The sequence below is a fragment of the Komagataeibacter diospyri genome (genome assembly GCF_006538165.1).
GTDB lineage: Bacteria > Pseudomonadota > Alphaproteobacteria > Acetobacterales > Acetobacteraceae > Komagataeibacter > Komagataeibacter diospyri.
Genome location: NZ_BDLU01000056.1, coordinates 1 through 55,769 on the forward strand (window position 1 = coordinate 1; position 55,769 = coordinate 55,769).

At 61.9% G+C, this 55,769-nt stretch carries 55 protein-coding genes, 4 tRNA genes, 1 other RNA gene and 1 pseudogene (1 of these 61 running past the window's edge); 24 read left to right on the forward strand and 37 right to left on the reverse strand.

Translation table 11 applies throughout. From position 1 onward, the window contains the following. The 5 genes and pseudogenes from MSKU9_RS18850 to MSKU9_RS12920 form a co-directional block, all read left to right on the forward strand. Positions 1–79, forward strand: a pseudogene (locus MSKU9_RS18850) (6-phosphogluconolactonase); the annotation flags it as partial. Between the two features lie 96 nt (positions 80–175). Next, positions 176–880, forward strand: coding sequence for a ribose-5-phosphate isomerase RpiA (gene rpiA / locus MSKU9_RS12905; protein ID WP_141261821.1), 705 nt, complete (start codon positions 176–178; stop codon positions 878–880). Continuing rightward, positions 877–1,443 (forward strand): gluconokinase, encoded by a 567-nt coding sequence (locus MSKU9_RS12910; protein WP_162851954.1) that lies wholly within the window; start codon positions 877–879, stop codon positions 1,441–1,443. Before rpiA ends, MSKU9_RS12910 begins: the two co-directional genes overlap by 4 nt. Continuing rightward, positions 1,444–1,920, forward strand: coding sequence for a low molecular weight protein-tyrosine-phosphatase (locus tag MSKU9_RS12915; RefSeq protein ID WP_141261822.1), 477 nt, complete (start codon positions 1,444–1,446; stop codon positions 1,918–1,920). Continuing rightward, on the forward strand, positions 1,917–2,735 hold the full coding sequence (locus MSKU9_RS12920; RefSeq protein WP_141261823.1) for a fructosamine kinase family protein: 819 nt from the start codon (positions 1,917–1,919) through the stop codon (positions 2,733–2,735). The genes MSKU9_RS12915 and MSKU9_RS12920 overlap by 4 nt, the downstream gene beginning before the upstream one ends. 98 nt (positions 2,736–2,833) lie before the next feature. On the opposite strand, the gene MSKU9_RS12925 is transcribed toward MSKU9_RS12920, so the two are convergent. The 4 genes from MSKU9_RS12925 to MSKU9_RS12940 all read right to left on the reverse strand — a co-directional run bounded on the left by MSKU9_RS12925 (position 2,834) and on the right by MSKU9_RS12940 (position 5,498). Then, the gene (locus MSKU9_RS12925; protein ID WP_141261824.1) at positions 2,834–3,931 is read right to left on the reverse strand and encodes an NADH:flavin oxidoreductase/NADH oxidase; all 1,098 of its coding nucleotides are present in this window, start codon (positions 3,929–3,931) and stop codon (positions 2,834–2,836) included. A gap of 152 nt (positions 3,932–4,083) precedes the next feature. Further along, positions 4,084–4,160, reverse strand: a tRNA-Asp gene (locus MSKU9_RS12930). Between the two features lie 138 nt (positions 4,161–4,298). Next, positions 4,299–4,826, reverse strand: a complete 528-nt coding sequence (locus MSKU9_RS12935; RefSeq protein ID WP_141261825.1) for a carboxymuconolactone decarboxylase family protein — start codon at positions 4,824–4,826, stop codon at positions 4,299–4,301. A 129-nt stretch (positions 4,827–4,955) separates the two neighbouring features. Further along, complete coding sequence (locus tag MSKU9_RS12940) at positions 4,956–5,498, reverse strand: peroxiredoxin (RefSeq protein WP_141261826.1); 543 nt, start codon at positions 5,496–5,498, stop codon at positions 4,956–4,958. A 126-nt stretch (positions 5,499–5,624) separates the two neighbouring features. On the opposite strand from MSKU9_RS12940, the gene MSKU9_RS12945 reads away from it, so the two are divergent. The 3 genes from MSKU9_RS12945 to MSKU9_RS12955 all read left to right on the forward strand — a co-directional run bounded on the left by MSKU9_RS12945 (position 5,625) and on the right by MSKU9_RS12955 (position 7,496). Beyond that, positions 5,625–6,560 (forward strand): hydrogen peroxide-inducible genes activator, encoded by a 936-nt coding sequence (locus MSKU9_RS12945; RefSeq protein WP_141261827.1) that lies wholly within the window; start codon positions 5,625–5,627, stop codon positions 6,558–6,560. Positions 6,561–6,658: 98 nt separating this feature from the next. Next, positions 6,659–6,784: a type B 50S ribosomal protein L36 gene (gene ykgO / locus MSKU9_RS12950; protein WP_003617324.1), complete on the forward strand. Its 126-nt coding sequence runs from the start codon at positions 6,659–6,661 to the stop codon at positions 6,782–6,784. A 121-nt stretch (positions 6,785–6,905) separates the two neighbouring features. Continuing rightward, positions 6,906–7,496: a tetratricopeptide repeat protein gene (locus MSKU9_RS12955; RefSeq protein ID WP_370685931.1), complete on the forward strand. Its 591-nt coding sequence runs from the start codon at positions 6,906–6,908 to the stop codon at positions 7,494–7,496. 200 nt (positions 7,497–7,696) lie between these two features. On the opposite strand, the gene MSKU9_RS12960 is transcribed toward MSKU9_RS12955, so the two are convergent. The 6 genes from MSKU9_RS12960 to MSKU9_RS12985 form a co-directional block, all read right to left on the reverse strand. Then, positions 7,697–8,659, reverse strand: a complete 963-nt coding sequence (locus MSKU9_RS12960; protein ID WP_141261829.1) for a peptidoglycan -binding protein — start codon at positions 8,657–8,659, stop codon at positions 7,697–7,699. Positions 8,660–8,686: 27 nt separating this feature from the next. Next, positions 8,687–9,733 (reverse strand): flagellar motor protein MotA, encoded by a 1,047-nt coding sequence (locus tag MSKU9_RS12965; protein ID WP_141261830.1) that lies wholly within the window; start codon positions 9,731–9,733, stop codon positions 8,687–8,689. A gap of 12 nt (positions 9,734–9,745) precedes the next feature. Beyond that, positions 9,746–10,570, reverse strand: coding sequence for an OmpA family protein (locus tag MSKU9_RS12970; RefSeq protein WP_141261831.1), 825 nt, complete (start codon positions 10,568–10,570; stop codon positions 9,746–9,748). A 72-nt stretch (positions 10,571–10,642) separates the two neighbouring features. Further along, positions 10,643–11,464 (reverse strand): inositol monophosphatase family protein, encoded by an 822-nt coding sequence (locus tag MSKU9_RS12975; protein ID WP_162851956.1) that lies wholly within the window; start codon positions 11,462–11,464, stop codon positions 10,643–10,645. A 108-nt stretch (positions 11,465–11,572) separates the two neighbouring features. Further along, positions 11,573–12,139 (reverse strand): elongation factor P, encoded by a 567-nt coding sequence (gene efp / locus MSKU9_RS12980; protein WP_010510155.1) that lies wholly within the window; start codon positions 12,137–12,139, stop codon positions 11,573–11,575. Positions 12,140–12,224: 85 nt separating this feature from the next. Further along, the gene (locus tag MSKU9_RS12985; RefSeq protein WP_141261832.1) at positions 12,225–13,283 is read right to left on the reverse strand and encodes a lysine-2,3-aminomutase-like protein; all 1,059 of its coding nucleotides are present in this window, start codon (positions 13,281–13,283) and stop codon (positions 12,225–12,227) included. A 50-nt stretch (positions 13,284–13,333) separates the two neighbouring features. Between MSKU9_RS12985 and epmA the strand changes: the two genes are divergently transcribed. Next, positions 13,334–14,353 (forward strand): EF-P lysine aminoacylase EpmA, encoded by a 1,020-nt coding sequence (epmA, locus tag MSKU9_RS12990; RefSeq protein ID WP_141261833.1) that lies wholly within the window; start codon positions 13,334–13,336, stop codon positions 14,351–14,353. Positions 14,354–14,446: 93 nt separating this feature from the next. Here epmA and thiE read toward each other — a convergent pair whose 3' ends face one another. Continuing rightward, a complete protein-coding gene (gene thiE, locus MSKU9_RS12995) occupies positions 14,447–15,082 on the reverse strand; it encodes a thiamine phosphate synthase (RefSeq protein ID WP_141261834.1) in 636 nt (211 codons plus the stop codon). Further along, on the reverse strand, positions 15,075–15,542 hold the full coding sequence (locus MSKU9_RS13000; protein WP_227002495.1) for a hypothetical protein: 468 nt from the start codon (positions 15,540–15,542) through the stop codon (positions 15,075–15,077). The genes thiE and MSKU9_RS13000 overlap by 8 nt, the downstream gene beginning before the upstream one ends. Before the next feature lie 56 nt (positions 15,543–15,598). Between MSKU9_RS13000 and MSKU9_RS13005 the strand changes: the two genes are divergently transcribed. The 5 genes from MSKU9_RS13005 (at position 15,599) to MSKU9_RS13025 (ending at position 17,828) form a co-directional block, all read left to right on the forward strand. Next, positions 15,599–15,862 carry a hypothetical protein gene (locus tag MSKU9_RS13005; protein ID WP_141261835.1) on the forward strand — a complete coding sequence of 88 codons (264 nt, stop codon included), beginning with the start codon at positions 15,599–15,601 and terminating at the stop codon, positions 15,860–15,862. Between the two features lie 5 nt (positions 15,863–15,867). Next, entirely contained in the window at positions 15,868–16,209 is a 342-nt protein-coding gene (locus MSKU9_RS13010; protein WP_141261836.1) for a cell division protein ZapA, read from the forward strand. Between the two features lie 9 nt (positions 16,210–16,218). Further along, a non-coding RNA gene (gene ssrS, locus MSKU9_RS13015) (6S RNA) lies at positions 16,219–16,377 on the forward strand. A gap of 9 nt (positions 16,378–16,386) precedes the next feature. Beyond that, positions 16,387–16,998 (forward strand): 5-formyltetrahydrofolate cyclo-ligase, encoded by a 612-nt coding sequence (locus MSKU9_RS13020; protein ID WP_141261837.1) that lies wholly within the window; start codon positions 16,387–16,389, stop codon positions 16,996–16,998. A 14-nt stretch (positions 16,999–17,012) separates the two neighbouring features. Further along, positions 17,013–17,828, forward strand: a complete 816-nt coding sequence (locus tag MSKU9_RS13025) for a TIGR00282 family metallophosphoesterase (RefSeq protein ID WP_141261838.1) — start codon at positions 17,013–17,015, stop codon at positions 17,826–17,828. A 238-nt stretch (positions 17,829–18,066) separates the two neighbouring features. On the opposite strand, the gene MSKU9_RS13030 is transcribed toward MSKU9_RS13025, so the two are convergent. From MSKU9_RS13030 to MSKU9_RS13055, 6 genes are all read right to left on the reverse strand, one after another. Beyond that, positions 18,067–19,521, reverse strand: a complete 1,455-nt coding sequence (locus tag MSKU9_RS13030) for an AMP nucleosidase (RefSeq protein ID WP_141261839.1) — start codon at positions 19,519–19,521, stop codon at positions 18,067–18,069. Positions 19,522–19,549: 28 nt separating this feature from the next. Continuing rightward, entirely contained in the window at positions 19,550–20,710 is a 1,161-nt protein-coding gene (locus MSKU9_RS13035; RefSeq protein ID WP_141261840.1) for an energy transducer TonB, read from the reverse strand. Positions 20,711–20,839: 129 nt separating this feature from the next. After that, the gene (locus MSKU9_RS13040) at positions 20,840–21,631 is read right to left on the reverse strand and encodes an alpha/beta fold hydrolase (protein ID WP_141261841.1); all 792 of its coding nucleotides are present in this window, start codon (positions 21,629–21,631) and stop codon (positions 20,840–20,842) included. An 11-nt stretch (positions 21,632–21,642) separates the two neighbouring features. Continuing rightward, positions 21,643–22,686 carry an NAD(P)H-quinone oxidoreductase gene (locus MSKU9_RS13045; protein ID WP_193557702.1) on the reverse strand — a complete coding sequence of 348 codons (1,044 nt, stop codon included), beginning with the start codon at positions 22,684–22,686 and terminating at the stop codon, positions 21,643–21,645. Positions 22,687–22,907: 221 nt separating this feature from the next. Beyond that, complete coding sequence (gene glnA, locus MSKU9_RS13050; RefSeq protein WP_110556571.1) at positions 22,908–24,368, reverse strand: type I glutamate--ammonia ligase; 1,461 nt, start codon at positions 24,366–24,368, stop codon at positions 22,908–22,910. A 122-nt stretch (positions 24,369–24,490) separates the two neighbouring features. Beyond that, positions 24,491–24,829 (reverse strand): P-II family nitrogen regulator, encoded by a 339-nt coding sequence (locus MSKU9_RS13055; protein ID WP_010510184.1) that lies wholly within the window; start codon positions 24,827–24,829, stop codon positions 24,491–24,493. Between the two features lie 155 nt (positions 24,830–24,984). Between MSKU9_RS13055 and MSKU9_RS13060 the strand changes: the two genes are divergently transcribed. Then, the gene (locus MSKU9_RS13060; RefSeq protein WP_141261901.1) at positions 24,985–26,190 is read left to right on the forward strand and encodes an aminotransferase; all 1,206 of its coding nucleotides are present in this window, start codon (positions 24,985–24,987) and stop codon (positions 26,188–26,190) included. Between the two features lie 43 nt (positions 26,191–26,233). Next, a tRNA-His gene (locus tag MSKU9_RS13065) sits at positions 26,234–26,309 on the forward strand. A gap of 49 nt (positions 26,310–26,358) precedes the next feature. Here MSKU9_RS13065 and MSKU9_RS13070 read toward each other — a convergent pair. Further along, complete coding sequence (locus MSKU9_RS13070) at positions 26,359–27,219, reverse strand: SDR family oxidoreductase (protein WP_141261842.1); 861 nt, start codon at positions 27,217–27,219, stop codon at positions 26,359–26,361. Next, positions 27,219–28,565, reverse strand: coding sequence for a hypothetical protein (locus MSKU9_RS13075; protein WP_141261843.1), 1,347 nt, complete (start codon positions 28,563–28,565; stop codon positions 27,219–27,221). The genes MSKU9_RS13070 and MSKU9_RS13075 overlap by 1 nt, the downstream gene beginning before the upstream one ends. A 231-nt stretch (positions 28,566–28,796) precedes the next feature. On the opposite strand from MSKU9_RS13075, the gene rplM reads away from it, so the two are divergent. Beyond that, a complete protein-coding gene (gene rplM, locus MSKU9_RS13080) occupies positions 28,797–29,279 on the forward strand; it encodes a 50S ribosomal protein L13 (RefSeq protein WP_010510192.1) in 483 nt (160 codons plus the stop codon). Between the two features lie 5 nt (positions 29,280–29,284). Further along, positions 29,285–29,788, forward strand: coding sequence for a 30S ribosomal protein S9 (rpsI, locus tag MSKU9_RS13085; protein WP_025439615.1), 504 nt, complete (start codon positions 29,285–29,287; stop codon positions 29,786–29,788). A gap of 104 nt (positions 29,789–29,892) precedes the next feature. On the opposite strand, the gene MSKU9_RS13090 is transcribed toward rpsI, so the two are convergent. Together MSKU9_RS13090 and MSKU9_RS13095 are read right to left on the reverse strand one after the other, a co-directional pair. Further along, on the reverse strand, positions 29,893–30,174 hold the full coding sequence (locus MSKU9_RS13090; protein WP_141261844.1) for a hypothetical protein: 282 nt from the start codon (positions 30,172–30,174) through the stop codon (positions 29,893–29,895). A 26-nt stretch (positions 30,175–30,200) separates the two neighbouring features. Then, on the reverse strand, positions 30,201–31,037 hold the full coding sequence (locus tag MSKU9_RS13095; RefSeq protein WP_141261845.1) for a DNA/RNA non-specific endonuclease: 837 nt from the start codon (positions 31,035–31,037) through the stop codon (positions 30,201–30,203). Positions 31,038–31,132: 95 nt separating this feature from the next. Between MSKU9_RS13095 and MSKU9_RS13100 the strand changes: the two genes are divergently transcribed. Continuing rightward, complete coding sequence (locus MSKU9_RS13100; protein ID WP_141261846.1) at positions 31,133–31,315, forward strand: hypothetical protein; 183 nt, start codon at positions 31,133–31,135, stop codon at positions 31,313–31,315. Between the two features lie 144 nt (positions 31,316–31,459). On the opposite strand, the gene MSKU9_RS13105 is transcribed toward MSKU9_RS13100, so the two are convergent. After that, complete coding sequence (locus MSKU9_RS13105) at positions 31,460–32,140, reverse strand: hypothetical protein (RefSeq protein WP_227002496.1); 681 nt, start codon at positions 32,138–32,140, stop codon at positions 31,460–31,462. A 665-nt stretch (positions 32,141–32,805) separates the two neighbouring features. On the opposite strand from MSKU9_RS13105, the gene MSKU9_RS13110 reads away from it, so the two are divergent. Next, complete coding sequence (locus MSKU9_RS13110; RefSeq protein WP_110556578.1) at positions 32,806–33,018, forward strand: hypothetical protein; 213 nt, start codon at positions 32,806–32,808, stop codon at positions 33,016–33,018. Between the two features lie 206 nt (positions 33,019–33,224). Here MSKU9_RS13110 and ilvD read toward each other — a convergent pair whose 3' ends face one another. Further along, a complete protein-coding gene (gene ilvD, locus MSKU9_RS13115; RefSeq protein WP_141261903.1) occupies positions 33,225–35,087 on the reverse strand; it encodes a dihydroxy-acid dehydratase in 1,863 nt (620 codons plus the stop codon). A 205-nt stretch (positions 35,088–35,292) separates the two neighbouring features. Between ilvD and MSKU9_RS13120 the strand changes: the two genes are divergently transcribed. Together MSKU9_RS13120 and MSKU9_RS13125 are read left to right on the forward strand one after the other, a co-directional pair. Next, on the forward strand, positions 35,293–37,419 hold the full coding sequence (locus MSKU9_RS13120) for an AsmA family protein (RefSeq protein WP_141261847.1): 2,127 nt from the start codon (positions 35,293–35,295) through the stop codon (positions 37,417–37,419). A gap of 96 nt (positions 37,420–37,515) precedes the next feature. Beyond that, a tRNA-Thr gene (locus tag MSKU9_RS13125) sits at positions 37,516–37,590 on the forward strand. A gap of 153 nt (positions 37,591–37,743) precedes the next feature. Here the strand turns inward: MSKU9_RS13125 and MSKU9_RS13135 are convergent. Then, positions 37,744–38,307, reverse strand: coding sequence for a DsbA family protein (locus MSKU9_RS13135; protein ID WP_141261849.1), 564 nt, complete (start codon positions 38,305–38,307; stop codon positions 37,744–37,746). Between the two features lie 385 nt (positions 38,308–38,692). On the opposite strand from MSKU9_RS13135, the gene MSKU9_RS13140 reads away from it, so the two are divergent. Continuing rightward, positions 38,693–40,060 carry an 8-oxoguanine deaminase gene (locus tag MSKU9_RS13140; protein ID WP_141261850.1) on the forward strand — a complete coding sequence of 456 codons (1,368 nt, stop codon included), beginning with the start codon at positions 38,693–38,695 and terminating at the stop codon, positions 40,058–40,060. A gap of 148 nt (positions 40,061–40,208) precedes the next feature. On the opposite strand, the gene MSKU9_RS13145 is transcribed toward MSKU9_RS13140, so the two are convergent. The 6 genes from MSKU9_RS13145 to MSKU9_RS13170 form a co-directional block, all read right to left on the reverse strand. Then, complete coding sequence (locus tag MSKU9_RS13145; RefSeq protein ID WP_141261851.1) at positions 40,209–40,973, reverse strand: SDR family NAD(P)-dependent oxidoreductase; 765 nt, start codon at positions 40,971–40,973, stop codon at positions 40,209–40,211. A gap of 724 nt (positions 40,974–41,697) precedes the next feature. Continuing rightward, the gene (locus MSKU9_RS13150) at positions 41,698–43,392 is read right to left on the reverse strand and encodes a lytic transglycosylase domain-containing protein (RefSeq protein ID WP_227002497.1); all 1,695 of its coding nucleotides are present in this window, start codon (positions 43,390–43,392) and stop codon (positions 41,698–41,700) included. Between the two features lie 1,177 nt (positions 43,393–44,569). After that, a tRNA-Ser gene (locus MSKU9_RS13155) sits at positions 44,570–44,660 on the reverse strand. Positions 44,661–44,805: 145 nt separating this feature from the next. Then, a complete protein-coding gene (gene lepA, locus MSKU9_RS13160) occupies positions 44,806–46,611 on the reverse strand; it encodes a translation elongation factor 4 (protein ID WP_141261852.1) in 1,806 nt (601 codons plus the stop codon). An 84-nt stretch (positions 46,612–46,695) separates the two neighbouring features. Further along, positions 46,696–47,367: a helix-turn-helix transcriptional regulator gene (locus MSKU9_RS13165; RefSeq protein ID WP_141261853.1), complete on the reverse strand. Its 672-nt coding sequence runs from the start codon at positions 47,365–47,367 to the stop codon at positions 46,696–46,698. Beyond that, positions 47,364–47,582 (reverse strand): hypothetical protein, encoded by a 219-nt coding sequence (locus tag MSKU9_RS13170; RefSeq protein WP_141261854.1) that lies wholly within the window; start codon positions 47,580–47,582, stop codon positions 47,364–47,366. The genes MSKU9_RS13165 and MSKU9_RS13170 overlap by 4 nt, the downstream gene beginning before the upstream one ends. Positions 47,583–47,891: 309 nt before the next feature. Between MSKU9_RS13170 and MSKU9_RS13175 the strand changes: the two genes are divergently transcribed. After that, complete coding sequence (locus MSKU9_RS13175) at positions 47,892–48,359, forward strand: hypothetical protein (protein ID WP_141261855.1); 468 nt, start codon at positions 47,892–47,894, stop codon at positions 48,357–48,359. 92 nt (positions 48,360–48,451) lie between these two features. Here MSKU9_RS13175 and MSKU9_RS13180 read toward each other — a convergent pair whose 3' ends face one another. The 6 genes from MSKU9_RS13180 to MSKU9_RS13205 all read right to left on the reverse strand — a co-directional run. Further along, on the reverse strand, positions 48,452–49,213 hold the full coding sequence (locus MSKU9_RS13180) for a hypothetical protein (RefSeq protein ID WP_141261856.1): 762 nt from the start codon (positions 49,211–49,213) through the stop codon (positions 48,452–48,454). A 99-nt stretch (positions 49,214–49,312) separates the two neighbouring features. Next, positions 49,313–51,079: a DEAD/DEAH box helicase gene (locus MSKU9_RS13185; protein WP_141261857.1), complete on the reverse strand. Its 1,767-nt coding sequence runs from the start codon at positions 51,077–51,079 to the stop codon at positions 49,313–49,315. Positions 51,080–51,398: 319 nt separating this feature from the next. Continuing rightward, positions 51,399–52,385 (reverse strand): zinc-dependent alcohol dehydrogenase family protein, encoded by a 987-nt coding sequence (locus tag MSKU9_RS13190; protein ID WP_141261858.1) that lies wholly within the window; start codon positions 52,383–52,385, stop codon positions 51,399–51,401. A gap of 107 nt (positions 52,386–52,492) precedes the next feature. Then, the gene (locus MSKU9_RS13195; RefSeq protein WP_162851955.1) at positions 52,493–53,647 is read right to left on the reverse strand and encodes a GNAT family N-acetyltransferase; all 1,155 of its coding nucleotides are present in this window, start codon (positions 53,645–53,647) and stop codon (positions 52,493–52,495) included. Between the two features lie 78 nt (positions 53,648–53,725). Continuing rightward, the gene (locus MSKU9_RS13200; RefSeq protein WP_141261906.1) at positions 53,726–54,193 is read right to left on the reverse strand and encodes a RidA family protein; all 468 of its coding nucleotides are present in this window, start codon (positions 54,191–54,193) and stop codon (positions 53,726–53,728) included. A 46-nt stretch (positions 54,194–54,239) separates the two neighbouring features. Next, positions 54,240–55,769 carry the 3' portion of a TSCPD domain-containing protein gene (locus MSKU9_RS13205; RefSeq protein WP_141261859.1) on the reverse strand. It continues 33 nt past the right edge of the window, so the window shows 1,530 of its 1,563 coding nt (coding positions 34–1,563); its start codon lies off the right edge, out of view — the gene reads right to left on this strand; its stop codon occupies positions 54,240–54,242.

The following is a 55,769-nucleotide window of genomic DNA, read 5'->3' on the forward strand; positions in this document are numbered from 1 at the left end:
TCCGGCGGAACCCGCCAGCCACATCACGACCGAGGGCGAACTCATCTGGCTTATGGACAAGGCGGCGGCGGGACAATAAGTGGCACGGTATCGTGTTTGTGCGATACGGATCACGGTTCAATAAAAACGACGGGGCACCCGATGGCGGGATGCCCCGCAGGAGAGGAAGCAGCGCATGTCCACCCAGAATGCGGACCCACGGGCAGAACTGAAGCGCAAGGCAGCGATCGAGGCGGCCGACATGGTCAGGGAAGGCATGGTGGTTGGCCTTGGCTCGGGCAGCACATCGGCCTTCATGATCGAGGAACTTGGCCGTCGCTGGGCAGAAGGGCTGCGTTTCGCCGCCATTCCCACATCCGAACGCTCGGCCGAGCAGGCGCGCTCGCACGGGATCAAGCTGGTGACGTTCGCAACCCATCCGCAGATCGACATCGATATTGATGGCGCGGATGAGGTGGAACGCGGTTCGCTCAACCTGATAAAGGGGCTGGGCGGGGCGCTGTTCCGTGAAAAGATCGTGGCTGCTGCCTCACGCAAATTTGTGGTCGTGGTGGATGACAGCAAACTGGTTGACCGGCTGGGCGCACGTGTGCCCGTGCCGGTGGAGGTCGCGACCTTTGGCTGGACCGCCACGGCGCGGCAGATCGAAGCGCTGGGCGCGCGGATCACCCAGCGTATGGACCGTAGCGGCAACGTGTTCGTAACCGATGGGGGCAACATGATCCTTGACTGTCATTTCGGTGAAATCGCCAGTTCCGCGCAGTTGCAGGCGCAGCTTGCGCCGATCGTGGGTGTGATCGAGACCGGGCTGTTCATCGGCCGGACATCCGAAGTGATCGTGGCGACCGCCACGGGACTGCAGAAACTGGTTGCGGCATGACCGGGCGGGAACTGCAGGACCAGGGCATCCGGCCGCAGGTACTGGTCATCATGGGTGTGTCGGGCTGCGGCAAGACCACGCTGGCGGAAGGGCTGCACAACCTGCTGGGCTGGCCCTATCAGGAAGGCGACATGCTGCATCCGCGCGCCAATGTGGAAAAGATGGCGGCGGGTATTCCCCTGACTGATGCGGACCGTCTGCCATGGCTGCAGGCATGCCATGAATGGCTGTTGGGTCGCGTGGCGTCGGGGCAGGGGGGAATCCTGACCTGTTCCGCGCTGAAGCGGTCGTACCGCGACCTGCTGCGGGCGGACGGGGCGGCGGATGTCGTGTTCGTCTATCTGGAAATTCCCGAGGATGTTCTGGCCGAACGCCTGCAGCGCAGGCGCGGGCACTACATGCCGCCCAGCCTGCTGCCCAGCCAGCTTGCCACGCTGGAGCCACCAATGGCTGATGAACACCCGGTTGTCGTGCATCTGGAAGAAACCCCTGCCGACCTGATTGCCGAGACCATCGGCCTGCTGCGGCAGCGTTTCCCCGAACATACTCCCGAAAAGGGATAGATGACCGATATGCATGCGGTCCTGTTTGTCTGCATGGGCAATATCTGCCGCTCCCCCCTGGCGGAGGCCGCATTCCGCGCGGCTGCCGACCGGGCGGGACTGCCGGTCATGGTCGATTCGGCGGGGACGGGCAACTGGCATGCAGGCGCGCCCCCTGACCGGCGGGCCTGCGCTGTTGCCCGCAGGCATGGCATCGACATCACCCGTTATCGTGCGCGGGTGGTGACAGTGGCAGATTTTGACCGCTTTACCCACATCATTGCACTGGATCACGCCAACCTTGCGCATCTGATGGACATGAAACCGGCGGGCAGCCGGGCGCAGGTCTCGCTGTTGCTGGACCATGTGTCCGAACGTAAAGGCCATGCCGTGGCCGATCCGTATTACGGGGACGCCAGCGGGTTTGACATTACATGGCGCGACGTTACGGCGGGTGCTACGGCGCTGGTGGAAAAACTGCGGCGCGACACTCCATGACGCGCCTTGCCCGGCACGGTGCGGCCCTGCTGGGGGCAGGGTTGTGGAACTGGCATCCGCTGCCCGGGGGTGACGTGGCGCAGGTATTGCTGGTCTACCTGAATGATGGACGCAGGGTCGTGGTCAAGCATGGGCCTGACCCTGTGGCGGAGGCCGCCATGCTGCGGGCCCTCGGTCAGACGGGCGCGCCTGTGCCGGATGTGCTGGCGGTGGATGAAGACGCGCTGGTGCTGCAATACCTGCCCGCCGATGGCCGCCTGTCCCGATGCTGGGACGATCTGGCACGTGTGCTTTCGCGTGTACGCTCGGGACGGCCCGATAGGGACAATGCCCGTTATGGCTGGTCCGCGGACTATGCTTTTGGCTCCGTAACAGTGCGCAATGACTGGACGGCGACATGGCCTGATTTCTGGGCGCGTCAGCGTATCGGCGTGCATCTGGCGCATGTGCCCATCGACCTTGCCCACCAGCTTGAAAACCTGATGCGCCGCCTGCCTGACCTGCTGCCCGCAACCCCCGCGCCGTGCCTGCTGCATGGTGACCTGTGGGGCGGGAACGTGCTGGTATCGGGCCAGCATGTGACGGGGCTGATTGATCCATGCTGCTATTATGGCCATGCCGAGGTCGACCTTGCCACGCCGGGCGTGTTTAGCCAGCCGCCTGCCGGATTTTATGCCCGCCATGGTGGGCTGGAGCGCGGGTATGAGGTCCGTTTCGCCATTTACCGCCTGTGGACCGCGCTGGTTCACCTGCGTCTGTTTGGCGAAACCTACCGGCCTATGGTGGCACAGTATCTGAATGATGCCGGGATGTAGGACGCAGAAAGTTTTTGGTGAAGCTTTTTGCAGAAGCTTTAAAGCACGCCGCCTTTTTTCAAGAAGGCGGCACGCGAAAACTTTTTATCATTCATCAATCATGCGGAACGGTAGCGCGCCAGCCAGTGGGCATAGGGTGCGGGCAGAACCCATGCCGCGTCCTCACGTCCCAGCGCCCGTGCCGCCGCATACGGCCAGTGCGGGTTTTCAAGGAAGGGGCGACCGATCATCGCAAGATCGATCTTTTCCTCGCGTACCAGCCCGTCAATGGCGGGGGCGGTGCCCAGATACCAGCTTGTGGCGACCGGCAGGCCGGTTTCGTGCCGCACGCGCTGGGCGACCGGGGCCATGAAGGCCGGCCCCCAGGGGATCTTTGCCGTGGGCGTGGAAAAGCCAATGCTGACATCAAGGAAGTCCAGACCCGATTCGCGAAAGACCTTCGCGACCGCAATGGCGTCCTGCAATGTCTGTTCGTCGTGGCCGTCGAATTCGATCATGCCCAGACGTGCGCTGAGCGGCCGGTCCTCGGGCCAGACGGTGCGCACGTCGCGCAGGGTTTCCACCAGGAAGCGCGCACGGTTTTCAAGGCTGCCGCCATAACTGTCATTACGCTGGTTGGAATGGGGGGAAAGGAAACTCTGCGCCAGATAGCCGTGGGCGAAATGCAGCATGAGCCAGCCAAATCCCACGTCACGCGCACGCACCGCTGCGGCTACGAAGTCCTGCCGCACGCGGGTTATGTCGGCCATCGTCATGGCGCGGGGCACCTTGGACAGGCCATCGCCAAAGGCAATGGCGGACGGGGCGATGGTGTCCCATCCACGCGGGTCATCGGCGACGATGTGGTCGTCGCCTTCCCACGGGCGGTTGGCGCTGGCCTTGCGGCCTGCATGGGCGATCTGGATGCCCGGTACGGCCCCCGCGTCGCGCATGGCGCGCACCAGCGGGCGGAAGGCTTCGGCCTGCGCATCATTCCAAAGGCCAAGGCAGCCTGGCGTGATGCGTCCTTCGGGTGATACGGCGGTGGCTTCCACCACAACCAGCCCGCTGCCACCACGGGCAAGGGTGGGGTAATGCACATTGTGCCAGTCATTCACCATGCCATCGCGCGCCATGTACTGGCACATGGGGGACACGGCGATACGGTTGCGCAGGGTCTCGCCCTTGAGGGTATAGGGGGAAAATAGATCGGTCATGCCCGTTGGCTCCGTCATGCGGGAAACTGGCCACAGACTGGGCATGTTGGCGGCATGACGCAATGCATGCGGTCATGCTGAAACGGCAGGACAGGTTTCAGTGGAAACCGATCAGGCATCAGATTTTTATTGTAAAGGAATGCACCGTAAAATGGCGCGAGTGACGGGGCTCGAACCCGCGACCTCCGGCGTGACAGGCCGGCGCTCTAACCAACTGAGCTACACCCGCATCCGTTACCGCCCCGCGGGGCTGCAACCGTTCGGTGAAAGGGCAAATAACAGGCTGGCCCCGTCATGGCAACAGGGCAGGCAAAAAAAAACGCCATGACATTCATGTTCATGGCGTTTTGTCTGTAACCAGGACGGATCAGGCAGGGATTTCCACGCCATCCAGCGTCACGGCCACGCCATGTACGGTTGCGGCGACGCGCACGGCGGCCTGGATCTGTTCGGTCGTGATGCCTGCTGCACGCAGCTGGCGTTCATGGCTTTCCATGCACAGGCCACAGCCATTGATGGCGGAGACCGCCATGGCCCACAATTCGAAATCCGCCTTGTCCACGCCGGGGTTGGCAATGACGTTCATGCGCAGGCGGGCTGGCATCTTTTCGTAATCGCCGCCAACCAGGTGCACGAAACGGTAATAGACGTTGTTCATACCCATGATGGCGGCAGCCGCGCGTGCGGCCTGCAGGGCTTCGGGTGACAGTTTCGGACCGTATTCCGCCACCAGGGCGTGTGTGACCGCCGGGTTGCGTGATGCGATGGCGGACGCGATGAACGTGCCGCCCAGCTGCTGCGGCGTCAGCACGAAGTCATTGGCAAGGGAGCCAAGGTTCAGCTTCAGGTCCTTGGCGTAGTCGGGCAGGGCAGCCTTGAGGGAGTCGATGGACATGGACGGGTTCCGTGTGTTGCCAGTGCGTGATGGTGGTGCGCCACCTGTCCCGATCCCTGCGGGCGGGACACGGATCGGGACAGGCGGCGTGGCCGCCCCGCATGGTGCGGGACAGCCGGTCGTGCGGGATCAGGCCTTGAGAAAGGCGTCGCCCTTTTTCCAGTTGCACGGGCACAGCTCGTCGCTCTGCAGGCCATCAAGGATACGCAGGACTTCCTGCGGGTTGCGGCCAACCGACAGGTCATTGACGCTGACGTGGCGGATGATGCCCTGCGGGTCCACGATGAAGGTGGCGCGCAGCGCGGCCCCTGCCTGCTGGGCCATCACACCACAGCTTTCGATCAGCTCGCGCTTGATGTCGGACAGCATGGGGATTTCAAGGTTCTTCAGCTCGGCATGGTTCAGGCGCCAGTTCAGGTGTACGAACGCGCTGTCGATCGATACGCCGTAAACCACCGCGTCACGGTCCTTGAATTCACCGGCCAGCTTGCCGAACGCCACGATTTCGGTCGGGCAGACAAAGGTGAAGTCCAGCGGCCAGAAGAAGACGACCTTCCACTTGCCTTCGTTGGATTCATCCGTGATCTGGACGAAATCGCCCTTGAGGCCTTCGGGACCACCGGGAACGGCGCTCAGGTTAAAGGCGGGAAACTTGTCACCGACTGTCAGCATCAGGGTGATCTCCTGTTGGGGTTATATATGGCCGGGACGGGCGCGCCGCCCCGCGGGCTGTATCTATGCCGGGAGTGATGCTATCATGCCATTGAATAATTTACATATGCATGATCGGAATTATCGATGCTTCCGATGCCCTCCGCACAGCAGTTGCGGTACCTCGTCACCCTTGCCGAACTGCGCCATTTCGGCCGGGCGGCAAAGGCGTGCGCGGTGACACAGTCCACGCTGTCCGCCGGGATACTGGCGCTTGAACGCCAGATGGATGTCAGGCTGCTTGACCGTGACGTGGGCAAGAAGGTCGTGTTCACCCCGTTGGGGGACAAGGTGGTCGTGCGCGCCCGCACGGCACTGGAGGCGCTGCAGGACGTGCTGGACGTGGCCGTGGCCTCCCGCGAGCCGATGAGCGGCCTGCTGCGCCTTGGCGTCATTCCCACCATCGGCCCGTTTGTCATGCCGACACTGGTGCGCCGCCTGCCCGAAGCCTATCCGCAGCTGCGCCTGTCGCTGAACGAGGACATGACCCATAACGTGATGGAAAAGCTGGCGGCAGGGCGACTGGATCTCGTGCTGCTGGCCATGCCGTGTGACTGCGCCGATAGCGAGACGCTGCCCCTGTGGCGCGATCCCTTCATGGTGGTCATGCCGCGCGACCATGCGCTGGCGCACCTGCCGGACGTGCCGGTGCGCAGCATCATGCATGAGCGGATGATCCTGCTGGAGGATGGGCACTGCCTGCGTGACCAGGCGCTGGCCATGTGCCGGCAGGTCCGGGGCTGGACCCAGCCGGAGGACGAGGCGGAATGTACCGTCAGTTCGTTGTACACCATGGTGGAAATGGTTGCGGCGGGCATGGGTCTTGCGCTGCTGCCCCGGCTTGCGGTCGAATCCGCGCTGATGACGGGACAGGATGTGGTGGTGCGTCCGGTGACCGGCGCGCAGGCCTGGCGTACCATCGGACTGGCATGGCGGCCCCGGTCGCCCCGCACCGCCGATTTCCAGACCATTGCCCCGTTTTTCGTGCCGGATTCGATCACAGATACGATTTTACGCCTGTAAATGACGCCAGAATCCGGCCCGCCAGTTGACTCTTGGCGCAGGCAGGGGTATTCGGGCGCCTCTTTGGCGGTATTCCGCCGTTAGTCGAGGGTCGGATCATGAAAATCAGAAACAGCCTGAAATCGGCCAAGGTTCGGGACAAGGACTGCCGTGTGGTCCGTCGCCGTGGCAAGGTCTACGTCATCAACAAGAAGAACCCCCGCATGAAGGCCCGTCAGGGCTGATTGCCGGACGGCCTTGACCGTCAGGTTCATCTTTGAACAGCCGCAAAGCTGCGCAGGCAGGTTTTTAGGAACCTGTTTTCGTGGCTTTTCGTGCGTACCCATGGTTCTGGCCGTGATCCTGATGGGACACAGCCTGCAGGCCCATGCCGCCCTGCCGTCGCACGGGGTGGACCAGCACGCCGGTCCTGCCGCCATAGGCGGCCATCCCCCCGGCAGGGGGAAGGCGGATGCCGAGCCGTCGCTGGATGATCTGGAAACCGAACTGGCGCATGCTTCAACCGCCCGTGGCGCACATGACCTGCTGACCCGGATCGAGCAGATACGCCAGAAGGACCTTGCCCCCACCACCAGCCTGCTGCTCAAGCGCGCGCAGGATGATCTTGACGCCCAGCGCCCGCTGGATGCGGTGCAGGACATGGATGATGCCCTGCTGCTGCAGCCGGAGGTGGAGGTGCTGTGGCGCAACCGTGCGCAGGCCCGTCTGGCCGCAGCCAATCCCGATGGCGCGGTAGCCGATCTTGGCGTCGCACTGCACCATGACGGGCGCGACGTGACTGCCTGGAAGATCCTTGAAGATACCGAGGAGCAGCGTGGCGACTGGCAGGCGGCATGGAAAGCATGGCAGCATGTGCTGCAGCTTGATCCCACCATTCCAGACGCAGGCCATGAAACAGAGCGTCTGCGCCTGAAGGCCTTCGGGCAACCCACCTGATCTTAAGAAGTTTTTTGATGAAGCTTTTTTCAAAAAGCTTCAGGGGAACGCCACCTTCTTGAAAAAAGGCGGCATCCGGAAACTTTTATTATTTCATGTCAGATCGTGGCACTGCAGCAGGCAAGGACCGCGTTCCTGATCCAGGAATGCAGCGACAGGCCGCCAGAGGTGGCCTGTCGCCATGTGCCGTCCGTGGTGGATCAGCGATCCGTCAGGCGGAATTCGATGCGCCGGTTGCGGGCAAGGGCCTCGGGTGATGTGCCGTGGTCCAGCGGCTGGTAATCGGAAAAGCCGGTTGCGGCCAGATGGTGCGGGTCGATCCCTTCGGCAATCAGCAGTTTGACCACTGTAATGGCACGGGCGGATGACAGTTCCCAATTGCTGGGGAAGGCGGTGTGAATCGGCTGGCGGTCGGCATGGCCATCCACGCGCAGGATCCAGGGTACATCGGATGGGATCTGGGCTGCCACCTGACGCAGGGTCTTGGCCAGTACCTTGATTTCCGCCGCTCCTTCCGGTGAAAGCTCGGCGCTGCCGACGGGGAACAGGACCTCGCTCTGGAACACGAAACGGTCGCCGACAATCTGCACGCCTTTGTGGTCCTGCATCACGCTGCGCAGGCGACCGAAGAATTCGGAACGGTACTGCTGTAGCTGCTCGACCTTTTTCGCCAGCGCCACATTCAGCTGCATGCCCAGATTGCTGATTTTCTGGTCGCGGTCATGCACCTCGTTCTCGGTCACTTCCAGTGCGGTACTGATGGCGGCCAACTGCGCGCGCAGCTGCGCCACCTGGTCATCCAGCGCCGTGGCGTGGGCCTGCGCACTGTCGCGCTCGCTGGTCTGCTGGTTCAGCTGCGCGGTCAGCGATGTCGCGGTGGCTACATCGGCATCATGCGCCTTGTGCAGGCTGGCGACCTCGCCCTGCAGGGATGTTGTATGACTTTTTTCAAGGGAGAGCATCTGCCCCAGCTTCGCCACCTCGCGTTCAAGCTGGTCAAGGGCCTGCTGGCGCTTGTTCAGTGTGACGGACAGGAAAGCCTGCCCCAGCACAAAAACAAGCAGCACGAATATGATGACCATCAGCAGCGTTGACAGTGCGTCAACATAGCCGGGCCATGCATTCAGTTCGGAACGGATCGAGCGACGGGAACGGCGCGCCATGGGATGAACCTCAGCCTTGGGATACGGTCAGGAAGCGGAGTGGTTCGTTCCGGGGGCGCTTGCGGCGATGGTGCGTGCAAGCAGGCGCAGGTCGTTGCGAATGTCGGTTGCGATCTGCTCCCGTCCCGCGGCGGATTCCTGCACCAGCCGGGCCAGCAGGGATTCGATGCCCTGCAGGTGCTCCTCGCCCCGGCTGTCCGCCAGCTGCGCCAGACGGTCGTTCAGCGCGGTGAGCAGGCGCTGTTCCTGTGCACGGGTTTCCTCGCTGCGGGCCAGCAGGATCTGGAGTTTTTCCATGTTTTCGGCGGTGTGTTCCAAAAGCGCCTGCACATAGGCCGGAATGCTGGCGTCATTGCCGCCAACCTGCAGCCCGCCCGCCGAAAGGCGGGTGATGGTGGCCAGCCATTCTTCCAGTTCGTTGAAGAAGCGCGTCTGTGCCTGTCCTGCCGTAAGATCCAGAAAACCCAGAACCAGCGCGCCCGCCAGCCCGAACATGGACCCCGAAAACGCGGTGCCCATGCCATGCAGCGGACCCGCCAGCCCGGATTTGAGCTGGTCGAACATGACGGTAGTGTCCCCGCTCCCTACCGACATGTTGCCAATCACGTCGGCAATGGAGCCAACTGTCAGCAGCAGGCCGTAGAACGTGCCCAGCAGGCCAAGGAAGATCAGCAGCCCGGTCAGGTAGCGTGACAGTTCGCGTCCTTCATCCAGGCGCGCCGACAGGCTGTCCAGCAGCGACTGCATGACCGGGGCGGACAGGGTCAGCCTGCGCCCCTTGTCATGCGTGGCCAGCATGGACGCCATGGGGGCCAGCAGGCGCGGCGGCGGCGGGGTAGTCAGGCCTTCGCGCGGGTGGCGCAGGATGTTGACCCAGCGGACTTCGGGGATCAGCCGCAGGATCATGGAAATGTTCCACCCGATGCCCAGCAGCAGGATGCCGATGATCAGGCCATCAAGATAGGGATTGTTGCAGAAGGCCTGATACAGTGTGGAGGAAAGCAGGGCTGTGACAACCCCGACCGCCAGAAGGAACAGCAGAACCCGGACAAGATAGGTGGTCGGTCGTGTCACGCAGTGGTTTCCTTAACGCGAAGGTGAGCCTGTAGCGTTTGAGGCCACCACACCCGAACGGGTGACGTCAATACAATCCGCGCCCGCCCCGTGCGCATTTTCATCGGGCAGGCCCACCGCGCGGACATAGATACGCGTGGGTGCGATACCGGCGTGCAGCAGCACCGAACGGGCCGCAAGCCCGCGCGACAGCGCAACACGGCGGGGTGTGGACGGATCATCGGCGCGGCCTTCGCCGTAGGCCGCGATGCTGATGTGCTGGTCGGGCAGCTTCTGCATGACTGTGGCAAATGTTTGCAGCGCCGAAATCATGCGTGAATTCATATCCGCTGACTGCGTGGTGAAGTGCAGGCGCGTACCGCCGGCAATCCGTTCCGCCCGCCCGCGCGCCTGCGGGTCGGCCTTGACCTCGGGCGGCATGGGAAAGGGATGCTGCGGCACATGCAGTTCCGGTGGCCGCAGGACGGGATTGGCGGGCGGTTGGGTCGCGACCGGTGGCAGGGAGGCGATGGCCGCAGGCGATGCAATGGCCGTGGCGGGCGCGTGGCTGCCGGGAATATCTCCGGTGGCACTGCCGCCAGTGCCGCTGGCACCCGCCACGTTGCCGTTGCCCGTTGTCGTGCTGGTCGTGGTGCCGGTGGGGGAGGCGGACATGCTGCCGCCATCGGGCAGCATGGCGGGGCGTCGTGGCGCGCCCAGCGCATCAAGTGCATTCCTGCTGGTCGTAACCTGCGCATGGGCACCAGCAATGGGGGCGGACAGCCCGACTGCCACGGCGCCCAGTACGATCAGCCCACGCAGGGAGCGGCGGTGAAAAGGGGAGGATATGTATTGCATCGTGTCCGGCAGGCTACCGGGCGACGGGCGGGGGCGCAATCGGCAAACGGGTCACACCCGCGCCCCCGGACATCAGGCGATGCTGCTGGCCACCAGTTCGCGCAGCGGTCCATGCAGCTGCGGGTTGCCCGCGACCGCGTCGATGGAGGCGCCAAGGTCATTGAGGTCAATGCCTTCAGGATCGGTGGCGTAACCACCCGCTTCACGCACCAGCAGGATGCCGGCCGCGCAGTCCCACGGCTTGATGCCCATTTCCCAGTAGCCATCATAACGCCCCGCCGCGACCCATGCGAGGTCGAGCGCAGCTGCGCCGAATCGGCGGATACCAGCTACCTGCGGCATGAGCGCGCCCAGCGTGCGCGCGAACGACAGGCGGTTGCGGGCCGAAACCCTGGCAAACGGGATGCCGGTTGCAAACAGGGCCTCGTTCATCGACCGGCGGGCGGATACGCGCAGCCTGCGGTCGTTGAGGAACGCCCCCACACCCTTTTCGGCCCAGAACATTTCGTTGGCGGCCGGGTTGTACACCAGGCCCGCCACGATCTCGATCGTGCCATCGGGCAGGCGGCGCTGCAGGCCGATCGAAATGGCCCAGTGCGGGATGCCGTGCAGGAAGTTGGTCGTGCCATCCAGCGGATCGACGATCCAGCGCCACGTCCACCCCTCATTCCCCGAGGCACCGCTTTCTTCCATCAGGAAGGCATAGCCGGGGCGGGCGCGCGCCAGTTCCTCGCGGATGGCGGTTTCGGCCCGCAGGTCGGCCTGCGACACGAAATCGCCAGGGCCCTTGATGCTGACCTGAAGCTGCTCGACTTCGTTGAAGTCACGCAGAAGACGGCGTGCAGCCTTCTGGGCAGCGTTCTGCATCACCGTCATATGGGGAGAGAGTCGCATTGCCACGGTGATCGGTCCTGTCTGGTTCGTGCGGTGGAACGGAGGGTCGGGGGTTTGAAAAACCGGCCCGTGCGGGATGGGGACACCCCGGCACGGGCTGGTGGATGGTCAGGACTTGGCGCGTTCGACGTAGGTGCTGTCCTCGGTGCGGACCACGATACGCTCACCCGCTTCGATGAAGGGGGGCACCATGGTCTTGACACCGTTGGACAGGCGCGCGGGCTTGTAGGACGAGCTTGCGGTCTGGCCCTTCACCACGGGGTCGGCCTCGACCACTTCCAGTGTGACCTGCGCGGGCAGGACGACGCCAACCGGATCGCCTTCGACCAGGTTCAGCACCAGCGTCATGTTGTCCTGCAGGAACGGCGCCTGGTCACCCAGCAGGTCCAGCGGCAGGATCAGCTGTTCGAACGTTTCGGGGTCCATCAGCACGATGTTGTCGCCGTCCATGTAGGAGTAGGTGTATTCCTTCTCCTCGGTCATCAGGCGCTCAACGGTGTCGGCGGTGCGCCAGCGTTCGTTGGTCTTGTTGCCGGTCTTGAGGTCGCGCATCTCCACCTGGATGAATGCACCGCCCTTGCCCGGCGTGATGATCTGCTGCTTCAGGACCGTCCAGCGACGGCCGTCGTGCTCAATAACCTGTCCGGCGCGGATCAGGTTTGCCTGCTGCTTCATGGTGGTCCCTGTATGGTTGTGGGAAGTATGGCGGTTCGGCTTCTAGCGCCCCACGCGCGTCAGGGCAAGGTTGCGGGCTGTCTTTTCAGCCGGGTTCGCGTGCAAGCCGGTGTATTGTGCCATCGGGCGCACGCACCCGCAGGGCGCCGTCCGGACCTGTATGCAGGTAATCGGGGGCAATGGGCACCTTTCCGTGACCGCCGGGGATATCAATTACATAGGTTGGCCATGCAATGCCCGTCACCCGCCCGCGCAGGGCGGCCAGAAGGCGCTGCCCCTCACGGATTGGCACATGAAAGCGCGCGGTCCCGGGGGCGGGATCAAGCTGGTGCAGGTAATAGGGGCGGATGCGGGCGGCCACCTGTGCGCGCAGCAGGGCCTCGAGCGCTTCGGGTGTGTCGTTGACCCCGCGCAGCAGCACGGACTGGCCCAGCACCGGAATCGCGCGTGCCTGCACGCGGCGGATGGCGGCGCGGGCGGAGGGGGTGAGTTCACGGGCATGGTTGACATGCGCCACCAGCCATATGGAACGCGTGGTTTCCAGCGCATCTGCCATGTCGTCATTCAGACGCGCGGGGTCGGCCACCGGCACGCGGGAATGGATGCGGATGGTGTGGATATGATCCATTCCCTCCAGCGCCGTCATGATCGCGCGCATGCGACGCGGGGACAGCATCAGCGGATCACCCCCGGTCATCACGACTTCATGAATGTCGGTATGGGTGCGCAGCCAGTCCAGCGCCCGTTCAAGGGCCGCGTCATCCAGCACGCCCCCGCCGGGGCCGACATGTTCGCGCCGGAAGCAGAAACGGCAGTACAGCGGGCAGACCAGCAGCGGCTTGAGCAGCGCGCGGTCGGCATAGCGATGCACGATTCCCGGTACGGGGGACAGGGCGTCATCTCCGATCGGGTCGGGGTTTTCCGTCGGGTCTGTATGGCATTCCGTAACGTCAGGTATGACCTGCCGCCCGATCGGGTCATCGGGACTTTCGATCAATCCGGCAAATGCAGGCGGGATGGCGGTTGCGTACTGCCGGGCCACCTGTTCCAGCGCCGGGACCTGCGTGGGGGTAACCAGTCCTGCTTCCAGCAGGTCCGTTACGGTGCGCAGCGTGCGCGTGGGGGGATTGACCGATGATGCCATGCCGGGGCTGTACTGCGCCCGCCTGTCCGCTGCAACCGGAGATCCCGCCCATGCCCGATTCTATCGCTCCCCATCCCGATTCCGCCCGTATTGCCGACCGGTTGCCGTTCCTGCTGCGGCGTAACCTCGTGCTGCGTGGCGTCCGGGCGTTTTTTGACGCGCGTGGGTATGTGGAGGTGGAAACCCCCTATGCCGTGCCGACTCCGGGTGAGGAAGTCCACCTGAAGGTGTTCCGCACCGAACGGGCGGGTGCGGATGGTACCCGCCAGCCGCTATGGCTGCACACCAGCCCGGAATTCGCCATGAAGCGGATCGTGGCGGCTACCGGCCTGCCGGTGTACCAGTTGGCCCGCGTGTGGCGGAATGCGGAAGGCAGCAGGCTGCATGCGCATGAATTCACCATGCTGGAATGGTATCGCCCCGGCGCCACGCTAGCTGCCTTGATGGACGAAACGGAAACCCTGCTTCGTGGCGTCCTGCCGCCCGTTGTGAGGGCTGGCGGCGATGACATCAGTATCAATGCCCCCTTTGAACGGCTGCGTGTTGCGGATGCATTCCATCGCTACGCCGGTGTGGACATTCTGGCGAACGAGGGGGATGCCGTATCCCTTGCCCGTGCGGCAGGCTGCGACCTGCGGCAGGGCGAGACATGGGAAGACCTGTTCTTTCGCCTGATGATGGCGCGGATCGAGCCGCATATCGGCCGTACGCGCCCTACCTTCCTGACCCACTGGCCGGCAAGTCAGGCGGCCCTTGCGCGCCGTGACCCGGCGGATCCGCGCGTGGCGCTGCGTTTTGAACTGTATGCGGGCGGGATCGAACTGGCGAATGCGTTCGAGGAACTGACCGACAGCACCGAACAGCGCCAGCGTTTCGAGGCCGACCGTGCGCGGCGGCTGGCGCTTTATCCCGATGAAGCCGGTCTGGACTGGCCGGTGGATGAAGCCTTCCTGTCTGCACTCGACCAGCTTCCGCCATGCGCGGGGATCGCCCTTGGTCTTGACCGGCTGGTGATGCTGGCGGCAGGCACCGGGCGGATCAGTGATGTGCAGTGGATGGGGGAAGGCTGAAGAACAAGAAGTTTTTGGTGAAGCTTTTGTCAGAAAGCTTCGAAGAACGCTGCTTTTTAGAAAAAGGCGGCACCCAAAAACTTCTGTTATTTTTTAAATGGTTTCCGCCGCCGAGATTGCCGCGTTCATGGCGCGTACTCCCGCACCCGGCCCATCGGGGTGGGACCAGACCGCGCTGATGACCGACAGGAAATCAGCCCCCGCACGCACCAGTGTCGCGCAGTTATCGGGATTGATGCCGCCGATGGCCACGACGGGCAGTTCGATCATGCTGCTCCACCATGTCAGCAGGGCGGGATCGGCGCGGATTTCGGTTTCCTTGGAAGGGGAGGGGAAAAACGCGCCAAACGCCACGTAATCGGCTCCGGCCTCACCCGCGCGCAGGGCCATGTCGCGGCTGTCGTAGCACGAAACGCCCAGTTGCAGTCCGTCACCCAGTATGCGCCGGGCCGTGTCCACATCCGTATCGTCCATGCCCACATGCGCCCCGTCACACCCGCAGGCGACGGCAAGGTCGGGCCGGTCATTCATGATGAAGGCCACGTCACGCGCATGGGCCACGGGCTGCAGAACGTCCACCGCACGGCGGATCGTGTCATCATCCACGTTTTTCAGGCGCAGTTGCACGGCCGCAACCGGGCCTGCGTCCAGCGCCTCGGCCAGACGGGGGGCGAACGCCGCCGGATCAAGCGATTCGGGGGTGATGAGGTAAAGCTGGCAATCAGTCATGTCGGATTGATCCTATGCCACCATCGGGATGGCGAACAGCCCCCGGCATGGCATGTGCCCGCAGGTACTGCTCCAGAACATGCCCGGCGCCGCGCAGGGGCAGGTCCAGCGATGCGGGGCGTTGCGCCATGATGTGCCCGCCCGTAACCTGCGCCAGTGACACCAGGGCACGGTGCTGTGCCGCAGGTACATGCGCGATGACGCCACCCAGTCCCGCGCGCAGGGCTGCTGCGGCATGGCCCGCCGCCTGCCCGCAATCCAGCAGGGCGGGCAGCGGGCAGTCCGTCACCAGCGCCACCCACCATGGTACCCCCATGACGCATCCGGCACCTGGAGGGGAAACCACGGTGCAGTTCACGCGTAACGATGCGGCCATGGCCATGACCAGTCCCAGGTCATGCGCGCAGGAAATGGTGACGCAGGGGGCAGGGCGCATAGAATGGTCATGTTTGTCGATCATGCTTGACGTTGAAACCGCACCGCGCGATCAGTTCAAGGGGAGGAACGAGGGAAAGGATGAACGTGTCTGATATTATCATGCCACCGGGGCAGGAAGTCGCCCCTTCCTCCTCGGAGACCGGGCAGGACCCGGTGGATCGTCTTGAACTCGCCCTGAACCGTATTGCCTTCGCCCTTGACCGGCGCGCGGAACTGGCGTCCATCGCCCGTCCGTCCGGGCCAGAGGTGGACGTGCAGGCGCTGGCGGCCAATATAGATGTCCTGATCGCCCGCGTGCGTGACGTGCTGGGCGAAGACGAAGCTGACAGCGGGAAGGAATAACGGCCATGAGTCAGGTGACCGTGCGCATCAACGGCTTTTCCTATGCCGTGGGCTGCAAGGAAGGGCAGGAAAAGCACCTGCAGGCCATGGCGCAGGAAGTGGAACGGCGTATCGACCGCATCCGCGAACTGGGTGGCCATAGTGGTGAAGGCCGCCTGCTGGCCCTTGCCGCCCTGCTGATGGCTGATGAAATCCATGACCTTACGGCGGAAAAGATGTCTTCCGATACCGCCCATCAACTGGCGGCGGGCCGTCAGGCGCGGATCGAGAACGAACGCCGCCGCGATCAGCTGGCGCATCTGGCTGAACGTGCGGAAAACATTGCAGCCGCGATGGAAGAAGACTAGATTGCAGGGGCGGGGCTGCCGGGTGCGTCAGGCATGATTCAACCCCTGGGCCGATAAGCACTTCCTAGGGAGCTGGCACTGTCGTGACCGTGGTCACGTTACCTGGCGCCCACCTGCGTCAGCAGGTCCGGGAGGGCTGATCCGACCAACGGCCATGGCGGCTCCGTATATGTTTTCATGACCTCTCTTGATCCCGAATCGTGGCCTGTCGTGCGTGCCAAACAGGCCCTGCGCCACCAGATGACGCACCACCGGCAGGCTTTCGCAACCAGCCCCACCCGCGCCGGTGCGGAAGAAGCCCTGTGTCACCGTATGGTGCGTGGCCTGCGTGGCATGGCCGGGGCAGGGGACTGTATCGCCCTGGTCTGGCCCCTGCCGGGGGAAAGCGACCTGCGCCCGGTCATGCAGGTCCTGCATGCGGACGGGCTGTGCATCGCCCTGCCGGAAACGCCGCCACGCGGGCACCCTCTGGTCTTTCGCCGCTGGCAGCCCGACTGTCCCATGCAGTCCGGACGCTATGGCACCTTTCATCCTGATGGTCCTCCCATGCAGCCTGATGTGGTGTGCGTGCCGCTGCTGGCGTTTGACCGGCGTGGCATGCGGCTGGGATATGGCGGGGGATATTACGACCGCACGCTCGCACGCCTGCCGCGTGCGCGGACGGTGGGGTTTGGCCTGTCCTTTCAGGAAGTGACATGTATTCCGACCGGCCTGTATGATGTGGCATTGCCCGCGATCGTGACCGAACGCGAATGGATCCGGTGTCGTGGCGACGGGCGTACACGGTAACAAAGGCTGTTTTCTTGAGAATACTGTTTCTGGGTGACATTGTCGGGCGCGTGGGGCGCGAGGCCGTTATTTCCCGCCTGCCCACCCTGCGGCGCGATCTTGCACTCGACCTTGTGGTGGTAAACGGGGAAAACGCCAGCCATGGTTTTGGCCTGTCGCCCGCCATCGGGCGTGACCTGCTTGAAGCGGGGGCCGATGTCATCACGCTGGGTAACCATAGCTGGGACCGTCGTGACCTGATTGGCCATATTGACAGCGAACCCCGCATCATCCGTCCCGCCAACTACCCGCCCGGCACGCCGGGGCAGGGTAGCGTGGTGGTGGAACTGGTGGATGGCCGCAAGGCGCTGGTTGTCAGCGTCATGGGCCGCCAGTTCATGGATGCGATGGATGACCCGTTCCGCTCCGTTACCGATATCCTGTCGCGCCACCGTCTGGGTGTGACCATGCATGCCGCCGTAGTGGATATTCATGCCGAAGCCACGAGCGAGAAATGGGCCATGGGTCATTTCCTTGATGGCCGGGTCTCGCTGGTCATCGGCACCCACACACACACGCCCACGGCGGACCACCGGATTCTGTCGGGTGGCACCGCGTTCCAGACCGATGCGGGCATGTGTGGTGATTATGATAGCGTGATCGGTATGGGCAAGGACGCGGCCATCGCCCGTTTCGTGCGCAAGATGCCTGGTGACCGTCTGCAACCCGCCGAAGGGGACGCCAGCATCGCGGGCATGATGGTTGAAACTGATGATGCCACCGGCCTTGCCCGTCGCATGGCTCCGATCAGGCAGGGTGGTCATCTGGCGCCGACACTGCCGGATTTTTAACGTATACATCACTGATGGGAATAAAATTTGGGGCTGCCTTTTTCAAAAAGGCAGCATTTTTCTGAAACTTTTTAAAAAAGCTTCACCAGAAACTTCCTGCGGACTGCCTTGTGAAGCAGATCCCAAAAAAGAGGTTTGCAAAGGCAGGTGACCTTTGCCGGGTTTCAGGGCAGTGCCCTGAGGAAACGTGCGCCTCGGGCAGGGTGTGGCAGCAGCCCTGTCCTGTCCCTGTCGTCGGTTACCGGAACGCCGGTTCGTCAAACCCGCGCAGCTTGCGCGAATGCAGGCGGTCCACACCCTGCGCGCGCAACTGCTGCATGGTTTCGATCCCCACCACCAGATGCTGGCGTACGCGTTCACGGTAGAAGGCATTGGCCATGCCGCGCAGCTTCAGTTCCCCATGCAGCGGCTTGTCCGATACGCACAGAAGCGTGCCATAGGGTACGCGGAAACGGAACCCGTTGGCTGCGATCGTGGCCGATTCCATGTCCACCGCAATGGCACGGGATGTGTTGATGCGGGTGAACAGCGCGCCAAGCCGCAATTCCCAGTTGCGGTTGTCCGTCGTCATGACCGTGCCGGTGCGCAGGCGTGTCTTGACTTCGGCATCGTGCAGGCCGGTCACGCGCGCGGTCACGTCCTGCAGCGCCACCTGCACTTCGGCAATGGGGGGCACGGGCACCCATGGTGGCAGGTCGTCATCCAGCACATGGTCATCTCGCAGGTAGCCATGCGCCAGCACGTAGTCCCCCAGCTTCTGGCTGCGCCGCAGTCCCGCGCAGTGGCCCACCATCAGCCAGCAGTGCGGGCGCAGCACCGCAAGGTGGTCGGTAATGGTCTTGGCGTTGGCGGGGCCGACGCCAATATTGATCAGCGTGATGCCATCCCCATCGGGGCGGCACAGGTGGTAGGCGGGCATCTGCGGCAGGCTCTGACCCGCATGGGTGGCCGTATGCGGGGTGTCGCGGGTATGGATGATTTCGCCTGGTTCGACAAAGGTGGTGTATTCCGATCCCGCATCCACCTGCGCATGGCCGTATTCGCGGAATGCATCCACGTAACGCTGGTAATTGGTCAGCAGGATGAAGCGCTGGAAATGGCGTGGGGCGGTGCCGGTGTAATGGTGTAGCCGCGCCAGCGAGTAATCGGTGCGCGCCGCCGTAAACAGCGCCAGCGGCCGGGGTACGCCGGGGCGGGGGATGTAATCGCAGTTGGCGATCGAATCATCGGTGACATGCAGGTCCGGCAGCGCGAAATGCGACTGGATCCATGCAAGGTCGGATTCGGTCAGCGACGTGACCGCTTCTTCCGTCACATAGGGCAGCGGGATCGGCTGGTTCGACAGCCCGACCATGACCGGTGTCCTGTAATGGCGCAGCAGGCTTTCGATCTGTTCGCGCCAGTAATCGGCAAACAGCGCGGGCCGGGTCAGGGTGGTGCCGTAAAATCCCGGCTCCAGCACTACGTCAAAGGGGGGACGGGGGCCATCGGGTGGCAGGGCGGCCTGCGGCATGAAAGCAAGGTAGGGATAGACCGCATCCGCAAGGCCCGTGGTGTCGCGGGTGGTGAAGGCGTGGCGGACCAGTTCGCCCGCATGGTCATACAGTTCGGTAATGCGGGCCACGGCGGCGTCAGCCGTATCAAACGGCTGGAAGTCACGTCCGACCTGCTGCAGGAGGTCTGCTGTATCCATGGCGGGTCTCTCCGTCTGCCTGACGCGCCTAGCGGCGGATCAGGATGTAGTTGATGGTCAGGTCAATGGGGAAGGTATCCCCCTGCATGTCCGGCGGCACGGGCGGTAGCTGCGCGTTGCGGAACATGCCCACGGTCGCTGCGTCAAGGTAGTACGACCCTGACTGCCCTGTCAGGCGCACCTTGGTGACATGGCCATCGCGGTCCAGTTCCACATGCACCGAGGACGGGCCTTCCTCACCCGCGCGGGCGGCTTCCTCGGGGTAGTACATGTGGCTGCGGATCCAGCGGTCGAGTTCGCTGCCATAATCATCGCTGACCCCCTTGATCTGCGTATTGGTGGAATAGGGGGCGTTGACCTGCCCGTTCTTGACCAGCGGGCCAAGCGACAGGTCGATCGGGCTGCCCGTGCCGCCTGCACGGCCACGCTGGTTGCGGCGTGGCAGCGGTGATTGCGACAGCGACCAGTTACGGGGATGTTCCAGCGCCCTGTAATCCGTGGCGGAGGAATGGCTGTGCGACTGCTGTGCGGGGTGGTTGCCGTGGCCCGAACTCTGCATGGACGGATTGAATGTGTCCTGCCGTTCGGACTGCGGTACCGACAGGTCGGATGGCGCGTCACTCAGCGGCGGGGCGGCGGGAACTTCCGGTGTGGGTATGTTGGGCGAAGGGGAGGAATCCTCGTCGCTCTGCTGCGGATTGGGGGTCTTTTCCTGTGCGCTGGGTTCGGGCTGGTCCTGCTGCTGCCTGGGCGCGTTCTGGCCGCCCGCCATATCGGGTGAAGACTGTCCCTGCATCCCGCTGGATGTCGGGGGCGAAAAGACCATTTCCACCTGCGGCTCCGACTGCGTGGCGTTGGGGGAGCCGTGCTGGCTGTGATGGGCGGATTCAATCAGGATGGTCGCCAGAAGGGCCGCGTGCAGCAGCCCCGATATGGCGATGGCCCGGCCGGGACCGGGGGTTTCTTCCGTATCCGGACGGATCAGGCCCGACATGGTGGGGCGCAGCTTGCGGTATCCCGGTGGCTGCGGCACGGCCACGCCCGCCAGCAGCCGTTCGCGGTCGGGTGGCCGGTACTGGTCCCCTGCCGTATCGGGCGGCAGACTGGCGCCGGGCTGCGTGCGGCGTGGGATCAGTACGGGCTCCACGGCATTGCGCCGCCGGGAGGAGGGACTGAGTGTCACCGTCATGAAAGGCTACGGGTCTCCGCCATGTTGGTCTGTTGCCGGGGCCGCGCACCTGCCTGCCCTGTTATATCGCCAGCATAACCGACGCGGATGGGGGGTCTGTCAAGGACCGGATGTGTAACGGAAGGCGGTTCAGTAACGTTCAGTAAAATTTTCCAGCAGTTCCGCAAATCTTTCAGGGTTTTCGACATGCAGCCAGTGCCCGGCCTGTTCGATCAGTTCCAGCCGGTAACACGGAAACAGCCGGCGCATGATGCCATAATGCTCCGGGCGGATATAGGGGGAATTCCCCCCTGCCAGGAATAGCGTGGGACCGGGATAGGTATAGCCTTCGGGGATATAGGGCCAGTTTTCCACATTGGGCAGCGATTCCACGATTTCACGCAGGCCGATGCTCCAGCCCGGATTTTCCCCCACCCGGATGTTCTGCAGCATCAGTGCGCGGACATCCGTGTTGGGAATGTAGTGCTGCAGCAGCCTGTCCGCCCCCGCGCGGTTGAGGAAGGGCGGGAACGGCACCCGCAGCATCTGCTCACCCAGCGCGAACTGACCATGCCCGGTGCGCGCGGGCGGGATGTCGGCCACCAGCAGACTGTGCACCATGCCCGGCCGGGTCAGCGCCAGCGTCATCGCAACCTTGCCGCCCATGGAATGGCCTACCAGGGTCGCGGGCAGCGCATTGTGGTGGGCCAGCGTTTCCAGCAGGTCGGCGGCCATGGTGTAGTAATCCATAAGCCCGTGCGGGCTGTCGCCATGGTTGCGCAGGTCGATGGCCAGCGTGCGGCGGGTGGTGGCAAGCCGGCGCTGGAAGAAGCCAAGGTTGCGCGCGCGCCCGAACAGGCCATGAAGCAGGACAACAGGGGGACGTCCGGCCGTGTCGGGGGTAATGTCTTCTGGTCCGCGCTCAATGACGTTCAGTAGCACCGGCTGTGTCCCTATCGTCCTGTCGTGTCCGCAGGCAGGTGCTGCAGGTCCAGCATGATCTTGCCCATGTGTGTTCCGTTTTCCATGAGTTTATGGGCATCGGCAACCCGCGCAAAGGGGAAGGTGGCATGGATGATGGGGCGGATGGCCCGCTGTGCGAGCAGTGGCCACACCCGTTCTTCCAACTGGCGGGCGATGGTCGCCTTGCAGGTAGCGTCACGCGGGCGCAGCGTGGTGCCGGTCACCACCAGCCTGCGGGTCATGATGCGCGCCAGGCTGACGCCATCGGCCTTTGCCCCGCCCTGCAGGGCGATGATGACCAGTCGTCCCGCCATCGCCAGTGACCGCAGGTTGCCATCCATATATGCCCCTCCGATCATGTCCAGTATGACGTCCACGCCCCGACCATCCGTCAGTTCCTTTATGCGATCAGGAAAGGTTTCGGTCCGGTAGTTGATGGCGGCGGTGGCGCCAAGGGCGGTGCACAGTGTGCATTTGTCGTCCGTGCCCGCCGTGGCGTAGACCGTGCCCCCCATGGCGCGGACCAGCTGGATGGTGGTGGTACCGATGCCGCTGGTGCCCCCATGCACCAGCACGCTTTCCCCCGGTTTCAGGTCGGCAGTCATGAACAGGTTGGACCAGACGGTGAAAAAGGTCTCGGGCAGGGCGGCCGCATGGATGGCGTCAAAGCCCGTGGGCCATGGCAGGCACTGGCCCACGGGCACGGCGCAGTACTGGGCATAGCCCCCGCCATTGACCAGAGCGCATACCCGCGCGCCGATGGCGGGGAAGGCGCCTGCGGGCACGTCCGGTCCGGTCGCCACGACTTCGCCCGCTACTTCCAGCCCCAGCAGGGGGCTGGCCCCCGGCGGTGGGGGATACAGTCCCTGACGCTGCATGATATCGGGCCGGTTGATGCCCGCCGCCATGACGCGGACCAGTACCTCGCCCCCTGTGGGCCGGGGCACAGGCAGGGTGGAAATGCACAGGGCATCGGGACCGCCGGGCTGGCTGAAGGTAATGGCCTGCATGGTGTCGGGTATGGCTTGGGTCATGTCTGTCCTCGTGAGGCGTGTACGTGCGGCATGCAGGCCTCAAGGTGTAGGCGATATGGCGCGCAGGACCAGTGTGCATGACCGGGAATCGAGCAAACGTGTGCATTCCATCCCGGTTGCCCATTGCTGCGCGTGGTCGTGATGCAGACATGAAAAAAGCGCCGGAACCATATCGGTTCCGGCGCTTTTGCCTGACAGGCTTTCCTGTGGGGAAGCCGTTATCAGACGGAGTAGTACATTTCGAATTCAGCGGGGTGCGGCGTGTGTTCGAACTTGTAGACTTCTTCCCACTTCACGGCACAGTAGCTTTCGATCTGGTCCTTGGTGAACACGCCACCGGCCAGCAGGAATTCGTAATCGGATTCCAGTGCTGTCAGGGCTTCACGCAGGGAGCCTGCAACCGTCGGGATCTGCTTCAGCTCTTCCGGCGGCAGGTCATACAGATCCTTGTCCATCGCATCACCCGGGTGGATCTTGTTCTTGATCCCGTCGAGGCCGGCCATCAGCATGGCGGCGAAGGCAAGGTAGGGGTTCGCGGTCGGATCGGGGAAACGGACCTCGACGCGCTTTGCCTTCGGGCTGGTCGCGTACGGGATACGGCACGAAGCGGAGCGGTTGCGGGCCGAGTATGCCAGCAGCACGGGGGCTTCGAATCCGGGGATCAGGCGCTTGTAGGAATTGGTGGACGGGTTGGTGAAGGCGTTCAGCGCCTTGGCGTGCTTGATGATGCCGCCGATGTAGTACAGCGCCTCATCCGACAGGTCAGCATAGCCGTTGCCACCAAATGTGGGCTTGCCGTCGCGCCAGATGGACTGGTGGACATGCATGCCCGAACCGTTGTCGCCATAGATCGGCTTCGGCATGAAGGTCGCCGTCTTGCCATAGGAATGGGCGACGTTGTGCACGCAGTACTTGTAGATCTGCATGAAGTCGGCGGAGCGGACCAGCGTGTCGAACTTGGTGCCCAGCTCATGCTGCGACTGTGCGACTTCGTGGTGGTGCTTTTCGATGGGCAGGCCCATCTCGCCCATGGTGGTCAGCATTTCGGCGCGCAGGTCGCCTTCGCTGTCAACCGGGGCTACGGGGAAGTAACCACCCTTGACACCGGGGCGGTGGCCCATGTTGCCTTCGGGGTAGTCCTTCAGCGAGGCGCCGGGGCCCTCGATGCTTTCCAGCTCGTAGATGCCGAAGTTCGGGCCGGTGCCGAAGCGCACGCTGTCAAAGATGAAGAATTCGGCTTCGGGGCCGAAGAAGGCAGTGTCGCCCAGGCCGGTGGACTGCAGGTACTGTTCTGCCAGCTTGGCGGTCGCGCGGGGATCGCGGTTGTAGAACTGCCCGGTGGACGGCTCGACAATGTCACAGATCAGGATCAGCTGCGGCTTGGCGGAGAACGGGTCCATAACCGCGGTGGTCGGGTCAGGCAGCAGGATCATGTCGCTTTCGTTGATGGCCTTCCATCCTGCGATGGAGGAGCCGTCAAACATGAAGCCTTCGCGGAAGGTGTCTTCCTCGATCGTGGTGACGTACTGCGTGGTGTGGTGCCACTTGCCACGCGGATCGGTGAAACGCAGGTCAACCATTTCGACCGCGTTTTCCTTGATGATCTCAAAGACCTTCGCAATGGCCTTGGCGGAATGTGACGGCGTGGAGGCCGCGGCCGGGGCCTGTGCTTTTTTTGCCATGTTAATTTACCTGTCCTGACTTTGGTGTGCCGTTCCATGCGGCGCGGCGGCTATGGTTACGGAAACGGAAGGCTGCTGTCGATAGGCGTGCTGCCATGGGACCCATGTTTACGTTCCGGATATCAGACCGCATCGGCGCCGCGTTCACCTGTACGGATACGGATGACATCCGTTACGGGGGTGACAAATATCTTGCCATCGCCGATGCGTCCCGTGCGGGCCGCCGCCATGATGGCTTCTATCGCGCGTTCGGTCATGTCGTCGGGACACACGATTTCCAGCTTTACCTTGGGCAGGAAGTCGATGATGTATTCCGCGCCACGGTACAGCTCCGTATGGCCTTTCTGCCGCCCGAAGCCCTTGGCCTCCGTGACGGTGATTCCCATCAGACCGATTTCATGCAGGGCCTCCTTCACCTCGTCGAGTTTGAAGGGCTTGATGATGGCCTCGATCTTTTTCATGCTGCTGTGTCTGTCTTCCGTCTCGTGGCGTAAGGTCCGCGTGCCGTCTGTCTGGCGCAGGCAGGGTTGCATGGCTTTGGATTTCAGGCAATCGGATGATAAGGCAAAAAACACGCGCGCGCGTCGCCACACGCGCGCCGGGACAGGATGATACGATGAAACCCGCCAACTCGCTGCTTTCGGGGCTGCCGACCACCATTTTCTCAGTCATCTCTGCGCTGGCGGTGAAACATGACGCCATCAACCTCGGTCAGGGCTTTCCTGATACCGAAGGCCCGGCTGACATGGTGGATGCCGCGGCCAGCGCCTTGCGTGACGGGCGCAACCAGTATCCCCCCCTTGCCGGCCTGCCGGAACTGCGGGGCGCCGTGGCGCGGTCCAATGTGCGCTTTTATGGAATCGAGGTCGATCCCGCGCGCGAGGTGGTGGTGACCTGTGGCGCGACAGAGGCGATTACCGCCTCCCTTATGGCGCTGGTCAACCGGGGCGATGAAGTGGTGGTGTTCGAGCCGTTATACGACACCTACATGCCCGTTCTGGAAATGCTGGGCGCGGTCGTGCGCAAGGTGCGGCTGACGCCGCCGCACTGGGACCTGCCGCGGGCGGAACTGGCGGCAGCCTTTGGTCCGCGCACCAAGGCGATCCTGCTGAATACGCCCATGAACCCGACCGGTAAGGTGTTCACGCGCGACGAACTGGAATTCATCGCGGGTCTTGTCGCGCGCCACGATGTCTACGCGGTGTGTGACGAGGTGTATGAACACCTGACCTTCGGCACGATCGGGCATCTGCCGCTTATGATGTTGCCGGGCATGCGGGAGCGCACGATCCGCATTGGCAGCGCGGGCAAGAGCTTTTCCATGACGGGGTGGAAGGTCGGTTACGTCACCGCCCCCGCCGCGCTGGCGGATCTTGTGATGAAGGCGCACCAGCTGCTGACCTTTACCGTCGCTCCCAATCTGCAGCGTGCGGTGGCCATGGGGCTGGACAAGGATACCGCCTATTTCCACCAGCTGGCGGAGGGCATGCGCGGTGCGCGTGACAGTCTGGCGGACGGACTTGCGCGCGCAGGCCTGTCAGTGCTGCCGTCGGATGGCAGCTATTTCCTGATTGCCGATATCGCGCCGCTTGGCTTCGCGGGTGATGATGTCGCGTTCTGTGAACAGATGATCCGCCATGTGGGCGTTGCCGCTATTCCGGTCTCGGCTTTCTATGATGCCAGGGGGGTGGATATTCCCGCCCGCTATGTCCGCTTCGCATTCTGCAAGAAGGCGGAAGTGATCGCGGGCGCCGTAAAGCGGCTGCAATCCGTGCGTGAACGGCTGTGCGCGGGAAATATTGTGGAAATCCAAAAAGGGTAGTTGACGTACGCGCACGAATTTTCTAAATGACTGCGCAGTTGTGGCGGACGTAGCTCAGTTGGTAGAGCGCCGGTTTGTGGTACCGGTTGTCGCGGGTTCAATCCCCGTCGTTCGCCCCAACTCTTCTTTCCAGACAATAATGAATATGGCATCTGGCAGCAGGCTTTCTTAACCGCGCCGGGCGAATGTGCGTTCCAGCCCAACTGTTAGTGGCGTGGGGGTAAGCCCCAGTTGCATGCGCATGGGCGTAATGTCGAAAATCTTGTCTTCCATCAGTCGCCGCACCTCCGCTGGCGCAATATGCGGGAGACCGGACAGGTGGATTCGCGCCATCGCCACCAGCAGCCATCCGGGCACTGGCGCGACAGGTCGTGGGCGCAACCCTGCCGCAAGGGCGACATGGCGCGTGAAATCGCGATAGGTGACCTGATCCCCGCCCGCAATGACCATGCTGTGTGGCCCATCCCATGGGTGGTCCACGGCCGCAAGGATGGCGCGTGTCACATCACCCTGCCATATGGGCTGGATGCGTGACCTTCCGCCGCCGGGCAGCGGCAGGATGGGCAGGCAGCGCATGAGGGCGGCCAGGCGCTGCACATTGTCTTCGCCCGTTGCGCCATAGATCATGGTGGGGTGCAGCAGCACGCCATCGCGGCCAGACCGGGCAAAGGCCCGTGCGCCTTCCATCACGCCACGGCCATGCGCGTCGGGCCAGCGGGTAAAGATACGGGTGCTGCCCAGTGCTACGATCCGGGCCTGTGGCGGGGCCGCCGCCAGCACGGCGGGAAGGTGGCGGGCATGGGCTGTCAGTACGATGGACGTGGCATCCGCCAGTGCGGCATGCAGGCGGTCAGCATTCCCCTGCAGGTCAGCGACGCGGGCGGGACAGGCAATGCCCGTTGCCTGCCACCGGGACAGGCTGCGCACTACGGGAATGATCGTCTGTCCACGCGCCGTCAGAGCATGGCACAGCGCCAGTCCCGACCGGCCGGTCGCGCCAATGACATGCACCGGCCCGGAATCGGTCATCAGGGTGTGGAGATGGTCAGGCCCAGCGGGGCTGCAACCGACGGATCTCCCGCCATGGACAGGGCAACGCCCAGCATCATCAGGTTGACCGGCTTCATCGGACGCAGGGCGATCTGCAGCGGGTGGTCCTGCGGTGACTGAAGGAAGCGGCCCATGGCCCGCATCGAAGCGTCATCGGATGTACCGAGCGAGGTCAGCAGATTCTGCCGGTAGGCATCCACATCCATATCACGGCTTTTGGCCAGCCCCGCCACCACGTGGCTGGCCAGCGACAGGTCATCCCACGTCATGGCGGCGGAGACGATGCGGGCGGTTTCGGGAATGATGGCCATGTCGTCAAACGGGATCTGGTCCAGTTCGGCCACCATGGTCAGGTTGCCCATGTCCGGGGCTTCGATGGTCAGCGGTTCCAGATGCACACGGCCCGCACTGCGGTCGCTGGTGCTGTCGGCGTGGATGTTGCCGCTGAAATGGTCATAGCCGAAGGCGTTGAGGATGGACGGGTTGTCCGTGCCGGTGGACCACAGGGTCAGGTGGTCCAGCTTCGTGTCCATCTTGTCTTCGGTTTCGGTGGAAAAACGCGACGTGGTGACATGGTCGATCTGCAGCATGGGGTGGGTGCTGTCGATTTCCACCTTCTTCAGATCCATGGTCTGCGGATGGCGTTCATGGACAAGGTGGCCTGACTGGATCAGGCTTGCCACCTCGCCAGCGAAATCCGGCCCGTCCACCACGATATGTTCGACGGCAATGCGGCGGGTGGGCGTCAGGTTGATCTGTGTCGCCAGCCGGTCAAGGTCCAGATGCGACGAACGGCCCATCCCGTACTGGCTGATGGTCATGCGTCCGATGGTCACGTCCGTCTGGCTGGCGGGAATCGCTACATGCAGGTTGGTGAACGCCCCCTTGTCCAGCACGAGGGAATCGAAACCCAGCGGGCGGGCCATGTCCCCCGCGACCCGCGCGGTATTGGGCAGGACAAGGTTGCTCAGTTCCACCTGGTCCAGCGATATGGTGTTGGCGGTGGTCATGACCTTCACGTTGCGCAGCACCAGGCTGCCGATCTTTTCGCCCTGCACGTTATTACCGGTCAGCCCCCCCAGCCGCACATCCGCCGCGATCAGCGTCATGGCGGGGTTGTGGTAGGTGACAGCGGTAAAATGCGCGCCCCGCGCCAGCGTACGCGGCCGCGCCGTGGCGTAGCTGAACGTGGCGTCAGGCCCGATGGAAGCCCTGAAGTCGGCGATGCCGGCCTCCAGCCTGCGTTGGGCAAAGTGATGCACCCCCCAGCTGCCAACCAGCAGCACAAGTATAAGCAGGGGAATGGCGGGATAGAGTTTCTTCACGAGCCTGGTATCCGTAATGACCTTGAACCGAGTGCTATCGCATTCCAGCCCCCTTGGGCAATCACCCGCGGGCAGAGAGCTGCGGAAAGATGTGCGGTATCATGATACCACACACGTTTTTTTACCGGAAAAATGCCGTCTGTACGGGATTATGTGCTTGACGTTCGCACCGCGTACGGATGATAACGCGCCACCTGTTACCGCTACATTACTGGACGGAACACTGAATCCATGAAGACCACACTTTCGCTGAAACCCGCAGAGGTGACGCGTGGCTGGACCCTGATCGACGCCGAAGGCCTCGTCCTGGGCCGCCTGGCGACCATCATCGCCCAGCGCCTGCGCGGCAAGCACAAGCCCCAGTTCACCCCGCATGTTGACTGTGGCGACAACATTGTCGTCATCAACGCCGAGAAGGTCCGCCTGACCGGCAACAAGGTGGACCAGAAGCTGTTCCATTATCACACCGGTTACCCCGGCGGGATCAAGGAACGCACGATCACCCAGCGCCTGACCGGCAAGAACCCCGGCGATGTCGTGCGCAAGGCCGTCGAGCGCATGATCACCCGTGGCCCGCTGCAGCGCGCGCAGATGAAGCACCTGTATGTCTATGCCGGTAGCGAACATCCGCACGAAGGGCAGAAGCCGCAGGTTCTCGACGTTGCGTCAATGAACCGCAAGAACGCCGTGAACACCCAGAAGGTCGGGGGCTGAACAACATGTCTGAAACCCAAGAACGTACAGGCACGCTGGCTGACCTCAAGGAAGCCGTTGCGTCCGGCCAGGTAACCTCTTCGCAGGAAGCCGCGCCCGTTTACGAAGCCAAGCGCGATGCGCAGGGCCGTTCCTATGCCACGGGCCGTCGTAAGGACGCAGTGGCCCGCGTGTGGATCAAGCCGGGCAAGGGCGACATCATCGTCAATGGCCGTCCGGTTGGCACCTATTTCGCACGTCCCGTGCTGCGCATGCTGATCACCCAGCCGTTCCTGGTTGCTGATCGCTACAACCAGTTTGACGTGTACTGCACCGTTGTCGGTGGCGGTCTGTCCGGTCAGGCTGGTGCGGTCCGCCATGGCATCAGCCGCGCGCTGACCCATTACGAACCCGCGCTGCGCAGCATCCTGAAGGCCGCTGGCTTCCTGACGCGCGATTCGCGTGTTGTTGAACGTAAGAAGTACGGTCGCGCCAAGGCACGTCGTTCCTTCCAGTTCAGCAAGCGCTGATCCTGCTTTCCCGTGGCATGCCACGGGATACGGGTTTTTCAACGGGGCCGGTCCAGCAATGGGCCGGCCCCGTTGTGCATCAGGCGGGCGGGACCCGCGCGTTATCAGGCAAAGGGATTGGCAACCTTGGCCGGTTTGCGCGGTGGCAGGGCATCCGGCAGGTTCTTCTGCGCTTCCAGCGTTTCCACAACCTGCTGCATGAAGGCCAGCAGCGCGCGTGCGCGTTCCAGTCCGGCCCTGTCACGGCTCAGGTCCGTCTGGCCGTAAAAGGCGATGCTGTCGGTGCCGTTTTCCACCGTCATGCCCCCGATGGTGCGGCTGACGCTGTTATCAGCAAAGGGGACAAGGGCTGTGTCGGCCTGCGATGTCGGGCAATGGGTGGTCATGATCGTGTCTCCTTCGGAAAAGGGGTCTACCACCAGCGATAATAGCTCTGTCGGGTGCGGCGGCGGCGATGGGTGGTCGTGCGTCTGTGTGTCGTGCCAAAGGGCAGCGTCATGCAGGTCTGCTTCATGCGTGCGGGCAGGGCGGGAAAGGGATCTATCCCGGTAATATGGGTCAGTTCCGCCACGCTGACATGGCTGCAGCCGGGCGCGCGCGCGACATTATGGCATACGTAAACCCCTGTCTGTGCACGACGGGGGTCGTATATGGCTTTCCATGTCGAAGTTGGCACCAGCACGTGGTTCGTCCCGATGGCCGATAGGGTGCGGGCATGGAAGGCGGGGCCAGTCACCACATACAGTTCCCCTTCACGCAGGGCCATCCTGCGCACGCCCGATTCGATTTCCGCCCATTTGCCCCGGTTCAGCACGGCGTGTTGCGGCACGATGTTGGACAGGAGGAAGGTTTCTTCCTGTGTCTGTTCGTCCGGCATGTCACCCGATGGGGTCATGTGTCCGCGGTCAAAGCCGGATCTGACATAATCCTCCAGTTCCGAGCGCGCGTCCGGCGGAATGCGCGTATCGGGACGGAATTCTCCCCGGCGCGGGGTGGATATGGCTGCGCGGACCATGGCGGTATCAAGATGCTCCGCTGACCACAGCGGTTCATGCGCCAGGCCGGAATACAGTACAGCATATCGGGCATTGCACAGCAGTTGCGTCCGGGACGACAGCTTTGCGTTGTCCAGCATCGGCAATTGCTGTTCCGCACCCAGTTCCGCGCACCCTTCAGCATGTGCCCCATGGGACGGGTACAGGGCTACAGGTCCGACCAGAAGGAGAAGGGACAGGACATACCGTGTCATGCGAAAGGCAGGGCAATGGCGGGGCACAGTCTGGCGTTATCCATCTGTTCTGGTAAAACGGGGCCTATCCATGAAACATCCGATGGGACAGGGCAATGGCCGAGCCACCTGATTTGGGAAATCCCGGCCAGCAGGATTCCTTTATCCTGCATCGTCAGGAATTACCCCCTACGCGGCGTGAGCGCATGTTGCGCATTGGCCTGCGCGTGGTGACGGTCATGCTGCTGGCGGCGGCGCTGATCGACCTTGTCGTGCAGCTTGCCGGACATGGCCGTTAAGGAGCAGGGGGAAAACCTGCATATTATAAAGAAGTGTTTGGTGAAGCTTTTTTTAAAAAGCTTCAAAAGACTGCCGCCTTTTTGAAAAAAGGGCGGTACCCAAAAAACTTTTATTTTTATTTATCAGGTAAGTTTTTATATCTCTTAAGGAGAATGCGTTCCTGCCGTTGTGGTGGGAAGCGGCAGGTCGGCTGAAATACCGCTTCTGGACAGGGCAATGGTCACATCTATCGTTTCCTGATTGACCTGGGCATCGAATTGCCGGTCCACCACCGGATTCTGCGCCATCGTCATCATGTCGCCAAAACGCAGGTGCGCCCAGTCGATGCGGTCATGGGCCTGACGGGTGACGTCAAAGTTCACCATGGGATGGGGCGTCCCGTTCGGGGCAATGTAGGACCATGCGAAATGGCAGCGCGCGGGCGCGCCACGCTGGGTAAACAGCGTATGGACGAAGCCGGGCGTTACATCCATCTGCAATGTGTTCATGAGATAATGCGGCGCCTGCCGCTGCAGGGTGGGTGTTACCTGCGTATTGAACAGTCCGGCCTGAATCATTTCGGGCATGTGGGCCATGAAAGTGGTCTGGTTTATGGCCATTTCGACCACACATGGCGTGGTCTGTGCAAAGCGGGTTTCAATACCCCATGCATGCGCGGTGGTTTCCGTTCCCATGATGGGCGCGGGATAGGTGAGTGATGCGGCATGCGCAGTGGCATCCATGCCACCCGGAAGGATCAGGCCCATGGCCAGGGCTGCGGCATGCATGACCCGCCGTGGCGGGATGGGACGTGCGGGAAAGGTCGGACGTGTCAGGCTAGGCAAGGGTTGGCACCGGTCTGTGTAAGGTCTTGATGATGGTCGGGGTGGCAGAAAACAGCTTTTGCCCCCTGCTGTCACGAAGGGTACGGGCATGTCAGACCTGCCCAATATGGGCGGTCTTTCCCATATTGGGCAAGACCTGTCGTATGGCATGTCAGGGTCTGCCTTTGAGCCATTGTGCAGGTTAACGGACAGTTTCTCCTGAAACTTTTTCAAAAAATTTCAGGAAGTGCGACCTTTCCGAAAAGAGGCGACACAAAAAGACTTTTATTTATCAATGACTTGTTTCCATATTGTTTTTCATTTTATTGCATTTTGGTATGGAATTATTTCCGGGTGTGCCATGTTCTGCATGTATTGTTTTAATATATGTATGTCCATATTGCTGCAGTCATGGAAATGCCACAATAATCGTCTTTTTCGTGCTCCACAGTCCCATTGCCATCGTCTGGCGGGGAACCTGTCGCATACTGCAGACCATGGCTGGCAACCGTTTGTGGCCAAAGGATTTTTGGGTGTGTGATGATGAAACTTCCGGTGCCCTGCCGCGTTTGCGGCGGGTAATGGAAATCAGAAGAATACTGCCGGTGGCAGCATGTTGGTACGGTTGGCCCATTGGGCAGTCGTGCGCACGGGCTGGCGTAACCGGTGGTGTGGGTCAGGGAACCATGTTTGAGTCAAAGATCATAGAAGTGGATGGCGTGTTCGTGGGGGCGGCCATCATTACGGGCATTGCTTCCTCGCTGCGTTTCTACGCAACCCATGACAGCGTGCGCTGCCTGCATAACGCCATCCTGCCCGATCTGGTGGCGCTGAAGCAGCGGGTTACGGCGACCTTCCGCCGCATGGGGCATAAGGCCGTCACTTTCCGCGAGGCGTAGCCATAAAACGCGTAACGCCCCGTTGGGAACCTGTGTCCCGCCGGGGCGTCGGTATCGTAAAAGGCTGTTGGCCAGGCTGCAATCATAAGGAAGTTTCTTGGTGAAGCTTTTTTCAAAAAGCTTCAGAAGAATGTCGCTTTTTTGAAAAAATACGGCATTCAGAAACCTTCATTGTTTTCAAACAGCCTGTCAGGCCGCCAGCTGTATCAGCGGCTGGTGCGGCGGCCAAGCTGGCTGACATCACGCACGGCACCGCGCGCGGCACTGGTGGTCAGGGCGCTGTAAGCCTGAAGGGCTACGGAGACTTCGCGCGTGCGGTCCGGCTGCCATGCGCGGTCGCCCCGTTCTTCCATCGCATCGCGGCGGGCGGCAAGGTCCGCATCGCTTACGGTGGTGCGCAGGATACGATTTGGGATATCGATCTCGATCGTATCGCCTTCCTCCAGCAGCCCGATAATGCCGCCTTCCGCCGCTTCGGGCGAGATGTGGCCGATCGACAGTCCCGAACTGCCGCCAGAGAAGCGGCCATCGGTAATCAGGGCGCATTTTTCAGCCAGCCCCTTGGATTTCAGGTAGCTGGTCGGATACAGCATTTCCTGCATGCCCGGTCCGCCCTTCGGTCCTTCGTAGCGGATCACCACCACGTCACCCGCCACGATCTTATTGCCGAGGATGGCGGAGACGGCCGCGTCCTGGCTTTCAAAGATGCGGGCCGGCCCCGTAAACGTCAGCAGGTTATCGGCAACGCCCGCGGTTTTGACGATGGCACCGTCTTCCGCAAGGTTGCCGAACAGCACCGCAAGGCCACCGTCCTGGCTGTAGGCATGTTCCGCATCACGGATCGCGCCATTGGCACGGTCGGTATCCAGCGCCTTGTAACGGCTGGCCTGCGAAAATGCTTCCGTGGTGCGCACGCCACCGGGGGCCGCGCGGAAGAAGGTACGTGCGTCCTCATCCACTGTATCGGTGCTGATATCCCACTTTGCCAGGGCTGCCGCCACGCTGGGGGCATGCACGCTGGGGGCGTTCATGTGCAGCAGGCCCATGCGGGCCAGTTCGCCCATGATGGCGGGAATGCCACCGGCGCGGTGCACGTCCTCCATGTGGATATCCATGCGCGACGGCGAAACCTTGCACAGGTTGGGCACCTTGTGGGACAGGCGGTCGATATCGGACATGGTGAAATGTACCTTGCCCTCATGCGCCGCCGCCAGCAGGTGCAGCACGGTGTTGGTTGACCCGCCCATGGCGATATCGACCGACATGGCATTTTCAAACGCGGATTTGGTGGCGATGCCGCGCGGCAGGACAGTGGCATCGTCGTTTTCATACCAGCGGCGGGCGAGGGCGACGATCTCGTGCCCTGCGCGCTCGAACAGGTTGCGACGGTCGGCGTGGGTTGCGACCAGGCTGCCATTGCCCGGCAGGGCAAGGCCCAGCGCCTCGGTCAGGCAGTTCATGGAATTGGCGGTGAACATGCCCGAACATGACCCGCAGGTGGGACAGGCGGAGCGTTCGATCGTGGCCGACTGTTCATCTGTCACATCGGAATTGGCCGCCGCCACCATCGATGTGATGAGGTCAACCTGCTGCTCGGCGCCGTTATTGATGATCTTGCCCGCTTCCATTGGCCCGCCGGAGACGAAGATGGTCGGGATGTTCAGCCGCATCGCCGCCATCAGCATGCCCGGCGTGATCTTGTCGCAGTTGCTTATGCACACCAGCGCGTCGGCGCAGTGGGCGTTGACCATGTATTCCACCGCATCCGCGATCAGTTCGCGTGACGGCAGGCTGTACAGCATCCCGCCATGGCCCATGGCGATGCCGTCATCCACGGCGATGGTATTGAACTCACGCCCGACGCCACCGGCTTCGGCCACCGCGCCGGCCACAAGCTGGCCCAGGTCCTTGAGATGGACATGGCCGGGCACGAACTGCGTGAACGAGTTGGCGATGGCGATGATCGGCTTGCCGAAGTCACCGTCCTTCATGCCGGTTGCACGCCACAGGCTGCGCGCACCGGCCATGTTGCGGCCATGGGTCGTAGTGCGGGAACGATAGGCGGGCATGACGGTGACCTCTCGCGACAAAGGGGTTAGCATAGGGGGAACAATATCGCCTGACCGCATACAGGACACGCGGCCTGCGCGCCAGTCCAAACCTGCCGTTAACCGTGGGCGGGTAGGGATGGGGACGGGCAGGGCGCGCAACTCCACCTGCGGCCATTCGTTCATCTGATACCTTACCCGCCATTGCACAAGGAGCGCACGCGGCATGCCAGAACCGGACCGTCAGGATGGATCACCCCCGGCACAACGGCGTGGCGTGTTTGCGCGGATACGTTTTCCGGTGCTGGGAGTTCTGGCGGTTGCGATCCTGGCGCTGGTCATCTTCTGGTCATGGGACTGGTTCATCCCGCTGGTGGAACGCCGGGCAGGCGCCGCGCTGGGGCGCAGGGTCACGATCGCGCACCTGCATGTGCATGTAGGCCGCGTGGTCCGCATCACCGCCGACGATGTACATATTGATGAACCTGACGGATTTGCCACCCTGCCGCCATTCGCCACGGCGGATCATCTGATGGTTGGGGTCAACCTGTGGCACCTGCTGGGGGGGACGGTTGACCTGCCGGTGATCGCGCTGGACAGGCCGGTCGTGGAACTGGATGAAAAACGTGACGGAACCGCCAATTATCATTTCCCCGGCGGCAGTGATGGCGGGTCCACGGCCATGCCACGCATCGGTGAACTGAACATTGCCGACGGGCAGCTGCATTTCGTGCATGCGGGCCTGCGCAGCGATATGCGCGCGCAGGTGCATACCACGCCAGCGAAAGGGGATGCGGAAGCCCGTATCGTGGCGGAGGTACGCGGTACCTATACCGGGCAGGCCATCACGGGGCATTTTTCAGGCGGGGCGCTGGTTTCACTGGCGGACAGGACGAAGCCCTATCCCGTGGATGTCGAGGTGCATCATGGTCCCACGCGCCTGACGCTGGTGGGGTCGGTGGATGACCCGCTGTCGTTCCGGGGTGCGCGTCTGAAGCTGACGCTGGCGGGGCCGGACATGTCGCTGCTGTATCCGCTGACGGGGGTGGTGATCCCGCAGACACCCACCTACCATGTGGCGGGCAGTCTTGATTACCAGGACCAGCGCGTGCGCTTCCATGATTTCGAGGGTACGGTCGGGTCCAGCGACCTTGGCGGCACGCTGAGTGTCGATCCACACCAGGTGGTAACGTTCGTGGATGCCGAACTGCATTCACGGCATGTGGACCTTGCCGACCTTGGCGGCTTCTTCGGGGCGACACCGGGGGATCATCCCTCCACCGCGCAGCAGGCGGCGGAACAGAAGGCGCATGAGGCCAGTGGCGCCGTACTGCCTACCACGCCCATCAACCTGCCCAGGCTGAAGGCCACCAATGTCCATCTGGCCTATCATGGGGACCATATCGAAAACCGGCATGTGCCGCTGGATAACATCGATGCGCTGGTGGATATCCGGGACGGGACGATTGATGTCCATCACCTGAGCTTTGGCGTGGGCAAGGGGAAACTTGCCAGCAGCGGTACCTTCGTGCCGCAGGGCAACGGTGTCGATGCGCGCATCCGGGTTGATATGGAACAGATCGATCTGTCCCGCCTCATGCAGGCACTGGGTAATTATCAGGGGCAGGGAACGATTGGTGGCCATATCATGGTGCATGGCCATGGGCAGTCGCTGGCGCAGATCGTGGGTGATGGCAATGGCGGTGTGACCATGGCGCTGGATGAAGGCGGGGATATTTCCGCCATTCTGCCCGACCTGCTGGGGCTGGAACTGGGCAAGGCGCTGCTGTCCGCCCTTGGCCTGCCTGCCAGGACAGACCTGAAATGCCTGATCGCGGACATGCCGCTGCGTGATGGCGTGTTCCATACCAGAACCATGCTGATGGAAACGGGCGATACCTCCACGGTGGGCAAGGGGGATATCAACTTCAGTGACAACACCATCAAATATGCCCTGCTGACACGTTCCCGCCACTTTGCCATCGCATCCTTTCCCGGTCCGCTGCACATTACCGGGCCGCTCAAGCATCCCAGCATCATGCCCGGGGCGGAAGTAATCGGCCGGGCTGTGGCGTCGGTGCTGACGGGCTTTGTTTTCTCTCCCGTGGGGCTGCTGCCCACAATCGAGGCGGGTGTGGGCAAACAGTCGTCATGCGCCGAGGCGATCAGGGAGGTGAATGAAAACCCCGCCGCCGGCATCGCGCCCCATGCCTCGCGTCCTGCGCGCCGTGCCGCACGGGCGCGCAAGGTTCCTGCGGCACAGCAGGCAACCGGCACGGTTTCCGGTAACCTGAGCCGTGCTGAACGTGACCGTATCCGTGCCGTATGGGCACGCCGGATGGCCGCGCATTAAAGGGTGGAATCCCTGCTTGACCATGCGGGGCATTTCGGCAAAAAGGGGGACAGGTGCGGTGAATCGTCCATATTGCCGGACGTTGTTCATTGTCATGCCGGGTTAGCACAGTGGTAGTGCAGCGGTTTTGTAAACCGAAGGCCGGGGGTTCAAATCCCTCACCCGGCACCATTTTTTCCCCAAAATACGGTAATCCATGCAATGCGCCTGTGGCGCGTGGGATTCCGGTTGGTAAAGAATGGCAAAAGTTTCTGGGTGCCGCCTTTTTCCAAAAAGGCGGCGTTCTTTCGAAGCTTTTTGAAAAAAGCTTCACCAAAACGTCCTTCAGGCGAAAATACGCTCCATCCATGCCTCGACCGTATCGCCACTGCTGATGGCGGGGTCGATCAGGCCGTCTACCATGAAGGTGGGGGAAACGTGGATACCGTTCTGGCGGCTATATTTGCATTGCCACTTGATGGCTTTCTGCAGTTCAGGCACGGCAAAGGCCGCAGCCAGCTTCACGCCGCTATAGTGTTCGATCCGTTTGATGATGTCGTTTGGCGTTGCATTCATATTGGGACCGGCGCAGTGATCGGTAAATTCGAATTCCTCACGATGCGCAGCTACGGCCGCCATGACGGCGCGGGCTGTATCCCTGCCCCCTTCCAGTGTGGAGGCCGCAAGGATGCACCGTATGATGATACCGGAAAACATGTGCCATGGCTGGGACTGCAGGCGGAGCCTGATGGTGATCCGGTCTTCCCCCGCCCTGGCCAGCAGGTCGGGCAGCTTGTTGAACGCACGAACCGAAAACGGGCAGGTTGGTTCAAGGAAAGCTTCAAAAACACGCGGGCCATGGCCCCATACAAGCGGATCGACATGCAGGGGGGACGGGGTTGCTGGCATTGCCTGGGTTCCTTCATGCTGGCGTGGTGAGTGGACAGTTTCCTGCCATGGAACATGGGTGAAGCCTGGCGGTTCATCCAATGTCTTTTTTACTCTACGGACAGGGCATATGCCTAATGGACCGCAGCGTGCCGGTCGTGCGGGCAGTGGTCTTTCATATAGGCACTCCGCTGGAAACCCTGCATAAACGCAACGTTTCCCTTTCTCCATGAACGGTTCCAGAAATCTGTCGATGCGATATCCTGCCAGACATGAAAAAGTTTTTGGTGAAGCTTTTTTCAAAAAGGTTCAGGGAATGCCGCCTTTTTGAAAAAAGGCAGTGTCCAAAAGCTCCTGTTATTTCTATCGACTGGTTGTCCTGAACTAATTTCCAAGGTGGTAATGCATGGTCCGTTCCCTTTTGCTCAAAAATGCGCTGCGTCTGGTAACGATGGATGGGAACAGGCGCGAAATCGAAGGGGGATGGGTACTGGTGCATGACCGGCAGGTCGCGGCCATCGGAACGCCTGCGGACCCGTTGCCCGCTGCGGATGATGTTATCGACATGACGGGACACGTGGTGATGCCTGGCATGGTCAATACCCACCACCATATGTACCAGACCCTGACGCGTGTCATTCCCGCGGCACAGGATACATCCCTGTTCGGGTGGCTGCAGGCGCTCTATCCCATATGGGCGGGACTGACGCCGGACATGATCCGCGTTTCCGCCTGCACGGCCATGACGGAACTGCTGTGGTCGGGTTGCACCACCACCAGCGACCACCTGTACCTGTTTCCCAATGGCGCGCGGCTGGATGATGAAATTGAGGCGGCAGGGCAGATGGGCATACGTTTCCATGCCGCCCGTGGCGCGATGAGCGTTGGTGAAAGCAAGGGTGGCCTGCCGCCGGACCGCGTGGTGGAGGATGAGGACGCCATCCTGTCGGATACGCAGCGCGTGATCGAAACCTACCACGATCCCGCGCCACTGGCGATGTTACGGGTTGCAGTGGCCCCGTGTTCGCCTTTTTCCGTCAGCCGCGACCTTATGCGCAATGCCGCTGCCCTTGCCCGCGCGACGGGGACGATGCTGCATACCCATCTGGCTGAAAATGCCAGCGACATTGCCTATAGCCGCGAGAAGTTCAACATGACCCCCGCCGAATACGCCGAGGACACCGGCTGGGTTGGCAGGGACGTCTGGCATGCCCATTGTGTACAACTGGATGACGCGGGTATTCACCGTTTTGGCGCGACCCTTACCGGTATGGCGCATTGCCCGTGTTCCAACATGCGGCTGGGATCGGGTATTGCCCCGGTACGCCGGATGGCGGCGGCGGGCATGCGGGTCGGGCTGGGGGTGGATGGCTCGGCCTCGAACGATGGCAGCCATATGCTGGGGGAAGCCCGTCAGGCCATGTTGCTGGGGCGTCTGCTGCCCACAGGTGATAACCAGCCCATGATGCAGGCGCGTGAGGTGCTGGAACTGGCAACACGCGGTGGCGCTGCGGTTCTGGGACGCGATGATGTCGGCTATCTTGCCCCCGGCATGGCAGCGGATATCGTGGCGTTCGACATGCGCGGGATTGACCATGCGGGCGCGCAGTCCGATCCGGTGGCGGCCTTGGTGTTCTGCACGCCGGGGCGGGTGGCCTGTAGCATCGTCAATGGACGGGTGCTGATCCGGGACGGACAGTTTACGGCGCATGACCCGGCCGCATTGGCCCGGCAGCATAATGCGCTGGCCCGTAACCTGTTAGAAAATTCCTGATAAATGATTGATAAAAAATAAAAGTTTTTGGGTGCCGCCTTTTTTAAAAGGCGGCATTCTTCGAAACTTTTGGAAAAACTTCACCAAAAACTTTGTTTAATCTGCAGGGCGCTTCATGAGCCGACTGCTTGAGGCAATTCCTGATCCGTCACATGCGTGAGGTGCGCCGTTTGTAGGTACGGTAGCCCATCCGTCCCAGAATTTTCATGACCGGCAGGCTTAGGTTGAGCAGCCCCTGGGACGCCAGGCAGGCATGGGTGAACAGTTTGTCAAAGACGGAACTGAAGATTTCCCGGCTGTTACGTTCGCAGCATTCCAGGATCCGTTGCGCCGTGACATCGGGTTCCTGTGGCTGGTCAATGAAATTGTATATTGACCCGCCTGCATCCATTTCATGGCGCAGCATGGGTGTATTGACGCTGGCGGGATATATGGATGACACCTGTATGCGCCGGGGACGCAGTTCCTGTTCCAGCGCACGGGCAAAACCGCGCAGGCCGAATTTGGCCGCCGTGTAGACACTGCTGCCCGCCAGCGGAAAAACCGCCGCCATGGAATTGACGAATACGATATGTCCACCGCGTCGCATCGCTGGCAGCAGGGCATTAGTCAGTTCAATGGGGGCGGTCAGGTCCACCGTGATCTGGTCGGCGATTTCCTGCGTGCCCATCTGGCCAACCGGTCGGGGTGTGATGATGCCTGCGCAATGCACGATAACGTCCAGTTGCGGCGCATGCTGGATAATTGTTCTGGCAGCGTTGCATATGCTGTCCATATTGGTCAGGTCGCATACAACCGGCATGACGCCGGGCATGTTCACCTGTGCCTGTCGGGATAATATGATTACTCGATAGCCGCGCCCGATCATGCGACGTACCAGTGCCTGCCCAATGCCACCGGTTGCCCCTGTCACGACGGCGACCCTGTCTGTCGCTGGCTTGCAGGTTCTGTCGTTTAAATAACTCTTTTCCAATGAACTACATACTTCCCTGACCGCAATATCCTGTCGTAGCGCCTGATACGCGCCAGACCCGACATTCTGCAAGGGCTTTTCCCTGCGGTGCAAGGGAATGCCTGCCCCTTGTCTGACCTTGTTCATGATATCTGTAATAAAATGATACGTCGATAACCCTTCACTCCTCTGCATCAATATACCGGCATATGCTGGCAGGGCCTGATGGTATTATACTGTATTATTGTTATGCCCGATACGAACAGTGCCAGACGCGGTTGGCGCGTCGGAAGCAGGCGGCCCGTCTCCGTGAATAAGGAATTATCCTGAGATAACGGACCAGAAAAGGGAATTTTATACCATAATTTACAATCGTATTTACATTTTACCAAGGTTTATGAATGTAATGTCAATTGTATATCTATATGAATTCAGGTCTTCCCATGAAGATGATCCTGTAGATTCGTCAATCTGTCTCGAAAAAATTCGTGATGCATTACCCGGAACCATGACCATTTTGAAGTGGAGGTCGGATAAGAGGGATACGGATGTCGAAATACTGCCAGTGTATGGAAGAACAGATCATCGGCATCCGGAAAGAACATTACGCAAATTTTTGTCGGAATTCTGTTTGTGCATACTGATTATTAAATTAAAACAAAATATTATTAGTAAAAATCATCCTTTACTGTAGGGATGTTTCCGATTCCAGCGGCAGATTGGCTTTCTTGCCTTCAGCCAGCAGGTCAAGGCTTATGGGACGGCGATTGAGCTTTTCTGAATACATCCAGCTATGGAGAAGTACTGTCTCGATCCAGTTCCGGATCCTGGGGTTGGGAATGGCCTCCAGAAAGGCCAGAGACTCATTGTTGCTGTGTTCGGAGGCATTCCAGTGGGCCACTGCGGTATGGCCGACTGCATAACTGGCCAGCAGGCGGATAAGATGATTGTTGATCTGCCCGTCCCGGGCAAGTGCCATCAGGTAACGCTGCCCGACCTGCAGATTGATGGAAGGATTACTTAAATCCTCCTTTTGGCCGCCGACGAAATTTGCGGCTGTACGCGGCATGAGCTGCATAAGTCCCCTTGCACCACTTCTGGAGACGACCGTGGGCTGAAAGCGCGACTCAATGGAAACAATTCCATAAATAAGCGCCGGATCCACCACAAACCCGCCGCGTGGGGTAAAATGCTGCGGTAGGTCAATAGTGTGACCAGGAACAAGTTTGCTGGTACCCGCGCGGCTGGCTGCTGCATCGGATGTTTCGGCCGCGTCCCCGACTGCGTGTGCAATCAGCCCTATGGATTGGCGCGCATTGGTATTTTCTGCACTCACCCAGTCAGTGCGCAGTTCGGCCTCGGCTAAATCCACGCGGCCAACCTGAAGAAGCGCCAGGGCACGGTGGCCTGCGGGCCGCGCGGAAACCGCACTGACATCAACAACCGTGGGCACGCCCGCATCATACATCTGTGCGCCGTTTTTATTGAGGGCATGGCGTGCAAGCACCCCATAAAAGCAGTCTTTGCAACGGGCGCTTTGTACCAGCCAGCGCAAGGCATCTTTCGTATTGCCAGTATGCCCGCTTACACGACCTGCCCACCAGGAAGCAGCGCTACGTAAATCTCTGGAACCGTTATCAGCATTGGCAGCCAATGCGAACAGGAGCTGTGCCTGCTGCATCTTCCCCAGCCGCCAGGCAGACAGGCCTGCATAAAATGCCACCTTGCCGCTCACGTCCCTAAGGACGGATGTGGGCATGGCCTTGCTGAGAACGACCTGATCGTGTCCCTGTATATAAAGATTTTGTGCATCCGCTGCGTTGATGGTGTCCCCGGATGTACCATTTCCACTGACAGGTGCTGTTGCCGGGGATCGCGTTGATGTATTCGCCGGCAGATCGGTGCGGGATTCCAGCAATGCCCGCATCATGGGGGCTGAGGGAAGGTCCTGGTAATGCACCAGCCAGTCTTCCAGCATGGGTGTCGCACAGGCATATGATGTATGAATGCACCGTTCAGCCAGCACAGTGCCGGTCAGGCTGTTATCCTTCAGTTGTTTCAGCAGGACATCTGCCTGTCTAAAATTGCCGGCGGACTGATCTGCAAAAGCTGTGCGGATACGGGAGGCGTCACTTGGGGAAAGCGGATGGAATAGGGCGGTCTGTCCTTGTTTTGTGGGGACGGCTACGGCAACTTCATCCACCAGCGATGAATGATCTGAAATATCAGACGCCTGGCAAGATACCGTTTCTAAAGAAAAAATAGAAATAAAAGCAATGGCGGATAGAGTTGCCGACCTGTTTTTTAAATGTTGCAAAATATACCGCATAATTTTTGGCAATAACAGATATTTTAAAATGAATAAACACCAGAATTTCACTCTGTCGGTCTGGCCTCTGTCGGGGCCTGATTGCAGTCTGTAACAGCCCGTCGTTCTCGCCCTGCGTTGCGACCAGATGTCCGCGGCGGCAGGCCGATCCCGGGCGGGTTGCCGGTGTCTTTCGCCGTTTTGCCGGAATGGTGGGATGCGTCTCCATGTTCGTGATATGCTCATGAAGCGCATGCAAGATCTTTCCCTATAGCTACCGCCCGGTGGGGAACGCCGGGAAAGGTGTTGCGTATGATGAAAGCCCTCAGTGGTTCGTGCGTCTGCACCAGGCTCCGGTTCGCCATTCCATAACGCCGGAAAAAACAACCGATATCCTATGCCGCAGATCCTGTGGCGGTGTCCTGCCACAAAAACGTATCATCGCAATCAGAGGTTCCCACATCGCCCCTGCTTCGTAAGATTGGCGACAGCCATACGGCTAACGATGCGTTCAGCGACCAGATGGGCACCCGGTTGCAAAAAGATTTTCAGAATGACGGTAGAGGCTACGCCATGCCAGGCGCTCTTAACACTGTCCGTCAGGCGCAGGCGGCCGTTGCCCAGCGTAACCACTGGATACAGTGGGATTGGCATCTGGCCATGGGCGGATTTGGGCCACCCTGATGGACCGGGCAATGCTCTATTCTTGCCTGGAGTGTCCGCAACTCGCCAATCGCTGTGAAGGACCATGTTCACCTGCTGAAGTCATGTTACCAGCAGGATAAATTGCCATTGTGGCATTGATCGGTAGTCTGGGGGGGAATTCAACCAGCTATATTTTTTATGATTTCTGGAACCGGCATTTCTGCTTTCTTTTTCTAGCCAGTGCAGATGTCAGTTATTCGGTTGGTCGACAGTTGCCCGAAGGAGATCAGCCCTGTTTGCGTAAATGGATGATTGGCGGCGGTATCGGGACTTCATATTCATTGCGATGCCCTTGATGCTGACAGAGGTCACAGAATGCGTACGAGATACCATTAAGGAGAAGATTGGAGGGGTGCGTAAGCGGCCAATGCGGGCACCTGTCCGACGCAGATATTGTATCGCTGTAGAGCTTGCTAGGTATTATGCACGGACGGCAGATAATACCATGCACGTCACGCATACCCTGCGATATGTCACTACATCATAAAAAACTGTAATGCCGTGCGCAGCTAAATGGTCAATTTTATGGGGAAAATATAGAATATGGCGGAGAGAGTGGGATTCGAACCCACGGTACGCTATTAACGTACACACGCTTTCCAAGCGTGCGCCTTAAGCCGCTCGGCCATCTCTCCAGCCGGTACCAGACTATATTCCATCCTGTCGGGATGGCAGGGTCCGATGCGTGCGGAACATATCACCAATTTTTATTGGCGCAAGTGGAAAACGCCATGTCCGTCCAACCTGTCACAATTATGGTGTGACAGGTCGGGACAGGGGTTACTGGTCCATCTTCAGTGCGGCGAGGAAGGCGCTCTGCGGAATTTCGACCTTGCCGAACTGACGCATGCGCTTTTTGCCTTCCTTCTGCTTTTCCAGCAGCTTGCGCTTGCGCGAAATGTCGCCGCCATAACATTTTGCCGTCACATCCTTGGACATGGCGCCAATGGTCTCACGCGCAATGATCCGGCTGCCGATCGCGGCCTGCACCGCAATCTTGAACAGCTGGCGGGGGATCAGTTCCTTCAGCTTGGCGCAGATGGAGCGCCCGCGCGTTTCGGCTGCCGAGCGGTGGGCGATGAATGACAGGGCATCCACCGGCTCCTGATTGACAAGGATGGAAATGCGCACGAGGTCGCTCTCCTCATACCCGTCCATCTGGTAATCGAAGCTGGCGTAACCGCGCGTGACCGATTTCAGGCGGTCGTAGAAGTCGAATACGACCTCGTTCAGCGGCAGGCGATAGACCGCCATGGCGCGGTTGCCGACATAGGTCAGGTCTTCCTGCGCGCCGCGCCGTTCACTGCACAGGGTCAGCACCGCGCCAAGGTATTCGTCAGGCACCATGATCGTTGCCTTGATCCATGGCTCCTCGATTTTCTCGATCAGCGACAGGTCGGGCATGTCGGCGGGGTTGTGCAGTTCCGCCGTTTCCCCATTGGTCAGCTGCATCTTGTAGACAACAGAAGGGGCGGTCGCGATCAGGTCGAGATTGAACTCGCGGCTCAGGCGTTCCTGGATGATTTCAAGATGCAGCAACCCCAGGAATCCGCAGCGGAAGCCAAAACCGAGTGCCGCGGAAGTCTCGGCTTCGTAATGGAAGGAGGCATCATTCAGCCGCAGCTTGGAGAGGCTGTCGCGCAGTTTCTCAAAATCATCGGCCACGACCGGATAAAGGCCGCACCACACCACAGGAATGGAGGGCTTGAAGCCCGCCAGGGGGTCGCTGGCCGGACGGCGGTCATCGGTAATGGTGTCGCCCACGTTGGTGTCGGCCACGGTCTTGATGGCGGCGTTGATGTAACCGATTTCACCCGGGCCGAGTTCGTCCACGTTGGTCATGCGCGGGGCGAACACGCCCACCTGATCCACCTGGTGGACCACGCCGGTGGACATCATGCGGATGCGCATGCCGCGTTTCAGGCGACCTTCCTTCACGCGTACCAGCGTGATGACACCCAGATAGGGGTCGTACCAGCTATCAACCAGCAGCGCCTTGAGCGGAGCCTCCGCATCGCCGGTGGGGGGCGGCAGGCGCTTGACCAGCGCTTCCAGAACGGCCTCGATGTTCAGGCCGGTCTTGGCCGAAACCTCAACCGCGTCATCGGCGGGGATGCCGACGACTTCCTCAATCTGTTCCTTCACGCGCGCGCAGTCGGCGGCGGGCAGGTCTACCTTGTTGAGGACCGGCACGATTTCATGGTTGGCGTCGATGGCCTGGTACACGTTGGCCAGTGTCTGTGCTTCCACCCCCTGTGACGCATCGACCACCAGCAGCGACCCCTCGCACGCGGCAAGCGATCGGCTGACCTCATACGCGAAATCCACATGGCCCGGCGTGTCCATGAGATTCAGGACATACGTCTTGCCATCTTCGGCAGGGTAGGACAGACGCACGGTCTGCGCCTTGATGGTGATGCCTCGTTCACGTTCCAGATCCATGTTGTCCAGAACCTGGTTGGTCATTTCCCGCTGTGTCAGCGCGCCGCATGCCTGGATCAGGCGGTCGGCCAGGGTGGATTTCCCATGGTCGATATGCGCGATGATCGAGAAATTGCGGATCAGGGAGAGGGGCGTGTCGGTCATGGGCGAGACATAGTGTAAATCGGGGAGAAAGTCAGCCGCTACCTGTCACGATAATACGGAAAATATCGCCGCCTGCACGCAATGTTACATGCAGGCCATCGTAATGCGGTGGATACGGGTCGCGCCGTCAACGATGATTTCCTCCCCCTCGATCGCGGCCAGTCCCTTTATGCGCACCAGTTCATGCAGGGGGGCGGTTACCGGCGCATCGTGCCAGCGTTCGGCCACCAGCCCGCAGCATGATGTGCCCTGCGGGGTATGAAGCAGGACACGGTCATTCACACGGATGGCGGCGGTAGGGGAAATGACCAGCGTGCCGCCCTTGCGGAAGATCGGTTCCATGGTGTCGCAATCCACATGCACGGCATAGGAATGGTGGTCGGCCATGCCATGGAATTCCCACTTTTCCCACCGTTCGCCATCTGGCAGCCCGGTTTCGTCAAACAGTTCGGGGTGGGCAAGCTGCGAGAAGGGGGCGATCCTGAGATGGGAATGATGGGCCTTGCTCGATACCTCGGGATCGTGGTGGCCAGACAGCAGGCGACTGAACCCTTCAAACGAAATGCCCGTGGCCGACAGTGTGCGTGCAAGGCTTTCCGTTCCGGGCCAGCGGGGACGGCCCGATGATGTGATCCGTTTGGACGGATTGAAGGTCGTGCTGTCCAGTCCCGCCGCCCGTGCAAGGCCGGAAGGTGTCAGCCCCCGTTCTGCGGCCAGCCGGTCGATGGCGCGCCAGATGTCGTCATGGCTGATCATGCGGGTAATTTCAGTATTTCGGTCCGGTGGCGGGCATCGCCCGCTCCGGTCAGGATGAAGCGGTCGTTTTCTTCGCTGCGCGCCAGTCCCATGTGGCTGAGCCGGTTCAGGCAGGGCGCATCGGGCACGTGGGCCGGGCGGCCGTCATGACCGCTCAGTTTCAGGCGGTGCAGGGCCGAACGACAGCATGTTTCAAGATAAGGTTCATTCCACATGGGACAGGGACCGCCAAGGAACAAGGTATGCGCACCGCCGTCTTTTCACGATGGATCGCGACCGGGGTTCAGGTATGGGCGTGTGTGCTTGTCCGTGTCACATAGTGGCATTATTACGGCATGTCCACCATGCGTGGCGTGTTTGCCTGCGCCAGTAAGAAGGGTGGCATGTGTTACATGCGCTATGCATTGGCGAATTGATTACTATATTCAGGCATGAAGTGGGTGCGTTGTCATATTCCCGACCGGAATATGGTCTATGATTTTCGTAAAATTCATGTAGAAAACAATTGCTTCAAGGTCCTGTTGATGAAATTCCATAAATATCTTCTTGCCCTGTCCCTTGCCGGTGCAACCGTGGGGGGAACCGTAGGGGCCATGGCGGCTGATTGCGACAATGGCCAGAACACTCCTGGCTGGGATCTGCTGGGCCGTGCGGCGCAGGCGGGCAATTGCGCGGATAGCCGCCTGCGGGACCGTCAGCAGAACCTCAAGCAGGATTACGATGACAGGGTGAACAGCCTGCATGACAACACGGTTGGCCGTTGGGATAACGCCCGTGATGCGGAAAAGCAGAAGCTGGAGAGCGCACGCAGCCGTGTTGACGATAAAATCCAGAATGGTCGCGACCGTCTGGATGCGATTCGCAATGCCCCGAAAAACCGTCTGGACAACCTGCGCAACGCAGGCAGTGCCGAACGCCAGCGCTGGGATGATCTGAAAAGCCAGACCGGCTCCAGTCTCAATAATTTCCTGGGCGGTGGCAACAGCCAGTAAAATATTGAACAGGTTCATGCCATCGGAATGCGGCCATGTCGGTCGCCCACCTTTTTCAGGGTCCGTTTCCGCAAGGGAACGGACCTTTTTTATCAGGGGTGCGTGCTGACGCCCAGACGGAAGGCGAAGGCGCGTCCCTTCTGCACCGTGGCATCGGGGCGTGGAGCAACCTCGACAAGGTAGAGGTCATCGCGCGGCACGGTCCATGACCACGTGACACCGGCATGGTTCATATGGGGGTCAATAACACGCAGTTCCAGCCCGTTAGCGGGGGCATCCAGCCGCGCTGTCACCTGCTCACCCTGATGCAGGCCGATGCGATATACGCATGTGCCACCCGCTTCCAGCATGCCCTGCCAGTTCAGCCGTCCGCCCGGTGGCAGGTCCTGTGGCTGGTTACAGAACGGTGGGTCGGCATCAAGGTTTTCAATCAGGGTCCGTACATCGGCAGGTTTGGTCAGCGGGACCGGGCCGATTGTGTAAAGTGAGAGCATGCCGGGGTTGAGCAGGCCAACCGTCATGTTACGTCCCCCCCGGTCAATCAGCAGCCATGCAGTGCGGCTGCCACCTTCATGCCGTCGGTTGCCGGTAATGAACAGGACGTCGCCCGCAGCCTCCAGCGGGCCTGCTACTTCCATGTTCCGGATGAAGCTGTCGTACTGTGCCCCCAGTGTCTGTTTCACGACGGTGGCCAGCGGCCCTTTTCCGAACAGGTCGGTATCAGGCGCGTAATGTCCGATGGCCGACGCCAGTTCGCGGCCCAGCGCAGTATCGGGATCAGCATGGGCAGGGGCTGCGGTCAGCAGCACCAGAAGGCTAAACAGGCAGAAGATGGAATGACGAAGTCTGAACACGGCAGTCCCGTCCTGTCATAGGGTCATGAAAACAGACATGCCCGGCTGAAACCGGGCATGAAAGAAACACAGCGTCTTTTATCGGGTTGCGTGCCGCGTTTATGAACGCGGACGCTTGCGGGAGGACGCCGCACCGCGCGGCGGCCCGCCAAACCCGCCACCGGGACGACCACCACCGGGCTTGCGCCCGAACGGACGCCCGCCACGTGGCGGCGGACCACCACGGCGCGGAGCACCCCCGGCCGGTGCGCTGGCGGGTGTGATCTGCACTTCGTCATTCTCGATCGCGGCAATGCACGAACGGAATTTCTCGGTCGAATCCGGAGTGATCTCGAACAGGGTCTGGGTATCGTTGATGCGGATCGCACCGATATCCGCCTTGCGCACGCCGCCAAGGCGGCAGATCAGCGGGATCAGCCACTTGGGGTCGGCCTTTTCCTGCCGGCCCACATTCATGGCGAACCATGCGCCAGGTTCGGCGCTGGCGTAGCTGTCGCGTGTGGGGCGGGGACCGTCGCGCTCACTGCGCTCACGTACGGGGCGCGGGGCGTCAGGCGTGATGTGGCGCACGTTTTCCGGTGTGGGCAGACGGGCGCGGTACATCTGCAGCAGGGCGGCGGCAAGCTGTTCGCTGCTGCGGCCTTCAACCAGCTGGCCAACCAGTTCCTTGTCCGCCTCAGCCACGTCCTCGTTCAGGACGGGATCGGCCAGCAGGCGCCTGGCGTCATTGGCGCGGATGTCAGCGGCTGTCGGCACACCGGACCATGTGGCCGTGATCTTGGCACCCTGCATCAGGCGTTCGGCGCGGCGGCGCTGCGACATGGGCACCATCAGCACGCACACGCCCTTGCGTCCCGCGCGGCCCGTGCGGCCCGAACGGTGCAGCAGGGTGGCGGGGTCGGTCGGCAGGGTCGCGTGGATCACCAGCGCAAGCGCGGGAATGTCGATGCCACGGGCAGCCACATCGGTTGCGACACACACATTGGCCTGACCCTTGCGCAGGCTGTCGATGGCACGCGTCCGTTCGTTCTGCCCCAGTTCACCCGACAGGGCGACGGAGGAGAAGCCGCGCTCCACCAGTGCCGCCTGCATGTGGCGCACCATTTCACGTGTTGCGCAGAACACCATGGTGGTCTGGCTGTCGGTATAGCGCAGCACGTTGACCACGGCGGGGATCAGTTCGCGCGCATCGGCGACGATGGCGCGGTATTCGATATCGGCGTGCTGCTTGGCCCCCGACAGGGTGTCGATGCGCACGGCGTCGTTCTGGTAACGGCGCGCCAGCGACGCGATTTCCTTGGCGATGGTGGCCGAGAACAGCAGCGTGCGACGCGTCTTGGGCATGGCGTCAAGCAACTGCTCAAGTTCATCACGGAAGCCGAGGTCGAGCATCTCGTCTGCTTCATCCAGCACGACCACGCGCAACTGGGACATGTCCAGACGGCCACGCGACTGATGGTCGCACAGCCGGCCCGGCGTGCCGACCACGATATGGGCACCCATCTGCAGCGCACGGGCTTCACGCCGCGCGTCCATTCCGCCGATGCACGATACGATACGGCCACCCGCTGGTGCGTACAGCCACGTCAGTTCACGCGTGACCTGCATGGCCAGTTCGCGTGTCGGCGCGATGATGACGGCCAGCGGCGGACCCGCCGGGCCAAAATGTTCGGCCCCACCCAGCAGGGTATCGGCCATGGCCAGCCCGAAGGCGACGGTCTTGCCCGACCCGGTCTGGGCGGAAACAAGCAGGTCGCGCCCTTCGGCGGCGACATCCAGCACGGCTGTCTGGACGGGGGTAGGGTTATCGTACCCACGCTCGTCCAGCGCGCGTTGCAGGGCGGGGTGGGTTTCGGGAAACGGCATGTATCGGGCAATCCGGACAAAAACATGAAGAACACGGGCGACGCAGGAAGGAAACTGGCCGCCGGCCCGTGTTCATGCGTCAGGGAGAAGGCCGGTGCATAAAGAATGATTGCCCCAAAAGCCAGAAATAATAATGGCGGGGGCATTTTTGCAGCGGTCGTGAATACCCTTCCGGCGGGGATCGGGGGGTATTTTCCACCTGCATGGGCATTGTGCCTTTCGGCCGGTTGCCGTAGGGCGCGTCAAAACAGGCGGGCGATCATGGCACCAGTAACATACGCACCCTGTGGCCGTCATCCCCGCCTTTGGCCACGCATGGTCAGGGCACCAGGACCGCAGCCCCTTCAAAGCGGCCATGGCGCAGGTCATCCAGTGCCCTGTTCGCCTCTTTCAGCGGGTACGGGGTGGTCGTGGTGCGTATGCCCACGCGCGGCACCAGTTCAAGGAAATCGATGCCATCCTGTCTTGTGAGATTCGCGACCGAGACGATCTGGCGTTCCTCCCACAGCAGGTCATAGGAAAAGGCAGGGATCTCACTCATGTGGATGCCCGCGCAGACCACGCGCCCGGCCTTGTGCACGGCCTTGAGTGCGGCGGGCACCAGCGCGCCCACGGGGGCGAATATGATGGTGGCGTCCAGCTGTTCGGGCGGCTGCTCATCCGATCCGCCAGCCCAGACACAACCCAGCGAGCGGGCGAATTCCTGCGTTTTCGTGTCACCCGGCCGGGTGAAGGCATAGACCGAGCGTCCCTGCCATACCGCCACCTGGGCTATGATGTGGGCTGCTGCCCCGAAACCGTAAAGCCCGATGCTGCGCGCATCCTTCCCCGCCATGACCAGCGACCGCCAGCCGATCAGCCCCGCGCATAGCAACGGGGCCGTCGCCACGTCGTCATCCCCATCGGGCAGAGGGAAGGTGAAATGCGCATCAGCCACCGCCATGGTGGCATAGCCGCCATCGCGCGTGTAGCCGGTGAACAGCGGGTGGTCACACAGGTTTTCATGGTCGGTTTCGCAGTAATGGCAGCAGCCGCAGGTATGGCCCAGCCACGGTATGCCCACGCGCTGGCCCATATGCAGGCCTTCCACATTCGGGCCGATGGCATCGATCCGGCCCACGATTTCATGCCCCGGTGTCAGCGCATGGCCGGGAAAGGGCAGGTCCGCATCCACCACATGCAGGTCGGTGCGGCATACGCCACATGCCCCCACCTTTACACGGATCTGCCCTGGTCCCGGCGTGGGGTCGGGCAGTTCGGTCCATTGCAGGGGAGTATGGGGGGCAAGCAGTCGCATTGCGTACATGGGGGGCCGCTCCTTGGCTGTCAGGCTGCGGCCTGCGGGCCGCCAGTCGTCATGCTACGCTATCATGTCCGGGTGTTCATGCGGCATGACATGTATCATCATGCCCATCACGACCCGGCGCGGTAGGGGGTCATGGCGTCCAGCGCGGGCAGTCCTGCCATGATGGCGGTACGTTCGTGGCGCAGGAATTCCGCTACCGCCTCACGCAGGCCGGGATGGCTGATCCAGTGGGCGGAATGGGTCAGGCAGGGGCGATAGCCGCGCTGCAGCTTGTGTTCACCCTGCGCACCTGCCTCCACCCGCTTCAGCCCGTGGGCAATGGCGAAATCAATGGCGCGGTAATAGCACAGCTCGAAATGCAGGAAGGGCCAGTCCCCCTCCAGCCGTCCCCAGTTGCGGCCATACAGCGTGTCGCGTCCCATGAGGTTGAGCGCTCCCGCCACCGGCACCCCATCGCGTTTTGCAATCATAAGCACCACCCGGTCCCCCAGCCGTTGCGACAGCAGCGGGAAAAAGCCGGGCTGGAGATAGGCGCTGCCCCATTTGCGGTCCACGGTGGACAGGTAGAACTGATAGAAATCATGCCACAGGGCGTCGGTGATCTCACTGCCGCGACAGGTATGGAAGGTCAGGCCACAGGCATTGGCGTCACGCCGTTCGCGGCGGATGGCCTTGCGCTTGCGGGACGCAAGGGTGTCCAGGAAATCATCGAAACTGGTGTAGTCGCAGTTGTCCCAGTGATACTGCATTCCAAGGCGCTGCAACCAGCCGGTCTGTCCCAGCAGGTCATATTCATGCTGCGTGCAGAACGTGACATGGACCGACGACAGGTCCAGTTCCCCACAGGCCTGCCGCAGCGCCCGGCCTGCAAGCTGGCGCAGGACATCGGCATCCGGCGCGTCCCGGTGTACCAGCAGGCGCGGTCCCGGCACGGGGGAAAAGGGGACGGCCACCTGCAATTTGGGGTAATACTGCCCGCCCGCCTGCATGAAGGCCTGCGCCCATTGCTGGTCGAACACATATTCGCCGTAGGAATGGCCCTTGGCATAAAGTGGTGCGACCGCCAGCAGGCGTCCCGTTCCGTCGCGCAGGGCAAGGTGCTGGGGCATCCAGCCGGTCTGCGGTCCGGTAGAGCCACTGTCTTCCAGTGCGGACAGGAAGGCATGGCTGACAAACGGGTTGTCATCGCCCGCACAGCCATCCCATTCGTGCGCCGGGATTTCGGCTATCCTGCGGTGCAGGATCATGGTGGTGCCGGTCATGACGGGCGCGCCAGTGGAAAAACCGCGTGGGGCGTTGGGGTCATGACAGGCTCCCTTTTATTGTGGTGGGGCTTTGCCTCAGCCTATTTCGAACAGGCCTTCCACTTCAACAGCCGAATCGAGCGGCAGCGATGGCACGCCCACGGTGGAGCGCGCATGACGGCCCGCGTCACCAAACACCGCCACCGCCAGGTCGGATGCGCCGTTCATGACGGCGGCATGCTGCGTGAAGTCAGGTGTGCAGGCAATGAACCCGCCCAGACGCACCACGCGCTTGACACGCGACAGGTCGCCAATCGCGGCCTTAACCTGCGCGATGACGTTGACCATGCTGTAGCGCGCGGCCTCGATCGCCAGTTCAACGGCAACGCTGTCGCCCAGCTTGCCCGTGGTCAGCAGCTTGCCATCCACCAGCGGCAACTGCCCCGATACCACCAGCGAGGAACCGCTGATGACGGCCGCGACGTAATTCGCAACCGGCACGGCCGGGGTGGGCAGGACAATGCCAAGCTGCTTCAGGCGCTGTTCGGGGGTGGTGTCGGGCATCGGGTCATCCTTTGTCGTCAGGGGCGGGGGAAGCAGGGCCGTCGCGTTATCCGACCAGCCGCAGCCTGCGCCGCCGTGGGGGAGTGTCATCGCCATCGTCATTGCCGGATTCGGGCAGGTTCAGCGGCAGCATGGGAGCGGGGCTGTCCACCATCATGTCCTCATGCGGGGCGTCGGGCAGCCTGCGGCCCAGATAGGCATCGGACAGCGCGCGGAAAGCGTAGTCCAGCATGGATGTCGCATAGGATGCAACCGGGTCGCCTTCCACCGTGCCGGCGGGGCCGAAATGGGTGTAGGCGAACGCCTCGACATAGCTTTCCAGCGGCGCGCCATATTGCAGGCCGATGCTGACGGCCTGCCCCAGCGTATCCATCAGGCCACGCACCATCGGGCTTTCGCGCGTGGGCGTCAGGCTGATTTCGCCCAGTGACCCATCAGCGTATTCACCCGTGCGCAGGAACAGGCGGTGGCCACCCACGCTGGCCTTCTGGGTAAAGCCGCCATGGCGCGCGGGCAGGGGGCGGCGTGCGCCACGTTCCAGCCCCGCGCGGGTGGCCAGCGTGTCGCGTGTGGCATCGGGGCGGGCGGGCACGCGGTCCACGAACCCGCTCAGCGCGCGGTGCATGGCCTGATGCGATGCGGCACCAGGCAGCGGCAGCACGGTGTCCCCCGCCAGGGTCGCTGCGAATGCCGCTTCCAGCGTCAGCCCCCGGCAGGCAAGGCGCGCGAGTGTGCTGGTGGCCAGACGCCCGTCGGCGCGCAGGGGGGAGAAGACCGGGGCCAGCCCGCATGATTCCACCCCCAGCAGCGCATCAATCGGGCCGGGTGTGGAAAAGCCGGTTTCGACGCGGGCGACGGGACAGTCGGTCTCGACGGCGGCTTCCTGCCACACCGTGCGTGCGATCTGGCTGACACCGGGCAGGATGCTGCGCACGGGCGGCAGGGGCATGGCGTCCGCTCCCTCGCCGGAATGGGCGACAAGGGTGGCGAGGGCCACGATGCTGCATGCCGCGTCGCGCCCGGCCTCGCTGTCATAATCCAGCCCCAGCCCTGCAAGGCAGGCGTCAAGGTTGGTCAGCAGGATGGCGCCAGCCGTGGGCGGGCGTTCATGCGGATCCGCGACAGTGGGGGCGGGAACGGCACGCAGGTGCGGAGTGGTCCGGCCCAACGGGTCGGGCAGCGGCAGTTCTCCATTGCGCATGGGCATCTTCTGCCGCGACACCGCGCGCAGCACGCGGGCCAGCAGGCGCAGGGCCGCGACAAAATCGGTGGCCATGAACCCGTTATCGGCTTCGACAAAGGCTGCAAGGTTGACCACGAAGGCGGGCCTGCGGTCATGGTGGCCATGCCACAGGCTTTCCGCGGGGGCCGCCTGCCGCATCAGCAGCAGGCACGACAGCGTGCGCGCGATGGGGCGGACCGTGGGGCCGGCTACCTCGCCCGTACACAGGTCGTCTATCCATCGCGCCGCCTCCGCCGGCAGGCTGGCGGGACCATGGCCGGGAGCAAGCTGGGCCAGGGCCTCGGCTGCCGTGTCATCCCAGTCGGCGGGCAGGGTAACGGAACGTGGTGCGTC

Coding starts and splice junctions, on each gene's coding strand:
- MSKU9_RS13165 (WP_141261853.1), bottom strand. CDS start 47,367: ATGATCAGCCATGACGACATCTGGCGCGCCATCGACCGGCTGGCCGCA.
- rpsI (WP_025439615.1), top strand. CDS start 29,285: ATGTCTGAAACCCAAGAACGTACAGGCACGCTGGCTGACCTCAAGGAA.
- MSKU9_RS13190 (WP_141261858.1), bottom strand. CDS start 52,385: ATGTACGCAATGCGACTGCTTGCCCCCCATACTCCCCTGCAATGGACC.
- MSKU9_RS12970 (WP_141261831.1), bottom strand. CDS start 10,570: ATGCAATACATATCCTCCCCTTTTCACCGCCGCTCCCTGCGTGGGCTG.
- MSKU9_RS12920 (WP_141261823.1), top strand. CDS start 1,917: ATGACGCGCCTTGCCCGGCACGGTGCGGCCCTGCTGGGGGCAGGGTTG.
- MSKU9_RS13195 (WP_162851955.1), bottom strand. CDS start 53,647: ATGACCGGCACCACCATGATCCTGCACCGCAGGATAGCCGAAATCCCG.
- MSKU9_RS13140 (WP_141261850.1), top strand. CDS start 38,693: ATGGTCCGTTCCCTTTTGCTCAAAAATGCGCTGCGTCTGGTAACGATG.
- glnA (WP_110556571.1), bottom strand. CDS start 24,368: ATGGCAAAAAAAGCACAGGCCCCGGCCGCGGCCTCCACGCCGTCACAT.
- MSKU9_RS12945 (WP_141261827.1), top strand. CDS start 5,625: ATGCTTCCGATGCCCTCCGCACAGCAGTTGCGGTACCTCGTCACCCTT.
- MSKU9_RS13005 (WP_141261835.1), top strand. CDS start 15,599: ATGAACGTGTCTGATATTATCATGCCACCGGGGCAGGAAGTCGCCCCT.
- MSKU9_RS13090 (WP_141261844.1), bottom strand. CDS start 30,174: ATGACCACCCATTGCCCGACATCGCAGGCCGACACAGCCCTTGTCCCC.
- MSKU9_RS13035 (WP_141261840.1), bottom strand. CDS start 20,710: ATGACGGTGACACTCAGTCCCTCCTCCCGGCGGCGCAATGCCGTGGAG.
- rpiA (WP_141261821.1), top strand. CDS start 176: ATGTCCACCCAGAATGCGGACCCACGGGCAGAACTGAAGCGCAAGGCA.
- MSKU9_RS13135 (WP_141261849.1), bottom strand. CDS start 38,307: ATGCCAGCAACCCCGTCCCCCCTGCATGTCGATCCGCTTGTATGGGGC.
- MSKU9_RS13030 (WP_141261839.1), bottom strand. CDS start 19,521: ATGGATACAGCAGACCTCCTGCAGCAGGTCGGACGTGACTTCCAGCCG.
- MSKU9_RS13175 (WP_141261855.1), top strand. CDS start 47,892: ATGAAATTCCATAAATATCTTCTTGCCCTGTCCCTTGCCGGTGCAACC.
- efp (WP_010510155.1), bottom strand. CDS start 12,139: ATGAAGCAGCAGGCAAACCTGATCCGCGCCGGACAGGTTATTGAGCAC.
- MSKU9_RS13100 (WP_141261846.1), top strand. CDS start 31,133: ATGGCCGAGCCACCTGATTTGGGAAATCCCGGCCAGCAGGATTCCTTT.
- MSKU9_RS13110 (WP_110556578.1), top strand. CDS start 32,806: ATGTTTGAGTCAAAGATCATAGAAGTGGATGGCGTGTTCGTGGGGGCG.
- MSKU9_RS12910 (WP_162851954.1), top strand. CDS start 877: ATGACCGGGCGGGAACTGCAGGACCAGGGCATCCGGCCGCAGGTACTG.
- MSKU9_RS13200 (WP_141261906.1), bottom strand. CDS start 54,193: ATGCCCGACACCACCCCCGAACAGCGCCTGAAGCAGCTTGGCATTGTC.
- MSKU9_RS12935 (WP_141261825.1), bottom strand. CDS start 4,826: ATGTCCATCGACTCCCTCAAGGCTGCCCTGCCCGACTACGCCAAGGAC.
- MSKU9_RS12915 (WP_141261822.1), top strand. CDS start 1,444: ATGACCGATATGCATGCGGTCCTGTTTGTCTGCATGGGCAATATCTGC.
- MSKU9_RS13095 (WP_141261845.1), bottom strand. CDS start 31,037: ATGACACGGTATGTCCTGTCCCTTCTCCTTCTGGTCGGACCTGTAGCC.
- MSKU9_RS13045 (WP_193557702.1), bottom strand. CDS start 22,686: ATGACCCAAGCCATACCCGACACCATGCAGGCCATTACCTTCAGCCAG.
- ykgO (WP_003617324.1), top strand. CDS start 6,659: ATGAAAATCAGAAACAGCCTGAAATCGGCCAAGGTTCGGGACAAGGAC.
- ilvD (WP_141261903.1), bottom strand. CDS start 35,087: ATGCCCGCCTATCGTTCCCGCACTACGACCCATGGCCGCAACATGGCC.
- MSKU9_RS12960 (WP_141261829.1), bottom strand. CDS start 8,659: ATGGCGCGCCGTTCCCGTCGCTCGATCCGTTCCGAACTGAATGCATGG.
- lepA (WP_141261852.1), bottom strand. CDS start 46,611: ATGACCGACACGCCCCTCTCCCTGATCCGCAATTTCTCGATCATCGCG.
- MSKU9_RS12975 (WP_162851956.1), bottom strand. CDS start 11,464: ATGCGACTCTCTCCCCATATGACGGTGATGCAGAACGCTGCCCAGAAG.
- MSKU9_RS13170 (WP_141261854.1), bottom strand. CDS start 47,582: ATGTGGAATGAACCTTATCTTGAAACATGCTGTCGTTCGGCCCTGCAC.
- MSKU9_RS13185 (WP_141261857.1), bottom strand. CDS start 51,079: ATGCCGTTTCCCGAAACCCACCCCGCCCTGCAACGCGCGCTGGACGAG.
- MSKU9_RS13000 (WP_227002495.1), bottom strand. CDS start 15,542: ATGATCGACAAACATGACCATTCTATGCGCCCTGCCCCCTGCGTCACC.
- epmA (WP_141261833.1), top strand. CDS start 13,334: ATGCCCGATTCTATCGCTCCCCATCCCGATTCCGCCCGTATTGCCGAC.
- MSKU9_RS13010 (WP_141261836.1), top strand. CDS start 15,868: ATGAGTCAGGTGACCGTGCGCATCAACGGCTTTTCCTATGCCGTGGGC.
- MSKU9_RS13060 (WP_141261901.1), top strand. CDS start 24,985: ATGAAACCCGCCAACTCGCTGCTTTCGGGGCTGCCGACCACCATTTTC.
- MSKU9_RS12955 (WP_370685931.1), top strand. CDS start 6,906: ATGGGACACAGCCTGCAGGCCCATGCCGCCCTGCCGTCGCACGGGGTG.
- MSKU9_RS12925 (WP_141261824.1), bottom strand. CDS start 3,931: ATGACCGATCTATTTTCCCCCTATACCCTCAAGGGCGAGACCCTGCGC.
- MSKU9_RS12985 (WP_141261832.1), bottom strand. CDS start 13,283: ATGGCATCATCGGTCAATCCCCCCACGCGCACGCTGCGCACCGTAACG.
- MSKU9_RS13055 (WP_010510184.1), bottom strand. CDS start 24,829: ATGAAAAAGATCGAGGCCATCATCAAGCCCTTCAAACTCGACGAGGTG.
- MSKU9_RS13020 (WP_141261837.1), top strand. CDS start 16,387: ATGACCTCTCTTGATCCCGAATCGTGGCCTGTCGTGCGTGCCAAACAG.
- MSKU9_RS13120 (WP_141261847.1), top strand. CDS start 35,293: ATGCCAGAACCGGACCGTCAGGATGGATCACCCCCGGCACAACGGCGT.
- rplM (WP_010510192.1), top strand. CDS start 28,797: ATGAAGACCACACTTTCGCTGAAACCCGCAGAGGTGACGCGTGGCTGG.
- MSKU9_RS13070 (WP_141261842.1), bottom strand. CDS start 27,219: ATGACCGATTCCGGGCCGGTGCATGTCATTGGCGCGACCGGCCGGTCG.
- thiE (WP_141261834.1), bottom strand. CDS start 15,082: ATGACTGATTGCCAGCTTTACCTCATCACCCCCGAATCGCTTGATCCG.
- MSKU9_RS12940 (WP_141261826.1), bottom strand. CDS start 5,498: ATGCTGACAGTCGGTGACAAGTTTCCCGCCTTTAACCTGAGCGCCGTT.